Source organism: Neisseria sp. P0021.S007 (assembly GCF_051956855.1).
Genome location: NZ_JBQCXA010000002.1, coordinates 286,496 through 343,881, shown reverse-complemented (window position 1 = coordinate 343,881; position 57,386 = coordinate 286,496). Strand labels below are relative to the sequence as shown.

Below are 57,386 nucleotides of genomic sequence, written 5' to 3'. Positions count from 1 at the left end.
CGCCCATGACGATGATGCGGGCGGCTCGGTTGAGCTGTTCAGGCGGCGCAAAATCGGGCGTGGCTTCTTCCAATTTGTGTCCCGCGTCTTGCATCAGTTTCAAACTATGGGCGAACGCGGCTTCCGTGCCTTCGTCGTTGCCACCGCCAAACCATGCCTGTTTCCAAAAAGCTATTTTCAGACGACCTGTTTCTTGTTTCAGGCTGCCTGCAAAACCGTTTTCGGGCAGCGGCGGGCAAGCATACAGGGCGCGGGCTTGGGTTTGGGCGGCGATGTCCAGCAAAACCGCGCTGTCGCGTACACTGCGGGTCAACACATGGTCGCATACCAAACCTTGCCATGCCTCCGATGCGTTCGGCGCGTAACTGCTGCGGCCGCGCGTGGGTTTCAGCCCGAACACGCCGCAGTTGTGCGCGGGTAAGCGAATGGAGCCGCCACCGTCGCTGCCGTGCGCTGCGGGTACGACGCCCGAAGCCACTGCCGCCGCCGCGCCTCCGCTGCTGCCGCCCGCGGTGTAATCCAAATGCCACGGATTGCGCGTGATGCCGTAAATTTCGGTTTCGGTAACGGGATACGCGCCCCATTCGGGCGTAGTGGTTTTGCCGAACACGCGCAGCCCCGCATCGAGATAGGCTTGGGTCAAATCGCTGTTTTGTTTGGCAATGTAATGCTGCATCATACGCGAACCCGACCATGTCGGCGCGCCTTCCCAATCCGCCAGCAAGTCTTTGAGCAAAAACGGTACGCCCGCCAGCGGCGTATCGGCATTTTCAGACGACCCCTGCCACGCCGCCGCGCGTTCGCGCAAATCGTGCGCCAACAGATTGAGCTTGGGATTGACTTCATCCAAGCGGTTTAAAGCAGCCTGCAACACTTCATCGGCGGAGACTTCTTTTTTACGGATCAGCTCTGCCAAACCGACGGCATCGTAACGGATGTAGTCTTGAAAATTCATGGGTTTTCCTTTCGGATTGATAAACACACGTTTTGTCGGTCAGGCATAGCTGCCCGCCGCCTCGCCGTTTGCCCGCATAGGCAAATTTTAAGAAACAGTAACACCGGATAAAGGCAAGGAACAAGTTTACCGTTGCTGCAAAAAGGTCGTCTGAAACTGCCTTAACGTTTTCAGACGACCTTTGAGACAATGACACACAAGGTTTACGGTAAAACCAACCCTCTTTTCATCTTTCAGACGGCCTTACAAAGCCTTAAACGCTTCAATAAACACTTCCGAACGGTGCGCATAGCCTTTAAACATATCAAAGCTCGCACAAGCCGGGCTGAGCAACACGATATCGCCCGCTTCGGCTTGGGCGTATGCCGTTTGAACGGCTTCTTCCAAAGTGGCGCAGTCGGTCATATTCAAGCCGCAGCCGTCCAAATCGCGGCGGATTTGCGGCGCATCGACACCAATCAAGAACACACCTTTTGCCTTGCCGGCAAGCGCATCGCGCAGGGGCGTGAAGTCCTGCCCTTTGCCCATGCCGCCCAAAATCACGAAGAGCGGATTTTGCAAACCGGCAATCGCGGCGGCGGTCGCGCCGACATTCGTGCCTTTGCTGTCGTCGATAAACACCACGCCGTTTTTCTCGCCGATTTTTTCCACGCGGTGCGGCAGGCCTTGGAAGGTTTTAACGTGTTCGAGCAATTCATTTCGCGGCAAACCGATAGCCTCACACAAAGCTACGGCAGCCATCACATTGGCGGCGTTGTGCAAACCTTGCAACGGAATGTCTTGCGTGGCAATCAAATCTTCATTGCCTTGTTTCAGTCGGCCTGTCTCGCGTTCCAACCAAAAATCGGCTTGGTGCTCCAATGAAAACCATTTCACCTCGCGCCCGGCACGCTTCATGGCGCGGCAGAACACGTCGTCTGAATTTAAAACCTGCACGCCATCGCCACGGAAAATCTTGGCTTTGGTATGCGCGTAGTCGAGCAAGTCGTCGTAGCGGTCGAGATGGTCTTCGGAAATGTTCAGCACCGTCGCCGCAGTCGGGCGCAGGCTTTCAGTGTTTTCCAGTTGGAAGCTGGAAAGCTCCAACACCCACACGTCCGCCTTTTTGCCTTCGCGCTGCAATTCCGCTTCCAAAACCGGCGTGCCGATATTGCCCGCGATGACAGTATCCAGCCCGCACTTGATGCAGAGATAGCCGACCAAGCTCGTTACCGTCGTTTTGCCGTTGCTGCCGGTAATCGCAATCACCTTGTCGCCGCGGCGGTTCACAATGCCCGCCAGCAATTCGATATCGCCCAACACGCGCCCACCGTTTTGCTTGAACGCCTCGATATCTGGCTGACGCTCGCTGATGCCGGGACTGAGCGCCAAAATATCGAAACCATTATCCAACGCATCTTTCAGACGGCCCGTATAAAACACCAGCCCGTCAAACATCTTACCGATTTGCGACACGCGCTCCGGTTTCAGCTCCGCATCATACGCGGCAACCTCCGCGCCGTTTTTGCGCAGGTAGGCAATCATAGAAATGCCCGTGCCGCCTAGTCCGGCGACGAGGATTTTTTTATTTTGAAAAGTCATTTTGGTTTTGTCCTAAGTTTTTCAGACGGCCTTTGAATAAGGATTCAATATCCTTTCTGATTCAATTCTCGGTAAGCATCGCAACCTCGTTGCAATCCATTATCACAAGCCTTACCAAACCAATCTTTGGCAATCTTATAATTCTGACGAACACCTTCTCCGTTGGCATACATCACACCAAAATTATATTGGGCTTCTGCATATCCTTGCTCTGCCGCCTTACGATACCAATGCACTGCCTGTGCATCATCTTGACGAACTCCTTGCCCTTGATCATACATTATACCCAAATTGAATTGCGCTTGAGCAACACCTTGTTCTGCAGCCTTGTGATACCACCTCACCGCCTGTACATCATCTTGACGAATTCCTTGCCCATTGGCATACATTACACCCAAATTATATTGGGCTTTAGCATGCCCTTGTTCTGCCGCCCTGCCAAACCACTGCACTGCCTGTGCATTGTCTTGACGGACTCCTTGCCCTTGAAGGTACATCATGCCCAAATTAAATTGAGCTTGAGCATCTCCCTGCTCTGCTGCCTTTCTGTACCACTTAATCGCCTCTACATAATCTTGACGTACACCTTCCCCACTCGCATACATATCGCCTAAATTATATTGTGCATCTACATTCCCTTGTTCCGCAGCTTTACGATACCATCCTATAGCCTGTATGTAATCCTGATGCACTCCTTCCCCGTTAGCATATGCCACACCTAAATTATACTGACCTATGGCATCTCCATGACCAGCCGCTCTACGAAACCATTTCAACGCCTTCTCATAGTCTTTGCCAACACCTTGCCCATTAGCATACAGCATACCCAAATTTAACTGAGCATCTGTATTTTCCTGATTCGCAGCCCTATAAAACCATTCCGCAGCCTGAGCATAGTCTTGACTAACACCTTGCCCATTTTGATACAACATACCCAAATTATTTTGAGCTCCAGTATCACCCTGTTCGGCAGCCTTACGATACCATTCTGCCGCCTGTACATAATCTTGACCAACACCTTGCCCCAGCTGATACATTACACCCAAGTTAAATTGAGCTTTAGCATTCTCTTGCTCTGCTGCCTTACGAAACCACTGCACTGCTAGCCTGTTGTCTTGACTAATACCCTGTCCATTCGCATACATTGCTCCAATACTTAATTGAGCTTCTGGATCTCCTTGCTCCGCAGCTCTCAGCATATTCTTAAAATCCGGAATACTTTCAGCTAAAGCTGCCTGCCCTAACCCAAAGCAAGCCATCACACCCATTATTATTTTTTTCACCGAAACCTTCATTTTAAAATCCATTACATTCAAATTATTATTTCTGTTTTATCCTAGTTTTTCAGACGGCCCTTAGCAAAATTTAATATCCTGCCTAATCCAATTTTTGATAAGCATCACAACTTTGCTTGTCTCCATTAGCACAAGCCTTCTTAAACCATTCTTTAGCAACTATTTTACTTTGACGTACACCTTGCCCTTTTAGATACATTACACCTAAATTGTATTGGGCCTCAGAACTTCCTTGCTCCGCTGCTTTACGATACCAATATAAGGCCTGCTTATCATCTTGACGAACACCGAATCCATTATGATAAGCCACGCCAAGATCTGATTGAGCTTTGATATTTTCTTGATCTGCTGCACGATGTAGCCATAGCACCGCCTGTTTAAAATCTTTTTGCACGCCTAAACCATGCATATACCTTGTAGCCACAGTATATTGTGCTTGATTATCTCCCTGCTCCGCCGCCTTTCGATACCATTGGAACGCCTTCTCAGGAGCTTTACCGACACCTAATCCGTTATCATACATAATGGCTAAATTGTATTGGGCATCAAGATACCCTTGTTCTGCCGCCTTTTCATACCATTGAGCTGCTTGATCATAATCTTGTTCAATGCCTTTACCAAAAAAATAGATTGTTCCTAAATCATACTGAGCTTTAGCAAAGCCTTGTGCAGCAGCTTTTTGAAACCAATATTTGGCTTACTCATAATCTTGAGCAACACCTTGTCCCTTATAATATAATCCCCCTAGATTGCTCTGCGCTTCAACATCCCCCTGTTCTGCCGCTCTACGGAACCAATGTTCTGCCTGTTTATAATCTTTGGTAGCCCCTTTCCCCAAGTAATACATCAAACCTAAATTAAATTGGGATGCAGCATTCCCTTGTTTGGCTTCTTGCTCTGTTTCTGCAAAATTTGGGATATCACTTGTATTAGCCATCTGTCCGAATCCAAACAAAGCAACTGCTATTTTTCTTAACCAATTTTTCATTTTACATTCTCTCTTATATTCTTTAATGTCATAGCAGCATTTTCAAACAGACTTAATCTGAAAATTCCTCAAAAAATCTGTTTACACCGTAGCTACTCAAAATCTGCTGCAATTCCGGTGTGCGCACCCATGGGTCAACCGCCATTGGCGGCATAGGCGGTTCGATACCGTCTTCGTTTTGGTTACGACACCAATCTGCCATGGCAAAAACTTGGATTAAAACCGGCTCGGCAAGTGCTTTATCGATGTCCAGTTCGCTCATGGCTTGGGCAAAGCAGGCGATCCATTCGTTGCGGACTTGTACGTTGACGGCAAAAGGCATATGGCGGGCACGCAGTTGGGGATGGCCGTATTTTTCGACAAAGAGTTGTGGACCGCCGAGCCAGCCGCTGAAAAATTCGTAGAGCTTTTCGCGTATCAGGGTCATGTCTTCGCCGTGCATTTGGCGTAAGGCTTGGTATTTCGGCTCAAGTTCCATTAAGTCGTAGAAACGGTCGGTCAGGGTGCGGATGCCGGTTGCGCCGCCGAAAGATTGGTACATGTTTGGAGACTTTCTGTGTGGATTATTGCGGGATTTATTTTGGGACGTAGGATTCAGGCAAGCATGCTTACCTTACATAATGGCCGTCTGAAACTTTCAGACGGCCTTTGGAGATTTAGCGGATTTTGAGGGTACTTAAACCAATCAGCACCAAGACGATGGTGATAATCCAGAAGCGGACAACGACTTGGGTTTCTTTCCAGCCTTTTTGTTCGTAATGGTGATGAATCGGCGCCATCAGAAAGATGCGTTTTTTGGTTCGTTTGTACCAACCGACTTGCAACATAACGGAAATGGCTTCAACAACAAACAGGCCGCCCATGATGACGAGGACAAATTCTTGGCGGATGATGACGGCAACGGTACCGAGCGCCGCACCAAGCGCGAGCGCGCCGACGTCGCCCATAAAGACTTGTGCCGGATAGGCGTTAAACCACAAAAAGCCGAGACACGCACCACACATGGCGGTACAGAAAATCACCACTTCGTTTGCGCCGGCAACGTAAGGCAATTGCAGGTATTGGGCAAATTGGGAGTGGCCGCTGGCATAGGCAAAGATAGCAAGACCGGCGGCGACAAGTACAACGGGGAATGCGGCTAAGCCGTCCAATCCGTCGGTCAGGTTAACGGCATTGGATGTGCCGACGATGGTCAGGTAGGACAATACCAAGAAGCCAACTACGCCAAGCGGCAAGGCAACTTGTTTGAAGAAGGGAACAATCAGGATATTGTTGGCAGAATTTGTCGCAAGGTAGAACAACGCCAAACCGGCGATGATGGCAACGCTGGACTGCCACACCATTTTGAATTTGGCAGACACGCCGTTAGGGTCTTTATAAACCACTTTACGCCAGTCGTCGTAAAAACCGAGTGCGCCGGTAGCAAGCAAGACGCCTAAGAGAATCCAGATATAAGGATTTGCCCAGTTGCCCCACAAAATTGTGGACACGGTAATAGCGGTCAAAATCAGCGAGCCGCCCATGGTTGGCGTACCGTTTTTGATCAGGTGGGTTTGAGGGCCGTCAGTACGGACGGCTTGGCCGACTTTAAGCGCAGTCAGCTTGCGGATGGTCCACGGACCAAGCAATAGAGAAAACGCCAAAGCAGTCAGCGCAGCCATCACGGCACGGAATGTGGTGTATTGAAAAATATTCAGGCCGGTTAACCAGTTACTGAAATGTGCGAGCCATAAAAACATGGGGCTTCCTTTTTTGTTTTTGTTGTTACAGTGGGCTTATTGCCCAATTAAAAATAAATCGGTATGCCGTCTGAAATTTCAGACGGCCTTATTGAGTAAGATTATTTCTCTACCACGCAAATCGGATAGTTTCCGGGATTCTTTCCGCCGCCTAAATCCAAGCAGGTATCTTCATAGATAAATGCCTGTACTTTCATTCCGGCATAAAACGCGGCAATCAGCAAACCAGTCAATAGTAAAATCTTTTTCATATTTCAGACGGCCTTCTTAAGTTTTATTTTCTTGGGTCTGAAAATAATCCTTGGGATGTAAGCAAAACAAGCTGTAACAAATTGCAGCGCGAATAATGACATCCAACAATGGAAACCCGATTCTAGGGGAAACCAAATAACCGACCATATTGTAGACGATATACAGTATACAGCCATAACCTACGCGCCCAATCCTTACCTCTCCATAATCCAACAGCACTAACCAGCATCAATATCACTTGCACAAGCAAATGAAAATTTCCTAACCAAAATTCAAACCAACCCCAACGTCCTCTTGTGCTTTCGTATGCTTCGCTTATTGTCTCAAATCCTACATCTTTGATGTACTGCCACACTGCAACCGGCCATAAAACTGCTGCCACTACCATCATCCCAACGATAACCTGCAACAGTATAGGCCGTTTCCTTTTCTGTTCCATTTTCAGACAACCTCTTTATCCGTCAGTGCCTCGACCACTTCTTCCATCTTCATAAAGCGTGATCCCTTGACCAATACAGTAGCGCGTTCAGGCAAATCGTGGCTCAACACTTGAATCAGCGGATCTTTGTCAGCAAACCACAAACCTTCCGCGCCAAACGTTTCCGCTGCTTCAACGCTGTTGTCGCCGACAAAATATGCGGCCTCGATGCCTTTATCCCGTGCATACGCGCCAACTTCGGCGTGCATGGCGGCGGCTTCGTCCTCACCCAATTCGCCCATGTCGCCCATCACAAAAATACGCGGCGCAGGCATAGCAGCGAGCACATCAATGGCGGCTTTCATACTGTCGGGGTTGGCATTATAAGTATCGTCAATCAAAGTCGCGCCTTTAATGCCTTGCTTGATATTCAGACGACCTTTGATATTACTGAAATTTTTCAGGCCGTCTGAAACTTCGGCAAGGCTCAAACCTGCCGCCAAAGCCAGAGCAGCCGCCGCTACGGCATTATGCACATTGTGACGGCCGGGGACTGGCAACACCACGGCAACACGTTCATTGCCACGCACCAAATCAAATTCGCAGGACAACGGTTTCAACTCAATATTTTCTGCATGGACATCGCCACTGGCAACGCCGAAAGTCTGAGCATTCAATTGCGCAGTAGCAGCTTCAAATGTAGCGATATTGGCATCTTCGCACGGAATCAGCGCAATGCCGTCTGAAAGCAAACCTTCGTAGATTTCACTTTTTGCTTTAGCAATATCGCCGACGCCATCAAAACCGCAACCGACATGCGCGCGCAAAGCGTTATTAACCAGAGCAACATTCGGACCGGCAATTTGGGTCAGCAAAGACAATTCGCCAAAATGGTTCATACCCATTTCAATGACGGAGTAGCGGTGTTTTTCGTTCAGTTTCAACAAAGTCAGCGGCAGGCCGATATGATTGTTAAAATTGCCGGCAGTCGCCAACACAGCTTCATTACCGAATCGATGACGCAATACGCAGGCCAACATCTCTTTAACCGTCGTTTTACCGGAAGAGCCGGTAATGCCAAAGACAAACGGATTCACATTTTCACGCCACGCCTTCGCCAGTTTTTGCAAAGCCGCAAGCGTATCGTCAACCTTCAATGCGCCTTTCAAAGCCGCACAATCTTCGCGCGAAACCACAACTGCCGTTGCCCCTGCTGCCAAAACATCTTCAACAAAGTCATGCGCGTCAAAGCGCTCTCCGGCAAGCGCGAAAAATACGTCGCCTTCCTGAATATCGCGGCTGTCTGTAACAATACGCGAAACGGGTTGATTTTCAGACGGCACCGGAAGGCCGAGCGTTTGACAGATGAAATTTAGGTCTAGTGGTTTCATGATTGTGTTTCTTGTCCTTGTTCTACTTGTTCTAACGGTTCCACATTTTTATCCGTATTTTGGGAAACCATTTTTAAATGACGATAATTACGTCCTGCCAGCACAATAAAAAGAATAGCGGCAAAATTTACACCGACAGAAAGCTTATTTACCGTAAGGCTGAACCATAGTTTCAATACACTATCTATATAAAATACAAAAGAAAATACATCGCTTGCAAAAGCAATTTGCAATAAGCATGGCATGTACACATATGTCATTCTCTTAAAACCGACTTCACGGAATTTAAACGCATTCCATGCTGCAGACAACGCCAACATACCCAAAATGAAAAGTAAAATCCCAAAAAACACAGCCCATGCTATGCTGTTAATCAGTCCTTGCACACTCTGAATTGATGCCAGAATCAACCAAACCACGCCCTGCACAAAAGTCAGCCATGCCATAAATTTGCCGCTTTTGGGCAATTTTTTATATTCAGGAAATGTATTGGAAAACCAACTTTTCATACTACAAATCACTTTCTCTTATCAACTGCCGATTTTCCCGTACTGCTGGTAATCGGAAAAACACAATACAATGGTTTCACCGTTTTGGCGGTAGGGGTGGCAAAGGCTGTAATTGCCATCTTTTGCCTCATAACGTATTTCATTTGTTTGTCCAGCAAATACCCTCTGCAAGTATTCACGCTCGCTCAGATTTGGGGCATAAAGATATTGCGTTTTGCTGATTGTTTCTTTATTGCCATTCCGAGTAACGACAAAACCATTATCATCGCCTACTCCCCGAGCATTGGGTGCCTGCTCATCAATCCCACTTAACTGGGAATCAGCTGAGAAAGCCAAATAAACCTGTTTATTACCGATCGTATCCGGCACAATCACTGTAGCTGCTTTAAAGGCAGAATCTTCCTTCGACATCAGCTCAAGGATTAACGCTGCTTTTTTAATATACGCAAAATCAAAACGATAATCTGCCAATGCATTGATTTGCGATGGATTATCCTTGACGATACGCTCTAGAGATTGAGTCAAAATCTGACGTTTTTTCTGAACAGTCAGATAATTTCCGCCAAATAACAGGGCTGCTAAAACGGGAAATACTGCCAACAACAAATATAAGGTTTTTCGGCCACCTTTGCTTTCTTCCTCTTGTCCTCGCTCGGCAATACGGGTCAAATTCAGCATGATGTTCAGTATCAAGGCACCCGCCATCACGGCAAAAATCCCCAAAATACTCATCAGGAAAATTTCCGTAATGTATTCGCGGAACACCTTAAGCCCGAAAACATTGGATAGAATCAGAACAAATACCCAGTACACCAGCAGCACAACTGCCACCATACCGACGATATTCGTTGCCTTAACCAATTTCTTTGCGTTCATACTCTCAAATCTTGTTCAGACGGCCTATCTGTTCTGATTAATCAGCGGATACGGATTCACCGCGCCGTTCGGCAGATATACACCGTAATGCAGGTGGGCCGGTGTGGTTCTGGCATTGCCGGTTTTACCGACATAGCCGATGACCTGTCCTTCTTTTACTCGTTCATACAGGCGGATACGGGCAAATTTATTGAGGTGGGCATAGTAATGCCACGCACCCGGCCCTTGAATACCGATAACTTTACCGCCCAATCGGTTGCGCCCGATTTTGGTGACGATACCGGGCGTGGTACTGCGTATCGGCGTGTTTTTCTTAGCAAAAATATCCACACCTTCATGCCTTCGCCCCTGACTGCGCGCTGCGCCCCAAGTGTCGTCAAAACGCTTGCCTTTAACGGGATTCGGCAGGCTTTGCTCGACCGGAGGCTGTTGCGCCCTCAACTGCTCGATTTCGGCAGTAGGACGCGGAAGTTGTTTGGTTGTACAGCCTGCAAATAAAACTACGGCTGCACTGATTAATAAGGTTTTTGTCGGCATTTTCAGCATCAAATCGGTCTCCTTGTTGTTCAGACGGCCTTATTAAAAAGTCTTCCGAAACAAACAACTGTGATGGGTTTAATGGCTGACGTGCCGTAATGCGTGTGTCGTATTGCTTTTATTGTATATGTTTAAATCTTTTTCAGACGGCCTTAAGGTTTCGGGCCGTCTGAACATTTGCGATATGGCTTAACCGCGCTCTGCCAATGCTTTTTCTGCGATTTCAAAATCGGAGAAATGATGCTTCACGCCTTGTACATCCTGATAGTTTTCATGCCCTTTACCAGCAATCAGAATGATGTCGTTAGCGGCAGCCTGCTCAACCGCATAACGGATGGCAACGGCACGATCAACTTCGACACGTTCAGGATTAGATACAGCAGGCAAAATATCGTTGATGATGTCTTGAGGATTTTCCAAGCGCGGGTTATCGCTGGTAACCACTACTTTATCGGCACCCTGAACTGCTGCCGCACCCATCAATGGGCGTTTGCCGCAGTCTCGGTTGCCGCCGCAGCCGAATACGCACCACAAAGCCGCGCCCTGCGGTTTGATTTCCTGCAAAGTGGAGAGTGCTTTTTCCAGTGCATCCGGCGTGTGGGCATAATCGACAACGACCAAAGGTTTGCCGCTGTTCATAATGCAATCCATGCGGCCTGAAGCGGGACGGATTTTTGCCAGTACTTCCAATACTTTATCAATCGGATAACCGTTGGCACAAAGCAAGGCGATGCAGGCAGCGAGGTTTTGCGCGTTGAATCGTCCGAGCAGACGGGTACGGCATTTTCCTTCGCCCCATGGTGTTTGGAATACGGCTTCCATGCCGTCTGAAGAAGCGGTGAAATCGGTAATGCGGATATCGGCTTGCTCGCTGAAACCATAGCCATAAACGGCTAAATCGGGACAGTCTTTTTTCAGACGGCCTGCGAGTTCTGCACCGTATTCATCATCGACATTGATGATGGCGTGTTGCAGACCATGCCAGTAGAACAGGCGCGATTTGATGGCACCATAGGCTTCCATGGTGCCGTGATAGTCGAGATGGTCGCGGGTGAGATTGGTAAAGATTGCGCTGCGAAACGGCACGCCGTTGACGCGCGATTGGTCAAGGCCGTGGCTGGAAACTTCCATCGCGGCGGCTGTTGCGCCTTGCTGGCGGAAGCGGTAGAGCAGGGTTTGGACATCGACAGGAGCAGGTGTGGTATGTGTGGTTTCTTCCAATGTGCCCCAAAAGCCGTTGCCGACTGTGCCGATAATGGCGGTTTTTTCGCCCAACAGATCGGCAGCTTGCGCCAGCCATTGTGTGATAGAGGTTTTGCCGTTGGTACCGGTTACGCCCCAAACTTTAAGGCTGTCTGAAACATTACCGTAAACCTGCGCCGCCAACATACCGGCGCGATGTTTCAGATCTTTAATGCCTTGATTAGGAACGTTCCATTCGGGATTCCATGTAAATTTGCCGTCATCATCCCAAAAAACAAAGGTTGCACCGTTGGCAATGGCGGCAGGAATATAGCTGCGGCCGTCTGTATATTCGCCCTGACAGGCAACGAAAATGTCACCCTGTTTAATTTGTCGGCTGTCTGAATGCAACAAACGCCCTGCTGCGTTTTCACACAGCAGAGGCGGAAAGTTGGTTTCAGCCAAGGGGGTTAACTTGCTGAACATAAACAATATCTCTTTGATTGTTTGGATTATGACGGTACTTTGACGGTAGCGGTATTACTTAAAGGCTTGGTCGGGGAAACACCCAAGATGTTCAAGCTTCCGCTCATGACTTCTTTGAATACGGGACCGGCAACCACGCCGCCGTAATAGCCGTTGGCAGTCGGTTCGTCAATGGTAACGGCCACAATAACGCGTGGATTTTTAGCCGGAGCAAAACCGATGAACGTACCGACGTGTTTGTTGTCCACATAGCGGCCATTAACCAGTTTACGCGCCGTACCGGTTTTCGCACCTACATCGAAACCATCAACAGCACCGGCAGTACCGGTACCGCCGGCTTCAGTAACGGAAACCATCAACTCGCGCACTTTTTTCGCAGTAGAGGCTTTGATGACGCGCTTGCCTTTAGGTGCAACCGCTTGTTTTTCAAAGCTGACCGGCAACAATTCGCCGTCATGGGTCAAGACAGTATAGGCACGAGCCAATTGCAACAGGCTTAATTGCAGGCCATAACCGAAAGACATGGTTGCCTGTTCGATTTTTTGCCATCTGCGCCAGCTTCTCAACAAACCTGCAGTCTCGCCAGGAAAGCCTGAATGCATGCGCACGCCCACACCTAAATCATGATAGAAATCGTACATTTCTTTAGGCGTAAACATGGCAGAAAGTTTACTGGTACCGACGTTGGAAGATTTTTGCATAATGCCGCGCACATCCAAAGTAGGATAAACGTGGGTATCTTGTACGGTAGCCGGACCGATTTTGTAAGGCAGGGTATTGAACGTATCGGTTGCATCCACTTTACCGGAATCCAATGCTTTGGCAATGGTAAACGGTTTCATTGCAGAACCGGGTTCAATCATATCGGTTACGGCGCGGTTACGGCGCTGTTCGCTATTGGCTTGACCCGGTTGATTCGGATCGTAAGCAGGGCTGTTGACCAAAGCCAAAATTTCGCCGGTTTGCGCATCCAATACCACAACCGTACCCGCTTTGGCTTTGTGATAAGCCACAGCCTTGTTCAACTCGTCATAAGCCAGCGTTTGAATACGCTGATCCAAAGACAAAATCATGTCTTGGCCATTTTTAGGCACGCTGTTGCGTGGAGAGTCGAGGCTGTCAACGATATTACCTTTGTTGTCACGCAATACGACTTTCGCACCATCTTCACCGCGCAGACTGTCTTCACGGGAAAGCTCCAAGCCCTCTTGACCTTTGCCGTCGATATTGGTAAAACCGATAACATGCGCAAACAGATTGCCCATCGGGTAATGGCGTTTCAATTCTTTTTGGAATGCGATACCTTTAATGCCCAATGCTTTGATTTCTTCTGCTTTCTCGTAGCTGAGTTGACGTTTCAGATAGATAAAGCCTTTGTCTTTTTTAGACAATTTATTTTTCAAAACTTCAACAGGCACATCGGCAATGGCCGACAGTTTTTCTAACTGCTCGTCAGTCGGCATTTCCTCCATGCCGGAAGGCATGGCATACAATGATTCGGTAGGCGCACTCAACGCCAATGTAGCACCATTGCGGTCGGTAATCATACCGCGTGATGCAGGCAGCGGAAGTGTGCGCACAAAACGTTGGTCGCCCTGATTTTTCAAAAACTCATGCTGACTGGTTTGCAGATAAACCCCGCGCACCAACAGACCGGTAAATGCCAGCGCAACGGCACCCAGCACCAAACCAATACGTCCGTTACTTGTCAGCGGTTTTTTTGTTTTTGTGGTTCCAGACAGCATTTGAGGTTTATATTCGTTCTTAATTAACATGTTGGACTTCTCATGACTTAGCTGCTCAGTGAGCTATTAATTCCCGTAAACACCTTGAAAACAAGGCTATATTCTTATTTTTTGCGTTCCAGCATAGCCGTATTATGCGCACCCGGCGGAAGCAGATGTTGCTTTTCGGCCGCCACTTTAATCAGTTTGTGGTTTGCCAATCTTGCTTGCTCCAGTTTCAAGCGCGCGTAATCCTGTTCCAACTGAATTTCCCGCTTTTGCGCCTTATCCAACTCGATAAAGTGCAAGCGCGACTGGTTTTGCTTAAACACTACGGCAAAGGCAGAAACCGTCACCAAAACCAGTAATAAAATATTCAACTTACCCATTTCAAACTTTCAGACGGCCTGTCAACAGAAACATCCCTTGCGACAATGCCGAAACGCTTTCCCTAGTCAACAACCGAAAATTCGCCGCTGCTGCGCTCCGCCACACGCAAAACTGCACTGCGCGCACGCGGATTGGTTTCAGTCTCTGTCGAACCCGGTTTGATTGCTTTGCCCACAGCCTTCAAAGGCGGTTGAGGCAAATCCGCTTCCTTGACCACCGCCCAACGGGGCAAAGGCGCATGTTGCGAATATTTTTTAATAAACTGCTTCACAATTCTGTCTTCCAGCGAATGGAACGCAATGACGGCCAAGCGTCCACCCTCTTTCAGACGGCCTGCAACCTGCGGCAAAACTGCCTCTACCTCTTCGAGCTCGCGGTTAATAAAGATGCGAACTGCTTGGAAGGTGCGCGTAGCAGGGTCTTGTCCGCGCTCACGAGTACGGACGTTTTGCGCCACAAGCTGCGCCAGCTTGCGGGTTGTATCGATGGGACTCTCCTCGCGTTGCGCAACAATGGCGCGCGCAATCTGGCGACTAAACCGCTCTTCACCATAATTCTTAATTACCTCGTGTAAATCCTGTTCGGATGCGGTTGCAATCCATTCTGCCGCAGACATCCCGCGAGTCGGATCCATCCGCATATCCAACGGCGCATCAAAGCGGAAACTGAATCCGCGGCTGCCATCGTCAATTTGCGGCGACGAAATCCCCAAATCAAAAAGCGCACCGTCAATCTTATCGATGCCCAATTCATCCAAGGCCGTCTGAAATGTTTCAAAACCATTGTGTACGACACTGACACGTTTATCTTGCACCGCCAGCTCATTGGCTACCGCAATCGCCTCAGGGTCTTTGTCAAAAACAACCAAACGACCCTGCTTGCCCAAACGCGACAAAATCAGCCGGGAATGCCCTCCCCTGCCGAACGTACCGTCCACATAAATCCCATCTTCACGGATTGCCAACGCATCCACCGCCTCATGCAACAAGACAGTAACATGCTGATAATTTTCAACTTTACTCACAATTGCAAATCCGTTTGACTCAATTGGAAAGCCAATTCATCAGGATCGATATCCAAAGCCTGATTCATTTCCTCTTCCCAATGTTCGCGGCCCCACAACTCCATACGGTTTGCACGGCCAACCAAAGTAACTTCTTTTTCAAAATCTACGCGTTTGCGCAGATTGGCCGGAATCAAAACGCGTCCGGCGCTATCCCACTCCAAAATCTCCGCATTGTGCAGCAGCAAATTCTGATACCGTTGCAAAGCTTCATTGCCGGCCACTTTCAACTTCAAAATCTGCTCGGCTTTTTCTTCCCAAACGGGCTCGGGGTACATCAATAATTTTTTTCGGGAATCCAGTGTGACCACAATTGCAGGCGTATAACGGCGCAGCAAAATATCGCGGAATTTGGCAGGAATCGCCAACCGCCCTTTACTGTCCATACTCAATTCATGAGCACCGCCAAACACATTACACCCCAAATTCGATTAAAATAAAACTAGAGTGGGATTAAAAATCCCACCTTCCTAAAATATTTCGTCTTCACTTCTACGGAACACTTTTTAGGAAAAAGTAACCACTTTCACCCACTATGCCCCACCAACCGACACTATAAGAAATTTTGGCAATCAGGTCAAATCAACCCTTTATCTGAAATGAAACACTAAACACTTAAAATTCAATAGCTTATATATACAAAAATGCATGACAAATTAATATGCTAGCCATTTTATATGGCATAAAACACCATATCTAGTATTGTTTATGTTTTTAAAATACTACATATAGTATTTTTACACCCGATTACCACCCCTCTCACAAGGGGCTATAATATACAAACAAATTCAAATTTTTTACATTATCTAACAGTCATGAAGCCACAACTCCCCCTTCCTTCCCCTGATGCACAAGCCTCTTCAGCACACCTGACCAAGCTTATAAAAAACGAAATTGAACAACATCAAAACTGGATACCCTTCTCCCGTTTTATGGAGCTTGCCCTTTACACACCTCAATACGGCTATTACAGCGGAGGCAGCCATAAAATCGGTACGGACGGCGACTTCATTACCGCCCCCACCCTCTCCCCCCTATTCGGACAAACCCTTGCCAAACAACTTGCCGAATTACTGCCGCAAACAGCAGGCAATATCTATGAATTTGGTGCAGGTACAGGTCATCTCGCTGCCACACTCTTGCAAAACCTTTCAGACGGCCTAAATCATTACTATATTATCGAACTATCAGCAGAGCTTGCAGAGAGACAACGCCAACATATTCTTGAACATACTTCCCCCGAAGCAGCCACAAAAGTCATCCACCTCACCACATTACCCGAACACTTTGACGGCATCATCATCGGCAACGAAGTATTGGATGCCATGCCGGTGGAACGCTTGATTTATCAAGATGAAGGGTTTCAACAAATCGGCGTGAGCCTAGAGAATGACGAGCTAATCGAAGCCATCAGACCATTGACCCAAGCCGAACTGATACAAACAGCCTCCTTGTACCTCCCTCCCCTCCATTCATACACAAGCGAGCTACATCCTGCACAATATGCCTTTATCCAAACCCTGGCCGCCAAATTGCAGCGCGGCGGTATGATATTTATCGATTACGGCTTCGACGCCGCCCAGTATTACCATCCGCAACGCAAAGAAGGCACATTTATCGGCCACTATCGCCACCACACCATCCATGACCCATTTTTCAACATCGGCCTGACCGATCTGACTGCACATGTCAATTTCACCGATATTGCACGCGCCGGCATAGAATCAGGTTTGGACTTAATCGGCTACCTGCCCCAATCTTATTTCCTGCTCAATCTCGGCATCACCGATTTGCTGGCACAAATCGGCAGCCCAGATTCAGTTGAATACATCCAAGCAGCCGCCGCAGTACAGAAACTGATACATCAGCATGAAATGGGCGAACTTTTTAAAGTGATCGCTTTTGGCAAAAACATCGATATCGACTGGGCAGGCTTTAGCCACGGCGATATTTGCCATAAGCTATAGCCTGACAACCTACTTTTTATTTTTTAAAAACAATAAGAAATAAAAAAAACCAAAATTAGCGCTTGCCAAATATTCAAAAAAAACTATAATAGCGACTTCACGAAACGGCGAATTAGCTCAGTCGGTTAGAGCAGAGGAATCATAATCCTTGTGTCCGGGGTTCGAGTCCCTGATTCGCCACCAAATTTCGGGGGTATAGCTCAGTTGGTAGAGCGCTTGCATGGCATGCAAGAGGTCAGCGGTTCGATCCCGCTTACCTCCACCACTAAACAAAAAAGCTCTTGTTAAACGCAAGAGCTTTTTTGTTTGGCTTAATTAATAACTGATTGCTCATTAATTTTGCCATTTCAATACCCAATCAATAAAGGCCGTCTGAAACATTTCAGACGGCCTTTTATCTTTAATTACTTCACAAGCTTCAATACTTTTTTCGGTTTTTCTTCCGCAGATTCAGCTTTTTTATCTTCGGCCACTGCAGCTTCGATAGAAGCAGGCTGATATGGTTCTACCTCAAACCCCATACCCTCTCCACTTTCGCGGCCAAATATACTGACAATATGACCGACCGGAATCCAAATCTCGTGCGCTACGCCGGAAAAGCGTGCAGAAAAATTGACCCACTCGTTGTCGATATTCAAGTTATGGCTGGCAGTAGGGCCAATATTTAAAACAATCTCATTGTCGCGTACATACTGCATCGGCACACGGGTATGTTCATTTACCCAAGCCACGATATGCGGTGTTTGGTTATTATCCAAACACCATTCATACAAAGCACGCAACAAATACGGTTTGGTTGAAGTTGCCATAGATCCGTCCTTTAACGGCGCATGGCTTTTTCAGCCGGTGTCAATGCTTCAATAAAGGCTTCGCGTTGGAAAATACGCTCGGCGTACTTCAGCAAAGGCGCAGCAGATTTACCCAGTTTGATGTCGTAATAGTCCAAACGCCACAACAGTGGAGATAAGGCAACATCAATCATGGAGAAGTCATCGCCCAAGATGTATTTGTTTTTAGTAAAAGACGGTGCCAACAGTGTCAAACCATTGCCAATGGCTTCACGCGCTTTGGCTTGTTCTTTATTGGTAGATTCAGGGTTTTCCAACACTTGCACCAAGCTGAACAATTCTTTTTCCATACGGTACAGTACCAAACGGCCGCGACCGCGCATAACAGGATCACCCGGCATCAACTGAGGATGAGGGAAACGCTCGTCAATGTATTCGTTGATGATGTTTGATTCGTGCAAAATCAAATCACGCTCAACCAGAACCGGTACTTGGTTATACGGATTCATCAAAGCCAAGTCTTCGGGTTTATTGAACACGTCCACATCTTTGATTTCAAAATCCATGCCTTTTTCATACAATACAAAACGGCAACGTTGGCTGAATGGACAAGTAATACCCGAATACAAAGTCATCATAATCTTCTACTCCTGATCAATCTTTTCAGACGGCCTTAAGCCTTATAAAAATTCAGAAAGAATTATACATAATTTCAAATACTTAATCCAGAAATTTAAAATAACACACTGTTTACATTAAGCAATTTTTAGATTTGCATTAATCCGACATAAATTGATTAAGCAAACAAAAAAGGCAAACCTGAAACAGGTTTGCCTTTTTGATTCAAAAGAATTAATGAACGTCTTTCCAGAATTCTTTTTTCAGGAAGTACGCCAACGGCAACATTACGGCAAACAGGAATGTCAAAACCATGTAACCGATACGGTGGCGTTGCAATTGAGCAGGTTCGCCCATGTATACCAAGTAGTTCACCAAATCGCGCACATAAGCATCGTACTCTTTTTGGATTACTTTACCATTAGGCAGACGACGGCTATGCAGACCGGTAGATTCCCAATACAGTTTAGGAGTCAGGTTGCCATGCTCGTCTTTAATCATAACGGGCTGACCTTTGGCATCCAATTCAACGGCTTGAACACCTTGTTGCTCCCACAATGGGTGAGGCATACTCGCGCCGGCCAAAACGGTATTGTTCCAACCGGTCGGACGAGTTGGGTCTTTATAGAAGCCGCGCATATAAGCGTACAGGTAGTCCGCACCTTTAGAACGGGCAATCAGGGTCAAATCCGGCGGAGGCGCACCCAACCATTTGGAAGCATCTTTCGGATCCATGGCCGCTACCATCACGTCACCAACGTTGTCTGTTGTGAACATCAGGTTTTTCTTGATTTCATCTTCAGTCAAACCGATGTCTTTCAGACGGTTGAAGCGCATACCACTGGCAGAGTGGCAAGACAAACAGTAGTTTGTAAAGATTTGCGCACCGTGCTGCAGGCTGACTTGGTCACGCAGGTCGATATCGACTTTTTCATAGTTTGCATGGCCGCCGCTGGCGACGGCTGCACTCATAGGCACTGCCAGCAATAAGGCAGCAAACCAGTTTTTCAGAGTTTGTTTCATTTTCGCTGCCCTCATCAGATATTGGTTGCAAACAAGTAAGCACCAACAACGGTAATACCGACATAAACAAAGAACATAATTTTTTGTTTAGTAGTGCTCATGGTTACGCGTTCAGGAACTGGTTTGTTGGTATCCAGTTTGGTATAGAACGGCATACCTAGGAAGAATGCAAAGTAGACGAAAGACAGGATACGTGCAACCAAAGTACGGGTATCAGTTGCTACCATTGCACCCAAAATACCCAAACCGATGAAGGCAATGATGAACAGAACCAACGCAGTTTTGAAGATTGGGCCGCGATAACGGACAGATTTAACTTCGCCTTTATCCAACCAAGGCAACAAGGCAATCAGGACAACTGCTGCACCCATACCGATTACGCCCCATACCTGAGTACCGGCAAAGGAAGGAATCGCACGCAGAATTGCGTAGAACGGAGTGAAGTACCATACCGGCGCAATGTGCGGAGGTGTTTTCAGCGCATTCGCTGCATCGAAGTTTGGCGCTTCGAGGAAGTAGCCGCCGCCTTCAGGTGCAAAGAACAACACAGAACAGAAGACAATCAGGAATACAACGACGCCCAAGATGTCTTTAACGGTGTAGTAAGGATGGAATGGGATACCATCGCGTGGAATACCGTTTTCGTCTTTGTTTTTCTTGATTTCAACGCCATCAGGGTTGTTAGAACCCACTTCATGCAGGGCGATGATGTGAGCCACAACCAAGCCGAGCAATACCAAAGGTACAGCGATAACGTGCAGGGCGAAGAAGCGGTTTAAAGTAACGTCGGAAACGTTGAAGTCACCGCGGATCCAAGTGGACAAATCAGGACCGATAACAGGGATGGCGGAGAACAGGTTAATAATTACCTGCGCACCCCAGAAGGACATTTGACCCCAAGGCAACAGGTAACCCATAAAAGCTTCTGCCATCAATGCCAAGAAAATCAGGGAACCGAAAATCCACACCAATTCACGAGGTTTTTTGTACGAACCGTAAATCAGACCGCGGAACATGTGCAGATAAACGACGATGAAGAAGAAAGATGCGCCAGTGGAGTGCATGTAGCGGATAATCCAGCCGCCGGACACGTCGCGCATGATGTACTCTACTGCAGTAAAGGCAGCAGGCAGATGGTAGGCGTTAAGGTTGCCGTCCGGTTTGTAGTTCATGGTCAGGAAAATACCGCTGACGATTTGAATTACAAGGACGAGCAGAGCCAAAGAGCCGAAGTAATACCAGAAGTTGAAGTTCTTTGGCGCATAGTATTGAGCCAAATGCTCATTCCACATTTTAGACAGAGGGAAGCGAGCGTCCATCCAGCCTAACAATGCTTTTGCTTTGCTATTGGTTTGGTTTGCCATAATTATCGTTCCTTATTTTTAGTCTTCGCCCACCAAAACAGTCGTATCGCTCAGATATTTGTAAGGCGGTACAACCAAATTGGTCGGTGCAGGAACACCTTTGTATACGCGGCCTGCCATGTCGAATTTCGAACCGTGGCAAGGGCAGAAGAAACCGCCTTTCCAGTCTGCACCCAAATCCGCAGGGGCAACGTCGGGACGGTAAGTCGGAGAGCAACCCAGGTGGGTACAGATACCGATAGCGACGAGGAGGTTCGGCTTGATCGAACGGTGCTCGTTTTTAGCGTATTCCGGTTGCTGATCCACTTCGGAATTAGGGTCTGTAACTGCACCATCCAAACTTTTCAAGTCTTTGAGCTGTTGATCTGTGCGGTTGACCAGCCAAATCGGTTTACCCTGCCATTCGGCAGTCAGCATTTGGCCTGCTTCGATTTTGCTGACATCCACTTCGACAGCAGCACCGGCAGCCTTAGCTTTCTCCGATGGGAAGAAGCTGGCCACGAAAGGCGTAGCTACGCCTAGAGCCGCCACACCGCCTGCACCGCAAGTAGCCAGTGTCAGAAAACGGCGGCGACCGTTGTTGATTTCTTGATTATCCATTATTCAGTCGTCCTAAAATTTTGGGAATACCGAGCCATTAAACAGCGTAATTCTACCTAGTTTGTTGTAATACTCAAAGCATTATTTAAAATAAGGTAAAGTTTTTATGATATTGCTCAATACTCAGGCAGGGTTGTTTTCATCAAAGTGAACCACTTCAATACCGAATTTTTCTGCCACAGCATCGCCTAAGGCGCGGACGCCGTAACGTTCTGTCGCGTGGTGGCCGGCACTGATAAATGCCACACCCGTTTCATTGGCAAGATGATATTGCGCTTCGGAAATCTCACCGGTCAGATACACATCGACACCTTCGTCTACGGCCGTCTGAAAAAATCCCTGCGCACCGCCACTGCACCAGGCAATGCGTTTGATTTCGCGTTCAAGATCGCCGATAACGGTCGGCTTGCGGTCAAATACCGCCTCAATGCATTCAGACAACTGCGCCAACGTTTGCGTGGTTTTCAGACGGCCTGTATTCAACAGGTTTTGCTCGCCGAATTGTTTTTCGAGCACCCAATCGAGTTTCTCAGCCAACTGTGCGTTATTGCCTAATTGCGGGTGTGCGTCCAGCGGCAGGTGGTAGCCCGCCATATTGATTTGGTATTGCAGCAAGGTTTCAATGCGTGCTTTTTTCCAACCGGTAATCGTGACAGGCTCGCTTTTCCAAAACATGCCGTGGTGAACCAAAAGCATATCCGCCCCCTGCCCTACGGCAAAATCGATTGCTGCTTTGCTGGCGGTAACCGAAGTGGCGATTTTGGCAATTTCTTCTTTGCCTTCGACCTGCAAACCGTTGGGCGCATAGTCCTTAAACAGCCAGACCTGCAATGTCTCATCGCACCAGGCCAGAATTTCGCGGCGTAAAGCCATATTCCGCTCCTTATATCTATCTTCAAAAACAGCTTCGCATTCTAACCGCAAAATCTGTTTATGCCTCAAATTCTTACATTCCGATTTCAGCAATCATTCCCAACATTAATCATTTGCACATCATCATGAATTATTTTAATATACACCACCTTACCCACAGGCCGTCTGAAAACACATGGACTCTATTATCGAATTGCGTCATCTCAAAACCTTGCTGGCTTTAGAAGAAACCGGCAGCGTTTCCCTTGCCGCCAAACGGGTTTTCCTGACCCAATCCGCCCTGTCGCACCAAATCCGCGCCTTGGAAAATTATTACGAAACGCCGTTGTTTGAACGCAAATCCACACCACTGCGCTTCACTCCGGCCGGTATGCGCCTATTGCAACTGGCGCGCGAGCTGTTGCCGCAGGTTGCTGCCGCCGAACGTGATTTGGTGCGGATTATCGAAGGCGAAGCGGGCGAACTCAGGCTTGCCGTCGAATGCCACACCTGCTTCGACTGGCTGATGCCTGCCATGGGCGAGTTCCGCCCCTTATGGCCGCAAGTTGAATTGGACATCGTTTCCGGTTTCCAAGCCGATCCGGTCGGGCTGCTGCTACAACACCGTGCCGACCTTGCCATCGTTTCCGAAGCCGAGCCACTCAACGGCATCAGCTACCGCCCTCTGTTTGCCTATGAAATGGTCGGCATCTGTGCAGAAGACCACCCACTTGCCGACAAAGATGTTTGGGAAGCGGAAGATTTTATCGACGAAACCCTGATTACTTATCCCGTCCCCGACGAAATGCTGGATTTGCCTAAAAAAGTGCTGCTGCCTAAAGGCATTAATCCGCCGCGCCGCCACAGCGAGCTGACCATTGCCATTATTCAACTGGTTGCCAGCAAACGCGGCATCGCCGCCCTGCCCTATTGGACGGTCATGCCGTATCTGGAAAAAGGCTACGTCGTCCATCGCAAAATCACTTCAGACGGCCTGCAAAGCAAACTTTATGCAGCCATTCGTACGGAAGATGCCAACAAAGGCTATTTGGACAACTTCTGCCAAATCACGCACGACCGCTGTTTTGCCGACTTGCCGGGTTTGAGCGAATTGGAAATGTAAACTTAAAACAAGCAAAAGGCCGTCTGAACAATTTCAGACGGCCTTTTTTAATATACACAAAAATCTCACTGCTTCTATTCGGATTCATCCGAACCCAAACACGCCGACAAATCGATTTCAGACGGCCATGTTTTATCGGGCGCAACCCGAATATCGAAATGCTCGCCGCGATAGTCGAAAACCAAACGCCAAGCGTGCAAAAACAGATGTCCCGCCTCATCGCCGCCATACAGCGTATCGCCCAAAATCGGACTGCCTATGCTTTTCATGGCCACGCGCAGCTGATGGGTTTTGCCGGTAAACGGTTGCAACACAAACAGGCGCAAACCGGGCTTCAGGCTTTGGCTGCTGAAACGGGTAACGGCAAAATTATCCTCGTCTCGCGTCAGCTTCCATGTACCGCGCCGCGAACGCGCCATACCGCCTTTCACCCAGCCCTGCTTTTTCGCCGGCTTGTGCGTACTGAGTGCCAAATACGTTTTACGCATAGTTTTCTCGGCAAACTGTGCCGACAAAGCCGCCGCGCTGTCGCGGTTGAGCGCAAACAGCAACAGGCCGCTGGTGGCCTTGTCCAAACGGTGAACCAGCCACACGCGTTCAACACCGAGCTGCTGCGCCAGCGAAGCGGTCAGGCAAACATCCCCTTCCGATTCGCTGTGCACCGATACGCCGCAAGGCTTATTAATGACCACAAAATCTTTGTGTTCAAAAACAATGTCCCACATTTCAGACGGCCTTCAACACGATACCGTCGCCAAGCAGGGTCAAAATACCCAGCAGGCAGAACAAGATACATGCGGCAATGCGCACTGCTTTGGCCGGAATCTTGCGCATCAGCATTTCGCCCAAATACACGGCAGGCACAGAAGCAATCATCAAACCGGCAATACTGCCGACCACGACCAGCAGGATAGATTGGTATTTTGCTGCCAAAAGAACTGTTGCAATCTGCGTTTTATCGCCGATTTCAGCCAAGAAAAACAGGACAACCGTCGCCGTAAATGCGCCGTATTTCAGCCACTTACCGTCAGGATCTTCGTCTTTGTCCGGCAATAGCAGCCACAATCCAACCGCAATAAAACTGCCGCCAACCACCCATTTCATGACTTCGGGCGAAATAGCGGATGCCAGCCAGACACCGAGTGCGGCTGAAACAAGATGGTTCAACAGGGTTGCAATAAAAATACCGGCAACAATCGCGTTTTTGTGGGCAAAACGTGCAGCTAAAAAGAGTGCGAGCAATTGCGTCTTATCGCCGATTTCGGCAATGGCAACGCCCAGCGTCGAGGAGAAAAAAGCTTCCATGATTTAAGATACTCAACCGAAAAGCGGGCAAACAAAAAGCGCTGTGCATACCGCCCGCAAGGGTATGGACAACGCTTACGTCTTGCCTGTCTTCCGATAAAGCAGAGAAGATACCGCTGCCACGGCCGCACAAGCCGATTATGTTGACAACGGTTTCGGCATTGCGCCGAATGGCTACTCCCGTAAGAGTGAAGCGCGAATTGTAAGGCAAACCATGGCTTGAAGCAACAGAAAGAAAAACAAAAGTCCGCCTGAAACCTGATTCAAGTAGGTTTCAGACGGCCTGCGATTACTTGCCGCATACTTCAAATTTACGGCCGAATCCTTTGCCATTGTATCTGCCAAAACCATGCGGCATATCGTTTTCAATCACTTTAAACAAACCCGGGCTGGCTGCAACCCCTTCAGGCATATTATCCGGCAGGGCCTGACGCATCTTGGCAGTAGCGGCTTTAAAATCTTCCATATTGCGCCAACGGGCTACGTTGACCAAATGATATTTACCGTTTGGATCTATATTTTGGTGCAGGCGCGTAGCTATATAGCCTGGCTGGGTTTTCAAAAAATCACGCGCTTTTTGCCAAGAAGCCAAAGCTTCGGCTTCTTTACCCTGCGGCACTTCAAAAGTATTAATGAGGACAACACTGTTTTGAAAGGCTTCACATTTTTCCTGCCACTGTTTGGCATTTGCAGTACAACCGACAGCGACAAAGGCAGTGGCGGCAGCGGCAATCAGAGCTGTTTTTTTACGGATATTCATATGGATAGTTCCTTATAGGTTTGAATTGATGTGAGATATTTAAACTCTTCCGAACATTCGGGGCATTACGGATTCGCCTTTGATGTAGTGGTAAACGACCATGCCGATATGTCCCAGAGACAAGAACAGCAACGAAAATGCCAGTGCTCCGTGAATCTGTCCTTCCTGAGTAATTTGTCTCATAACACCTGTGACTGGAACGGCAAGCATCAGGAGATACATTGCCCAATGTCCAAATTTGGCAGCCATACTGCCAACCGGTCGATTTCTGGACTGGCGGATTGCCCGCATCACACGCCAAGCAGACAATATCAGCAGAAGAAAGCCAACCGCTTTATGAGGATTAGTCAAAAACTTCAGACTTTCATCCATATTCCAAGCAATGGCGGTTGCAAACATAAACAGATAGCAGGCCGCCATAGTCCAATGCAGAAAGCGGGTTGTAGTGCCGTAACGTTGCGGAATATCAGGTTTCATGATGTTTTCTCTTAAATTAACAATTAAATGGATTTCAATTTGGGTTTACGGATAGAAAATCCGTCTTTCATGCTCAGTCCCAACAGCGTCAGATTAGCCACACCAGCAATCAGTTCTACGATTTGAACGATATAAAACACGCTGTCAAACTGTCCTGCGGCGGCGCGGCTGTTTAAGAAAAACGCGCAAGGCAGCAAAATCAACATTTCGTTGGCGGCGATGAAGGGCATACGGCGGCGTTTGGCGGCAATCGCAGTATGTTTGCTTTTCCCACCCATTTTCATGCCTGTTGCGCCTACGGTTGCCATGCAGGCAATCAACCCGAACAGCGCATAAACAATGGTTTGCTTCACGGCGGCGACGGTTTCGTGCGAGCCGAAGAGTTCGCTGAACACGGTGCTGCTCCAAAACGAAGCGATGAATAAAAATGCGCCCACCCCTGCGGCGGCGTGGATTTTGCGTAAAGTATTGCGGTTCATTATGGTTTCCTTGAACATTTAAGAGAGGTCGTCTGAAAGCATTTAAATAGCAAGCTATCGAGTTAAAATAAGTATAGCGTGCTATGAATTAAGATAGCAAGCTATATTTGTGATATGATCCGCAATAATCTGATTTTAAAGGAAACAAAGTGAACGAAGTTTTCAAAACTGAATCGGCAGGCTATTTGATGAACCATATTGCCCGCCAATTTGCCATTTTATTGAGCGAAGGCTTAAAACCACTGGGGATTGCGCCTGCACAATTTCCAATTTTGATCGAGCTATGGAATAAAGACGGCTTGAGCCAACAGGAATTAGTTGAGCGTGCCGATTTGAAGCAGGCAACGATTGCCAACACTCTGGCACGGATGGAGCGAGACGGATTGATTACACGGGAGCCTAATCCTGAAGATGCACGCAGCCGTTTGATTATGCTGACAGAACACGCGCGTGCTTTACAATCAAGCTCCACCGAAATTGCCAAAGCCATCAACCAAGAATCCTTGGCTGATCTGTCTGCAGACGAGCAGAAACTGTTTTTGGAAATGGCACAGAAAATTATATTGAAACAACAAAAGATGATAAAAGTCTGAAAAATATAAAAAAGGCCGTCTGAAACTCAATGTAAACAGGTTTCAGACGGCCTTTTTCACAGCGATTAATTATCGGAGAACAAATCGCCTACTTTTTCGCCTACTTTTTCCCAAAACGATTTTTTGCGCGGGGTTTGGCTGAGATTGAGGCCGGAGGAGATTTTTTCAAATTCTTCCAGCAACTCTTTCTGACGGTCGGTCAGGTTAACCGGTGTTTCAACCAAAATGTGGCAGTACAAATCGCCGGTCGAGCTAGAACGCAGAGACTTGATGCCTTTGCCTTTCACGCGCATACGGCGGCCGGTTTGCGTTTCTTTCGGAATGTGCAGTTTGACTTTGCCGTCCAAAGTCGGCACTTCGACTTCACCGCCCAATGCGGCAATGGCAAAGCTGATCGGCAGTTCACAATGCAGGTCTAAGCCGTTGCGCTCGAAGATTTTGTGCTGTCTTACGCGGACATTGACGTACAAATCGCCTGCCGGCGCGCCGTGTTGACCCGGCTCGCCCTCGCCGCTCAAACGGATGCGTTGACCGTCGTCGATGCCTGCCGGAATGTTGACTTCAACCGTTTTGCTGGTTTTGGTGCGGCCTTCGCCACGGCATTTGACGCAAGGATCTTTGATTTCTTTGCCTGTACCGTGACAAGTCGGACAAGTCTGCTGCATTTGGAAAATGGCTTGGCGGACGTGTACCGTACCTGAGCCGTGACAGGTCGAACAAGTCGATGCGGATGTGCCCGGTTTGGCACCTGAGCCGTGGCAGACATCACATTCTTCATAAGTCGGAATGTTGATGCGTTTTTTCACGCCTTTGGCGGCTTCTTCAAGCGAAATCTCTATGCCGACCTGCAAGTCTGCGCCGCTGTAATCCGGCTGACGGCCGCCTGAGCTGCCGCCACCGCCGAACATTTGGCTGAAAATATCGGAAAAATCGAAGCCTTGCGCACCACCGAATCCGCCTTGGCCGCCAAAACCGCCAAAGCCACCGAATCCGCCCGCACCTGCGCCCTGTTCGAACGCGGCATGGCCGTATTGGTCGTACATGGTACGTTTTTCCTTGTCAGACAAGGTGTCGTAAGCTTTTTGGACTTCTTTAAATTTTTCTTCCGCTTCTTTGTTGTCAGGGTTGCGGTCGGGATGGTATTTCATTGCCAGCTTGCGGTAGGCTTTTTTGATTTCATCGTCGCTAGCGCTGCGGGCAACACCAAGGGTTTCGTAATAATCTTGGGTACTCATAGTTTGATAGTGTTTTGAATAAATTTGAACTGGGTCGGATATGTGGGCGGAAGGTAAAAAACTCAAGTCGATATTTTTAAGGCCGGCTGAAAATTTTGTTTCAGACAGCCTCCCTCGCCTTGTCAAAACATGATAATGGCCTTAAAGTGAAAGAATATTTGACCCTATACCGCTGTTTTATATTAGAAAGATTTTCTTCCTTGATAAAAAAGTTGCTTCCTTTTTATGCCTGATGCTGATGGCGGCCGTTGCCAGACTTACCGTTAACCGTTTCATATCTAGGCCGTCTGAAACCCTGTTTTCAGACGGCCTTTTGATTGTTTGCGTTCTTCCATGTCAAAACAAACGGGAAACAACAATGCCAAAGCGGTTTGACATGATGTTACGACACAAGCAATCCGCTTCTGAATCCGCTATAATCTGCGTTTGATTTTATTTCCCAACGCCTTTTGTACAAAGCGAAACATCATGCAAGAACATTACCAACCCGCCGCCATCGAGCCTGCGGCGCAGAAAAAATGGGATGACGAGCGTATTTTCAACGTCTCCGAAGACGCTTCCAAACCCAAATACTACTGCCTCTCCATGTTCCCCTACCCCAGCGGCAAGCTGCACATGGGGCATGTGCGCAACTACACCATCGGCGACGTATTGAGCCGCTTCAAACGCTTAAACGGCTTCAACGTCATGCAGCCTATGGGTTGGGACGCGTTCGGCATGCCGGCGGAAAACGCGGCGATGAAAAACAACGTCGCCCCCGCCGCTTGGACGTACGACAACATCGAATACATGAAAACCCAGCTCAAAAGCCTGGGTTTTGCGATTGACTGGGAGCGCGAAGTCGCTACCTGCAAACCCGAATACTACCGCTGGGAACAATGGCTGTTTACCAAGCTGTTTGAAAAAGGCATCGTCTATCGCAAAAACGGCACGGTGAACTGGGACCCGGTCGACCAAACCGTATTGGCCAACGAGCAAGTTATCGATGGACGCGGCTGGCGTTCGGGCGCGTTGATTGAAAAACGCGAAATCCCGATGTATTACTTCAAAATCACGGATTACGCCGAAGAGCTGCTCAACGATTTGGACAAGCTGGAACACTGGCCGGAACAAGTCAAAACCATGCAGCGCAACTGGATCGGCAAATCTCGCGGTATGACCGTGCGCTTCGCCGTTTCAGACGACAGCAAACAAGGCTTGGAAGGCGATTACGCGAAATTCCTGCAAGTTTATACCACCCGTCCCGACACGCTGATGGGCGCGACTTATGTTGCCGTTGCCGCCGAGCATCCGCTGGCAACCGCCGCAGCCGCCGACAAACCCGAATTGCAGGCATTTATCGCCGAATGCAAAGCCGGTTCGGTTGCCGAAGCCGATATGGCGACGATGGAGAAAAAAGGCGTGCCGACCGGCCGCTATGTCGTCAATCCGCTTAACGGCGACAAGCTGGAAGTGTGGATTGCCAACTATGTATTGTGGGGTTACGGCGACGGCGCGGTGATGGCTGTTCCGGCGCACGACGAACGCGATTTCGAGTTTGCCACCAAATACAATCTGCCGAAAAAACAAGTCATTGCCGTCGGCGACAACGCATTCGACGCAAACCAATGGCAAGAATGGTACGGCGACAAAGAAAACGGCGTATTGGTCAACAGCGGCGACTTGGACGGCATGAATTTTCAGATGGCCTTTGACGCCATCACCGCCAAGCTGCAAAGCCAAGACGCTGGCGAACCGAAAACCCAATACCGCCTGCGCGACTGGGGTATTTCACGCCAACGCTACTGGGGCTGCCCGATTCCCATCGTCCATTGCGAAAAATGCGGTGACGTACCCGTCCCAGCCGACCAACTGCCCGTCGTTTTACCCGAAAACGTCGTACCCGACGGCATGGGTTCGCCGCTGGCAAAAATGCCCGAGTTTTACGAAACCACCTGCCCATGCTGCGGCGGCGCGGCAAAACGCGAAACCGACACCATGGACACCTTCATGGAATCGAGCTGGTATTTCTTCCGCTACATGTCTCCTCAATTCGCAGAAGGCATGGTATCGGCAGAAGCCGCGAAATACTGGGGCTCGGTTGACCAATACATCGGCGGTATCGAACACGCGATTCTGCACCTCCTGTACGCGCGCTTCTTCACCAAACTGATGCGCGACGAAGGCTTGGTCAATGTTGACGAACCGTTCGAACGCCTGCTCACGCAAGGTATGGTCGTCTGCGAAACCTACTACCGCGAAAACGCCAACGGCAGCAAAGACTGGATCAACCCTGCCGATGTCGAGCTGACTTTCGACGACAAAGGCCGCCCTGTTTCCGCTGTTCTGAAAGCCGACGGCCTGCCTGTCGTCATCAGCGGCACGGAAAAAATGTCCAAATCCAAAAACAACGGCGTCGATCCGCAAGAGCTGATTAACGCCTACGGCGCGGATACCGCCCGCCTGTTCATGATGTTCGCCGCACCACCCGAACAGTCCCTCGAATGGAGCGACAGCGGCGTCGAAGGCGCACACCGCTTCCTGCGCCGTCTGTGGCGTACTGTTTACGAATACCTGAAACAAGGCGGCGCGGTCAAAGCGTTTGCAGGCAGCCAAGATGGTTTGTCTAAAGAACTCAAAGACCTACGCCACAAACTGCACGCCACCACCGCCAAAGTCAGCGATGACTACGGCCGCCGCCAGCAGTTCAACACCGCCATCGCCGCCGTGATGGAACTGCTCAACCAATACGACAAAACCGACACCGGCAGCGAACAAGGCCGAGCCGTCGCCCAAGAAGTATTGGAAGCCGTCGTACGCCTGCTGTGGCCGATTGTGCCGCACATCTGCGAAACCCTGTGGAGCGAATTAAACGGCGCGAAACTGTGGGAAGCAGGCTGGCCGACCGTCGATGAAGCCGCCTTGGTTAAATCCGAAATCGAAGTGATGGTTCAAGTCAACGGCAAACTGCGCGGCAAAATCACCGTCGCCGCCGACGCCTCCAAAGCCGACCTCGAAGCCGCCGCACTCGCTAACGAAGGCGCAGTGAAATTCATGGAAGGCAAGCCTGCGAAGAAAATCATCGTCGTTCCCGGACGCTTGGTGAATATTGTCGTCTAAACCGCTTTTAAGGTTTAGCCACACGGATAAAGGCCGTCTGAAACTTGGAAACAGGTTTTCAGACGGCCTTTTATTTTTAAAACCGTTATTTCCTTGAATTGTAAGGTTTACCATTAAATTAAAGTTATGAAGATATTTTTTGAACCATCGTATTCAAATGAAGACCTTAGCTTTGATAAAAACTAAGGTTTAGACGAATAAAGAAAGGCTGAGACCTTTGCAAAAAAGCCCTTCCCACGACAGCCTAAATCCAAACAAAGGTCTCATCAGGTTCATTTAGCGGAATTCAAACAGCTCTTGATGCAATGAGCGTGTCTTAAGTTTTCCTGCAATACTGTTTGTAAAGCTACGACTACCACAAAGCCATAGACTGCGGGTTTCACTATTCTGAACGCTTTGTACAATATGATCAGCTGATAATCTTTGGGTTTCAGAAGGAATATAGTGGAATGTAACATTCGCTTGTTGAGCCAAATCTTTCCATTGGTTGATTATTTCTGCAGATAAATTTCTATCGGCATGGAACCAGTCAATTTGTTGATTGGATGGTTGTTTGGCTAATTCTTTGAGCCTTGCAAGGAAAGGCGTAAAACCAATACCGTTACTCACCCAAATTTGTTCATTTTTATCTGAAAAATTGAAGCGGCCATATGCACCATCAATTTTAACGGTATCACCGATGTTCAAACGTTGAGACAGACGATGGGTGTAGTCGCCCAAGTCTTTGATGATAAGATTGATTTGTTGATTTTCAGGATTCCAGTTTGAAGCGATGGTAAATGGGTGGCTTTCTCCATGTGCACGTAAAAAGAGGAATTGACCGGCTTGGTGTCCCTGCCATTTTGGCGCATTCAGGGTAAGTGAAAGCAGGGAGCCGTTTTGGTTCATGGCAGTTACTGTTGCGGTTTGCGGTTTACCAATGCGTTTAAAGAGGGCGAGGAGGGAACAAATACTACTGAAGAATAGGGCGGTAGCCAGCAACCAGCCAAGTGGCTGAGCCCAGTAAGCAAAGTTTGCCAATACGATGGTGTGCCATACGAGTGCAATATAGACAGGGACAATTAAGATGTGAAGTTTGGCAAACCAACGGTAGGGAATAAGTTTGATCAGTGCGATAACCAATAAGACGACTGCAACGTAAAAAGCAATCTCACCCACTTCTTCAGCAAAATGGCGCTGGGTAACTAACCAATCTTTTAAAGTCAAGACTTCCTGCATCGGTGGGCGCGGTGGCTTTTTGCCGTCAAACAGACCGAGCTTTACCAGCCATTTGGGGAATTGCTTACTGATCCAATGCAGGATACTGCCTGAAAGGGCAATGATGCCCAACCATTTATGCAGGCGGTACATTTTATCCAATCCGCCAAATAGTCCTTCCAACATTTTGGGACGTACTGCAAGAATCATACAAGCACTCATGGCCAGTATGCTGATGCTGCCGGTGAACTGTAATAATAGGTTACGTACGGGAAATACGCCCCACTTGTCTGGAAATGGCGTGGCAAACAGCCATAAAGCGGATATGCCGACTAAAAAGGCAAATAAGGTAAATTTAATATTTTTCATGGTAGTGTTTGTGAAATTAAAATATAAAACAGTTGGTGCTTGTTTTAACAGGACTAAGTATATCTTGGAAAAATTAGGCCAAAATTATCGATAAAGTGCTTCCTGTATTCATTGTTAGGGCTTAAAACGCCAATGTTGGTATGCTCAGCCTTTCTTGTCGTTGATAGTTTAAAGTGGAACATTATTTAATAAATTCCACCACTTCGCGTTTTTGGGTGAGGCTCTTACTTGCGATAGCCAAATGCTGCCATCACACTTAACTTAAATTCTTGGGGATCAAACAAGCCTTTTTCTGCCAATAATGTATCCATTTTGGCATGAGGGAAACCTTCAACAGTGGGAAGCGGTCGATGTGTTTGGCAATCATGGCTTGGGCAGTTTACTGGAAGAAAGTACTCATGAGAAATCCCCTAAATGTCTTGGTGGAAATTTAGGGGATTTTGGGGAATTTTGCAAAGGTCTCAGGCCGTCTGAAACCCTATATTCAGGTTTCAGACGGCCTTTTTAACTACCCTATTTTATTCGCCGTAGTAGGCTTTGGTCAGGATTTCTTCCATATCGGCCACCATCGCGAGGCGTGGGTTGGCCGGGGTGCATTGGTCTTCAAAAGACATCATGGCCAGCTCTTTTCTGCCATCGAGGAAGGTTTTCTCATCGATGCCCTGCTCTTTAAACGACATTTTGATGCCGACGTTGACCGCCAGTTCGTGGCAGGCGCGGGCGAAGGATTCTACGCCTTCTGCCGGTGTGCTGCATGGCAGGCCTAAGGTACGGGCGATTTCCTGATATTTCAGGTCGGCTTTGTAGTAGTTGTACTTCGGCCAAGTGGCGGTTTTCTGCGGACGCGTGCCGTTGTAGCGGATGACGTGCGGCAGCAGGATGGCGTTGGCACGACCGTGCGGAACATGATATTTGCCACCGATTTTGTGTGCCATCGAGTGGTTGATGCCTAAGAACGCATTGGCAAACGCCATGCCTGCGATGGTGGAGGCATTGTGCATATGCTCGCGCGCTTCAGGATCGGCCGCACCGTGTTTGTAGGAGCGTTCGAGATATTGGAACACGAGCTTAATGGCTTGCAGGGCGAGGCCGTCTGTAAAGTCGTTCGCCAGTACGGAAACGTATGCTTCTACGGCGTGGGTCAGTACGTCCAAACCGGTATCGGCGGTTACACCTGCCGGAACTGTCATGGTAAAAGCAGGATCGACAATCGAAATGGTCGGTGTCAGTGAGTAGTCGGCAATCGGATATTTTTTGTCGCCGTCGCTGATGACGGTAAACGGCGTCACTTCGGAGCCTGTACCCGACGTGGTAGGAATGCCGATAAATTTGGCTTTGCGGCCCAATTCAGGGAAACGGAATGCGCGTTTGCGGATGTCCATGAATTTTTGCACCAAGTCTTCAAAATCGACTTGCGGCTGCTCGTAGAAGAGCCACATGGCTTTGGCCGCGTCCATCGGCGAGCCGCCGCCCAGCGCAATAATGGTGTCCGGCTGGAAGCTGCGCATCAAATCCGTGCCTTTATAGACGGTTTGGACGCTCGGATCGGCTTCAACGTCAGTAAACAGCTGGATGGTCACTTTGTTTTTGCGTTGATGCAGTTGATGGGTGATTTTATCGACAAAGCCCAGGTCAACCATCGAACGGTCGGTCACAATCATGACTTTTTCGCAGTCTTTCATGTCTTGCAGATATTGGATGGAATCGCGTTCAAAATAGATTTTGGCGGGCACTTTGAACCATTGCATGTTGTTTCTCCGACGGCCTACTTTTTTGATGTTTAACAGATTGACTGCGCTGACGTTGCCGCCGACGGCGTTTTTACCGTAAGAGCCGCAACCGAGGGTCAGAGAAGGCAGGAAGGCATTGTACACGTCGCCGATGCCGCCGAAGGTGGAAGGCGAATTCCAAATCACGCGCAGCGCTTTGACGCGGGAGCCGAACGTTTTGACCAATTCTTCGTCGGCGGTATGGATGGCGGCGGAGTGTCCCAAGCCGTCAAAGGCGACCATTTCTTCGGCGAACTTCAAACCTTGTTCGGTCGAATCCGCCTTAATCATGGCCAAAACAGGCGAAAGTTTCTCGCGGGTCAGCGGCTCGTTCGGGCCGACTTCGCGGCATTCGGCGATGATGATGTTGGTTTTTTCAGGTACCTTAAACCCAGCCTGCTCGGCAATCCATGCCGCCGGTTTGCCCACTACCGCAGAATTGAGTTTCGCCCCGCCGCAGCTGGCGCAATTCGCCGTTACGCCGAAGATAAACTCTTCGAGCATGGCTTTTTCTTTTTTGTTGGCGAAGTACACGCCGTAGGATTTGAACTCTTCGGCCAACTCTTTGTAAATCTCTTTATCGGCAATCACCGCTTGCTCGCTGGCGCACACCATGCCGTTATCGAAAGATTTCGACATCACAATATCGTGCGCCACCTGTTTGATGTCCGCCGTTTTTTCAACATAAGCAGGTACGTTGCCCGCCCCGACGCCGAGCGCAGGTTTGCCGCAAGAATACGCCGCTTCCACCATCGCATTGCCGCCGGTCGCCAAAATCGTTGCCACGCCCGGATGCTTCATCAGCGCGGAAGTGCCTTCCATAGACGGTTTTTCAATCCACTGGATACAGTTTTCCGGCGCGCCGGCCGCAATTGCCGCATCGCGCACAATACGCGCGGCATGGGCGGAACACTGTTGGGCGGACGGGTGGAACGAGAAAATAATCGGATTGCGGGTTTTCAGCGCAATCAGGGATTTGAAAATGGTGGTGGAAGTCGGATTGGTCGTCGGCACAATACCGCAAACCACGCCGACCGGATCGGCGATTTCGGTAATACTGGTTACATCGTTTTCGCTGATGACGCCCACGGTTTTCAAATCGCGCAGGCGGCGCACGACGTTTTCGCAGGCAAACAGGTTTTTCGTCGCCTTATCCTCAAACACGCCGCGTCCCGTTTCTTCGACCGCGTGCATGGCGAGTACACCATGTTTGTCCAGCGCGGCGATAGAGGCTTTGGCAACAATAAAGTCAATCTGCTCCTGATCTAGCTTAAGAAACTCGTCCAATGCCCGTAAACCCTTGTCAACCAGGCTGTTTACCTCGGCTACGGCTGGGCTGACGACGTTGTCGGCTGATGCGTTCATGGTGTATCTCCTTAATAAAAGGTGGCAATAAGGTCAATAAATTTTCACTACGATAACTATAGGTAATTTAGTTACATTTTGCTTTGACCTAAATCACAAACCATGATTGAACTTTTCAGACGGCCATTTTATCGTTTATTCATTTTAATTCTTTGAAGTATAATATTTTTATCTATACGAAAACAAAGACGGTTATTCTTCGTCGCTTTCCTCAGTAATTAAGATAAAAACAGAAAATTGATGTATTAAAATTACAGACGCAAATAAAAAGGCCGTCTGAAAATATTTTTTCAGACGGCCTTTTTTGCTTTGCCTTTTATTGGCTGATGTCTTCCAGCGTACGGCCTTTGGTTTCTTCACCCAATACCAAGATTACCGCCACAATCAGCAGCATAACCAGGGCAAACATCATAAAGATATTGCCGAAGCCGCCGCTATTGCCTACCATCGCCGCTACTACCATGGGGGCGAGTATGCCGCCGATACGGCCGATGGCGCCTGCCCAGCCGGATGCGAAGGCACGGAAGCGCAAGGGGTAGAGTTCGGGGGTGTAGGTGTACAAAACGCCCCATGCGCCCAAGTTGAAGAAGGACATCAGGCTACCCCAAACCATGACTTCGGCCGCAGTGGTGCTTTGCCCGAAAAACCATGCGCACACGGCGCAAGCGGCCAGGAAGCCTGCCAGCGTTGCTTTGCGGCCGATTCTCTCCACCAAAGCCGCGGCAGCTATATAGCCGGGCAGTTGCGCAACAATCATCACCAACACATATTCAAAGGTTTTGACCACGGTATTGCCCTGCTCGACCAGCAGTTTGGGCAACCAAGTAAAAATGCCGTAATACGAAAACACGATGCCGAACCAAACCAGCCACAGCATCAGCGTGCGCCGTGCAAACGGATGTTGCCAAAGTTGGAAGAAGCGGATGCGTTCACGCGGGGCGGCCGGTGCGGCAACGGCTTCTATCGGAGGCGTTATGCCCGATTGAATTTCCAGCGCGGATACTAAATGGTGCGCTTCGTTGGTTTTGCCGCGGGAAAGCAGGTAAGGCACGGATTCGGGAACGAATTTCAACACCAACGGCACATAAAACAGGGGCAAGGCGCCAAATAAAAACGCGCTGTGCCAGCCGGTCTGCGGAATAAAGAAATAAGACACCAGCGCGGCTGAGAGCCAGCCCAAGCCCCAAAAGCTTTCCAGCAAAACAATAAAACGGCCGCGTACTTTCGGCGGCGCATATTCGCTGACCAGCGACACGGCGACGGGCAGTTGACCTCCCAAGCCGACGCCGACAAAAAAGCGGCACACCAGCAAAACCGTCAAATCAGGCGCAAGCGCGCACAAACCTGTGGCAATGCTGTACACCACCATCGTGCCGGCAAAAACGGTTTTCCGTCCGAACCTGTCCGCCAGCCAGCCGCTAAATACCGCGCCCAAAGCCATGCCGACAAAGGCAATGCTGACAATCCAGCCTAACTGCGCCGGAGCCAACGCCCAATCTTTGCCCAAAGCAGGCAATACAAACGACACCAAGCCTGTATCCATGGCATCAACAGCCAACCTATGCCGACCAAGACCAGAAGTTTGTAATGAAATCGGGAAGGCGGCAGATTGTGCAGCCGTGTCAGAATATCCATAGTTTCTTTCCTTTGTTTGCGTATTATTGAATTGGGTTTTATCAATAAATGCTTTAATTTCAGTAACAAACCTAAAACCAAGACATTGTATCGATTTTAACATTGGTACCATATGCAAAGAATAGGAAGCGCGTGTTTTTTAGATATTTTTATCGCCAGAACCGCACGCCCTATTAAAACTCTGAATAAGGGTTAACGGCAGGCCGTCTGAAACCGATGCTCCGGGTTTCAGACGGCCTGCCGTTTTTTGCAAAGGCTTCATGCTTGGGTTATGATGTTTATTTGTAATATGTAAACAGATGATTGCCTGTTTTTACATAACAGGCCGTCTGAAACAACGGAGAACGATATGAATGCGGTTGTAATTGCGGTCATCATCATGCTTGTGCTGTCTTTATCGCGCGTGCATGTGGTGCTCAGCTTGGCTGTCGGCGCGTTTGTCGGCGGCTTGGTGGCCGGTATGCCTTTGGAAAATGTAACCAACGCGGCCGGCGATGTGGTGCAGCAAGGGATTATTCCTGTTTTTAACGAAGGTCTGAAAGGCGGGGCGCAAATCGCGCTGTCTTATGCCATGCTCGGCGCGTTTGCCATGGCCATCACGCATTCCGGCCTGCCGCAACAGCTCGCCGGCGTGATTATCCGCAAACTCAACGGCGGTGAAGGCAATGCGAAAGGCGAAGGCGCGGTCAAATGGCTGCTGCTGGCGATTATTTTGTGCATGGGCGTGATGAGCCAAAACGTTGTGCCGATTCATATCGCGTTTATCCCGATGATTATTCCGCCGCTGCTGTTGGTATTCAACCGTTTGAAACTCGACCGCCGCTTGGTGGCCTGCGTGATTACGTTTGGTTTGGTAACGACTTATATGTTTCTGCCTTACGGTTTTGGCGCCATCTTCTTGAACGACATCATGTTGGGCAATATCCGCTCGGCAGGCATGGACACCAGCGGCATCAATGTGATGCATGCAATGGCGATTCCGGCTTTGGGCATGGTGTCCGGCTTGCTGCTGGCCTTTTTGCACTACCGCAAGCCGCGCATTTATCAAAACAATACCACTGACACGGAAGACAACCGCGCAGCAGTGCAACAACAAGAGCCTTCAACCTATCGCAGCTTGGTGGCGGCCGTGGCGATTGCCGTGTGTTTTGCCATTCAGCTTTCGTACGATGGTTCGCTGGTATTGGGCGCGATGTTGGGCTTTGCCGTGTTTATGATGTTGGGCGTGATGAACCGCTCCGCCGCCAGCGATGTGTTCGGCGAAGGCATCAAAATGATGGCGATGGTCGGCTTTATTATGATTGCGGCGCAAGGTTTTGCCGCCGTCATGAACGCGACCGGCGAGATTCAGCCTTTGGTCGAACACAGCATGGCTTTGTTCGGAAGCAATAAAGGCATGGCCGCCTTTACCATGCTGTTTGTCGGCCTGCTGGTAACCATGGGCATCGGCTCGTCTTTCTCCACCTTGCCGATTATTACCGCGATTTATGTGCCTTTGTGCATCAGCTTGGGCTTCTCCCCAATGGCTACCGTGGCCATCGTCGGCACGGCAGGCGCGCTGGGCGATGCGGGTTCCCCCGCTTCCGACTCGACACTCGGTCCGACCATGGGTTTGAATGCCGACGGTCAGCACGACCACATCCGCGATTCGGTTATCCCGACCTTTATCCACTACAATATCCCGCTGATGGTTGCAGGCTGGATTGCCGCGATGGTGCTGTAATATGAGCGATATTCAGGAATTGGAACACCGCGTCACCGAGCTGGAAATTCAGACGGCCTTGCAGGAAGATTTAATCGGCAGCCTGAACGACACCATCGCCAAGATGCAACAGGCTTTGGATTTGCAACAAGGTCAGTTGCGGCTTCTGTATCAACGGATGCAGGACAAAGGCGCAAACGGCGAACGCGAACCGTACAGCCTGCGCGACGAGATTCCGCCGCATTATTGATAAACTAAAAAAGGGCATGTTTGATACATGCCCTTTTCTTTCATAGCAAAGGCCGTCTGAAAGTCAATCAAGCTTTCAGACGGCCTTTTAAACAATCAAACCTTACAAACAAGCCAATTCGTTGGCCATTTGCTGCTCGACGGTTTCACGTTGGCGGATAAGTTTGTATCCGCTGCCGTCAACCAATACTTCCGCCGCACGGTTGCGCGTGTTGTAGTTACTCGCCATGCTTGAGCCATACGCACCGGCGCTGCGGATAAGCAGCAAATCCCCTTCTTCGCAGGCGATGGTGCGGTCTTTGCCGAGAAAGTCGCCGGTTTCGCAAATCGGGCCAACGATATTGGCCGTCAAAGGCTCAATGTCTTTGGTTTCGACCGCTTCGATGTGATGATAGGCATCATAAAGCGCCGGACGCATCAAATCGTTCATCGCCGCATCGACCATCACAAAGTTTTTCTCTTCGCCATGTTTTACGAATTCGACTCGCGTCAATAACGCGCCTGCATTGCCAACCAAACTACGACCTGGCTCGAGGACCAGTTTCAGACGGCGTGTGCCGATCAGTTTTTGAACGGCTTGGGCATACGCGCCCAAATCAGGCACATTTTCGTCTTGGTAAACAATGCCGACACCGCCGCCCAAGTCCAAGTGTTCCAACACAATGCCTTCGTCTGCCAGTTGGTCGACCAAGGCCAAAATACGTTCGCAGGCTTCGATGAGCGGGCTGAGGTCGGTCAGTTGCGAGCCGATATGGCAGTCGATACCGACAATTTTCAAATGGCTTTGTAGGGAAACATGACGATAGGCCTCAAGCGCATCGGCATAGGCAATACCAAATTTATTGGCTTTCAAACCGGTGGAGATATAAGGATGAGTTTTGGCATCGACATCAGGATTGACGCGCAGGGAGACCGGAGCGACTTTCCCCAAACGCGCGGCAACCTTTTGAATACGGTCGATTTCGGGAATGCTCTCCATATTAAAGCATTTCACGCCGGCATTCAGCGCAAATTCAATTTCTGCCTCACTCTTGCCCACACCGGAAAAAATCGTTTTCGCCGCATCGCCGCCGGCCGCCAAAACGCGCGCCAACTCGCCGCCGGACACAATGTCAAAACCGCTCCCCAAAGAAGCAAAGTGTTTGATGATGTTCAGGTTGCCATTCGCTTTAACCGCGTAGCAGACAAGCGGATTTAAAGCGGAAAACGCGGTTTGGTAGTTTTCAAATGCCTCGGTCAGCGCAGATTTGCTGTACACATAAAGCGGCGTACCAAACTCTTCGGCAAGGTGTGTATAAGGGAGTTGTTCGCAGAATAAGGTCATGTTTGTGAATCTTTTTTAGTCGTTGGTTTGAGTGGTCGGTTCTTTGGCCGTATCGAATTTCAAGCCAGTCTGAATCACGCCGAAGCGCGCCTTGTCGCCTTCTTTGGGCAGGTAGAGGTCGCCTTTGTAGCCGCAGGCAGAAAGCAGCAGAGCCGTTGCCGCTGCAAAAAATACGCCGTATTTCATCAGTAAAACTTTCTTCATCATTACGAATGTGGCAAGATTCGGTATCTTAAACAAAAACCACACAAAAAGCCATGATGACCGAAAGCGAATTCATCCGCATGAGCGAAGAATTGTTCGAACACATCGAAGACCAAATCGACGAAAACGGCTGGGATTTCGACTGCCAGTTTGCCGGAAACGTACTGACCATCGAAGCCGAAGACGGCACGCAAATCATCGTCAACCGCCACACGCCCAACCAAGAATTGTGGATTGCCGCCAAAAGCGGCGGCTACCATTTCGCCGAGCAAAACGGCAAATGGCTGGCAACGCGTGACGGACGGGATTTCTACGACGTTTTAAACGAAGCCCTGAGCGCGGCTTCGGGCGAAGCAATTGAGATTGCGGAATTGTGATTCAGTCTTCAAATATCCCTAACTAAAAATCTATTTACCTCAAAGGATACCCAAATGCCCCTACTAGATAGTTTCAAAGTCGACCACACCCGTATGCACGCCCCTGCCGTACGCGTGGCAAAAACCATGACCACGCCCAAAGGCGACACTATTACCGTGTTTGACCTGCGTTTCTGCATTCCCAACAAAGAAATCCTGCCTGAAAAAGGCATTCACACGCTGGAGCACCTGTTCGCAGGCTTTATGCGCGACCACTTAAACGGCAACGGCGTCGAAATCATCGACATTTCCCCGATGGGCTGCCGTACCGGTTTCTACATGAGCCTCATCGGTACGCCCGACGAGCAAAAAGTAGCCGACGCATGGCTCGCTTCAATGCAGGATGTTTTGACCGTTCAAGACCAAAGCAAAATCCCCGAGCTGAACGAATACCAATGCGGTACTTACCTGATGCACTCGCTTGCCGAAGCACACGAAATCGCCCAAAACGTTTTGGCACGCAAAGTCGCCGTCAATAAAAACGAAGAGCTGACATTGGACGAAAGCCTGTTGAACGCTTAATCCGCCATGACAGCAAAGGCCGTCTGAAACTTTATATGACAAGTTTCAGACGGCCTAAGACCTTTTATTCCAATTTTCAACCTTTCAGCCACAGTTTTACACCGCCTAAAAATAAGTTGGCGGATGCTGACAGTGTACATAGTATAATTACACTTTGAACAAACAACCTGATTCTATTGCCTTTATGAAACCGTTTTTCTGCAAAACCGCCATTGCCCTCAGCCTGACCCTCCCCGCCGCCGCCAACGCTGCCGAGTATGTCTGCAATGTTGAAGGCATCACCGTTTATGCTTCATACCAGATCAATGACGCCTGTCGCATAGTTGAAACAAACAATGTAACAGAAAACAGCGTCGTTGCGATTCCGGGCGACACTCCGGTTTTAAAAACGGTACAAACAACAGAATTTAAAGCATCTGCCGCAGACTACATTAATGCTTCTCAAGCAACGCCCGCGGTACAAACCCCAGTCGTTGTTGCTCGAAATGAATACGGTATTCCGGCACCTATTTCCATTCCGATGGCACAAACTCGACAAGCTATGCTAGCGAATAAAACCATTGCAGACAGCGCAATCGTTTCCAACAATACGCCTGCTTTGGAAACATCAGCCGTTGCAAAACCTGAAAACTATGTTGTCGATGCTGCTGTCCACAACACAACTCCTGTCGTACAAACTCAGACGACTGCCGTTCAAGAGGACAACACTATTGTTCCTCCTGTACTCATCGCGCAAACCCATACCGTTACAGCCGACAAAGCCATTGCAGACAGCGTAATCGTTCCCAACAATACGCCTACTCTGGAAGCGCCGCCCACAATAAAAGCTGAAGACTATGTTGCCGACACTACTGTCCGCAATACAACTCCTGTCGTACAAACTCAGTCTAGTGCAACCCAAACAGAAAACAGTGTTGTTCCTGTAATGCTTGCCGCACAAGCCCAACCTACTGCTTCTACCGAGAAAACAGTTTCAGACGGCCTTGCTATTATTAATGAAACACCAGCTGTTCAACCTGTTGTACCTGCAATCCAAACTCCACAAGAGATTATTCAGAACTCGGCAGTTCAGCCGCAAACTTCAACTACCCAAAATAACCAAGCGGTAACAGCTCAGGATGAAGTGCTCGATAAAACACCTACCAAAGTCGAGACTAAGCATAAAGGCAAAACTTATGCCAAAACCTCCTCTCGACGCAAAGCCAAGGTTAACCGTACTAAAGCCGATAAAACAGCCGTTGTCCGCGCATCTGAGGAACAAGCAGCCAAACCTATTGCCACCGCTTCAACCGAACCAAGCACGCCGGCAACTGCCACTCCGGTAGAGCATGGCAAAACCACTGTCCCAACACCTTTCCCACAAGCATACAAACCGGCAGCCGATATTTTGCTGGATAAAGGAAATAGCGACAGCGATATCAAAATCCTGCCGAATGTACCGATTACCAGCGTGACCAACACAGCCGAAGCTGCCAATCCGCGCATCAATATTACCCTGCGCAACCGTCAGAACAAATCACGCAGTTCTTCATACAGCAAATACAAAGCCCCTGTTATCCGTACTGCACCTGTGGTTACGCCGGCTCCTAAGCCAAGCCCTAAAGAAACCCGCAAACAGATATTGCAGACCGAAGTACGCAACGAACAGGCTGCTATTACCCGCCTTCAAACCCAGTTGAACGCGGCCAAACAAAAAGGCGATCAGATTAAAATCCAACAACTGACCCGTACCATAAACGCCCGTAAAGCGAATATCCGCGCTATTCAAGGCGAGATGTCTCGTTGATTGGTTTTTTATACAAAAAGGCCGTCTGAAAACATTTTCAGACGGCCTTTTTAATGGTACAGACCTTATTTATTCAACAGACAAATACTTTCTCTAAAATCATTTGCTGATCACGCCAAAGTACATTTCTTCACATCCCTACCCTCGTGCGCCATTACTGCTTCTATCCAATCGGCGATATTTTGCCAATAATATTGCGGCTTTTCAGACGACCTATCAGTCTGCATCACTTCATCATTCAACACAACGGGAACACCCTGCTCTGCACCGGCTTCAAGCACAATCCAAATACTGCCTTCATGGGTATCGGCTCGGGCTACTTGATGTTCATATGCCCAGCCAACCGCAGCTTGTCCGCCATTTTGCAAAGACTGCATCGCCAGAGATAATGGATGAAAGCAGGTATCTACATTGTTGTCGGCAGTAACGACCAAAGTTGCACCATGCGTGCCTAACGCTTGCGCGGCATGAAAGACTGGGGAGTTGTGCAGGTTGGCAATAAAGTCAAACGGCATCGCGGCGTGATGGTTCAGCACATTGTCTGCCATTTTTTCAAACACGGATGGCGAAGAAAACGGCGTACCAAGAAAAACGGCGCAATCAGGGCGGATTTCGCTTTGTTCCTTTAGCTGCCCTGCACCAAGCGCGGCAATCAAACTCAAGCGGCTGAGGCGGCGAGTATCTATACCGCTTTGCTGCTTTAAGATTTGTTTGAGGATTTTACCGCCGGTGCCGGCGTCAGTATCAAAACGCACGGCGGCGGTAATACGGATATTAGGATTTACGGTTGCCATTGCCATACCAAAGATGTGTTGCTGCCGCCAAAACCAAACTGATTGGCCAAACAGAAAAAGCCGCCTTTTTGTGAAGCCGCGCACTCGGAAAAACGAATTTTCCACCCCTGATAATCGTTGCTTCCGCCTTGTTTTAGAGCGGATAAAAGCAAGGCTGTTTCAAGGGCTGCCGTTGCGCCAAGCGTGTGTCCGATTTGCGGTTTGAACGCCATCAAGGGCGGCAGTGTACCGAATATATTTTCCAGTGCGGCCAATTCGGCGGCATCGCTGTCAGCCGTGCCGATGCCGTGTGTTTTAACGGCCGCAATGCTTTCAGGAACGATGCCTGCAATATCTAACGCACGTCGCATCACTTGCTCTTGCGCTTGGCCATCGCTTTGAATCAGGTCATTGCCTGTATTGGCAGCGTGTCCTATAAGTTTCAGACGGCCTGAAGATTCAGGAGCAGCGGAAGATAAGGCAAGCGCGGCAACACCTTCGCCTAAAATCAAACCGTTTCCGCCAAAAGGCTGATACTGTTCGGTCAGCAAACCCAAGCTGTGAAAATGCAGCAAAGTCAGTCGGTTGAGGTTTTCAATCCCAAGCACAAAGGCACGCTCCGCCTCGCCGCGCAAGCAGTTATCCGCCTGAATGAGCGCATGGGCGGATGAAGTGCAGGCAGTAGCGAAACTGAAAATCTGCCGATTGCCGCTGCGCCGGCGCAAATCTTCGGCGAGATAAAGCAGATTGTGTTCTTCTTCCGCCCTATTGCCCACAAAATGGCGGTTTTCATATTCGGAGATGGAATAGGAACTAGACCCGATAAACACCGGCGCATCATGCCAACTTTCAGATGGCCAGCCTGCATTTTCGGCAGCTAGGCGCAAATGTTGTTCGGCGATATCCGCCAATTCCTTCCGCCCCAAACTGTCGCTAGCAAATGCACGAAAATAAGCAGCCTGCTGCGGCTGGTTTAAAAACGTATAAGACACCGCATCAGGCCGTCTGAAGTCCGTTTGCGGATTCAAGGCAGAAGTGGCCGCCGTACCGAAAACCCAACTCACGCACCATGCTCCGCACGGATAAACGCCGCCAAATCGCGTACGCACATCATATGTTTGCGCACCATACGGTCGCCCTGCAGGCGCACTTGGAAATACTGTTGCAAAGCAACGCTGATTTGCAGCGCATCAAGCGAATCCAAACCGACCGGACTGTCATCGCCAAACAAAAGCGCATCGTCGGTGAAATCATCCATATCCACATCGTCGGCCTTATCGGCCTCTTGCACGATTAACTTTTTCAATTCCGCTTCCAGCTCGTGCTCGGCCAGTGTAAAGGTGTAAGACATTTTTTAAACTCCCATTTTTATCTCATGAAGCAACAGCTCGTTTTAGCGAAACTCGCTACGCTCGTTTTCAGACGGCCTGAACTTTATGCAAAATCGCCCCAAAGCGTCTGCATGGCGGCAATGGCCGCAAGTGAGGCGGTTTCGGTACGCAACACCCGTTTGCCGAGCGTAACGGATTGAAAACCGGCATCAAATGCCTGCTGCTCTTCCTTCTCCGTCCAGCCGCCTTCAGGGCCGACCATAAACACGACTTTGCCGGATTGCGGCTGAACATCGCTCAGTTTTTGTGCGCGGTTCAAACTCATTAACAGTTTGGTCGTTTCCTGCGGCAACTGTTGCAGAGCCTGTGCATAAGTCGTCAGCGGCAAAACCTTCGGCACAATATTGCGGCCGCTTTGTTCACACGCCGAAACAACAATTTCCTGCCAACGCGCTACCCGCTTTTCAGCACGTTCGCCGCTCAAGCGGACGACACAGCGTTCGCTGATGACCGGGCGAATTTCTGCCACGCCCAATTCCACGCTTTTCTGCAAAGTGAAATCCATGCGCTCGGCGGCGGATACCGCCTGTACCAATGTAATGTTCAGCGGCGATTCGTTGTCCGTTGCCTCTTCACGCAAAATCCGCACGCTGGCTCGGCGTTTTTCCAAAACTTCTGGCAAAGCCGGATATGCCTTGCCATTGCCGTTGAACAACACGATTTCTTCCGTGTTTTTCACGCGCAATACATTCAGATGGCGCACCACATTATCGGGCAATTCGACCACGCTGTCGGGGCTTAAGGCAAAATCAACATAAAATCGGGGCATGGTTTCCTGCTTTATTCATGTATATAATTTAATGTATATAATTTAAATTTAAAATTTCGTGAATGAAGTTGAAACACGGCGACATACTCCTGCCTGCTTTCGATTTCATCCACTATAATTTGAAAACTTCCCGAATTTTAATCCACTGTCGCGCAAAACTGCAAAAAACAAGGATACGCCGTGCTATACCGTTTACAGAAAGTCGTCCGCCACATCGCCCAAACCGAAGTCATGCCGCGTTTTCTGAACACGCCGTCACGACGCAAGGAAGACGGATCGGTTTTGAGTGAAGCAGATTTGGCCGCACAAACCGCTTTTGCCGCCGCCCTTCCCTTATTGGAGGATTGTCCGATGTTGGGCGAGGAAATGAGCTTTCAGGAACAAACCCGTTTGTGGAACGAACATTCAGACGGCCTATGGATTGTCGACCCTATCGACGGCACAAACAACTTCGTCAACGGTTTGCCGCATTTTGCCGTATCCGTCGCGCTGGTTAAAAACGGCCATGCCGAATTGGGCGTGATTTACAATCCGGTCAGCGGCGAATGTTTCTATGCCGAACGCGGCAAAGGCGCATTTCTCAACGGCACGCCGCTGCCGCTGCGTTCGGAAAACAAAAAACTCAACGAATCCATTGCCGGCGTAGAAATCAAATACCTGCGTTCGGGCAAACTCGCCAGCCGCATGAATACCCTTGCCCCATTCGGCACAATCCGCAGTATGGGCAGCAGCACGCTCGATTGGTGCTACCTTGCCAGCGGCCGCTACGATATTTACATCCACGGCGGACAAAAGCTGTGGGACTACGCTGCCGGTGCATTAATTTTTGAAGAAGCCGGCGGCTGCCTGACCACTTTGGAAGGCGACGATTTTTGGAGCGGCGAACATGTATTTAAGCGTTCCGTCATCGCCGCATTGCAACCCGAGCTGTTTCAGCAATGGGTGAAATGGATTCGAGAAAATCAGTAAAAATACCGTTTATCTTCAAAATATCACGATTATCTTGCAACTTATTGAAATTATTTCACTTCTTAACAGCATTTAATACTAAAAACGGTAGAATATCAATCGCTGACACAACACCGCTCTTTCATCCCTTTTGGGCGGTGCAGCAAGTAAGACGTTTTCCCGCAATGTATTGGCCATTCATACTTCTCCCTTAGTATGAATGGTTTTTTTTATCTGCAAAAACAGCTTAGGCCGTCTGAACGTTCAGACGGCCTGTTTACACTACTATTTGAAAAACTGTCCGCAACACGCCTTAAACTTTTTGCCCGAACCGCACAAACAAGGCTGTTTCATCGTCGGTAACGCAACGGTCGGCTCAATAAAGTACCAACGCCCGTCTATTTTCACAAATGCCGACAATTCATGATGGCACTCAGTTTGCCCGTTCTCTTCAAAATACGCCTCAAACTCGACCAAAGCATGCAGCTTGCCAAACGGCACATGACGGATAACCTTCAATCCCGACCACTGCATCTGCCTACTCCATGCCGCCAAATCCTGCTTGTCCAACAAATTCTGCTGCGCAGGGACAGTCGTGTCCACGATATAGTCGATTTCCTGCAAAACATACGCGCTGTAACGCGAACGCATCAACTCTTCCGCCGTCGAGGCCGCCGCCTCACGCGCATGAAACGGTGCGCAACATTCCGTATAAACACGCCCCGACTGACAGGGGCAAAGTGTAGCCGTCATTCCTAATTACCCGAATAAATCCATTTCAAAATTATAACGCAAACCCGACTCAGGCCGTCTGAAAACGAGCGTAGCGCGTTTCGCTAAAACGAGTGTAGAGAGTTTCACTAAAATAAGCAAAGCGGGTTTCGCCAAAACAAACGCAACAATCTGATATAATGCGCCTTTTCGATTTTGACTATCCATGATGACCATTCCCATCCAAAGCATCAGCCGCCTGTTGCCGCAAACCCAATGCCGTGAGTGCGGCTATGAAGGCTGCCTACCCTATGCGCGCGCCCTGTCGGCAGGAGAAACGCCGGTAAACCTGTGCGCGCCGGGTGGGGAAACCGTCATGAAAGACCTGGCCGACCTGTTGGGCAAGCCCTACCTCGCGCCGGCAAAAACACAAATCAAAGCCGTGGCCCTGATTGACGAATCCGCCTGCATCGGCTGTACCGCCTGCATCCGCGCCTGTCCTGTCGATGCCATTATGGGCGCGTCCAAACTGATGCACACCGTCATCAGCGACGAATGCACCGGCTGCGGCTTGTGCGTTACCCCCTGCCCCGTCGACTGCATCGACATGGTTCCCGTATCGCAGCCCTTCCTGCCGTCCGCACGCCGTTTCAGCACCTCTGCCGAACCGCGCTTTGCCGCCGCCGAACACGCACAAAGCCGTTTTGAACGCCATACCGCGCGCAAACAGCGCGACGATGCCGAACGCAAAGCACTGCTGGCGCAACGCGAAGCCGCCGTCAAAGCCAAACAGGCCGCACAGGCACAAGCCCAAACAGCCGCACCAAGCGCCGTATTCAACCCCATGGATTTGATTGCTAAAGCCATGGCCAAAGCGCAATCGCAGCAGGACAAACTCGTCTCCTCCGACAACCGCGAAGACTTCAAAGCGCGCCAAATCGAAGAAGCCAAAGAACGCGCCGAACTGCGCCGCGCCCAACGTGATGCCAAATACGGCAACGAAGCCGAAAAAGCCGCCGCCATCGAATTTCTGCGCCGCTACAAAGCCGAGCAGGAAGCGGCCAAAGAAACCCGCTGATTTCCAAAACAACAAACCCATTCCGACCGCATCAGGCCGTCTGAAAACATTGCACGAAAACCAATAACTTTATGACCATACAAGAATTTCCACACCAGCATACCGCCCATTGCGAAAGCGGTGTGATGTCCACCCTGCTCAAATACCATGGCCACAATTTAGACGAAGCCATGATTTTCGGCATTGCCCACGCGCTGACATTTGTCTGGATGCCGCTGATCAAATTAAACGGCATGCCGCTGGTTTCCTACCGTACCGCGCCGCGCAGCATCATCAAAAACACCTGCAAAGCATTGGGGCTGAAATTATCCGTCCGCAAATTTTCCGACGCACAAAGCGGACAAGCCGCGTTGGATGCCGCACTATCCTCAGGCAAACTGGCCGGTTTGCAAACCTCCGTCTTTTGGCTGCCCTACTTCCCGCCACAAATGCGTTTCCATTTCAACGCACACAATCTCTTGGTGTACGGCAAAGACGGTAACGACTACCTGATCAGCGACCCCGTATTTGAAACCGTGCAACGCTGCGCCGCCGAAGATTTGCAGCGTGCGCGGTTCGCCAAAGGTGTATTGGCGGCAAAAGGCATGATGTATACCTTGGAAGACAACAGGCCGTCTGAAAAAATCATGGCAGACTTGCCCGCCATTATCCACAAAGCCATACGCAAAAACGCCAAACATATGCTCGCGCCGGTCTTTTTCATCGGCGTAAAAGGCATCCGCACGCTGGCCAAAAAAATCGAATCCCTGCCTGCCAAACAAAACGACAAATACCAAAAACTGTTTCTCGGCCATTTGGTGCGGATGCAGGAAGAAATCGGTACCGGCGGCGCAGGTTTCCGCTACATCTACGCCTACTTCCTCGAACAGGCCGCCCATATCTGCAACGAACCTGCGTTTCAGACGGCCTCAGAACAAATGACCGCCATCGGCGACCAATGGCGCCAATTCGCAGCAATGTGCGTGAAACAGTGCAAAAAACCGTCCGAAAACGGCTGCCGCAACATTGCCGAATTTCTGCTCAAAATTGCGGATGATGAAGAAGCGTTATGGCGGGAATTATTGAAATAATCAGGATTTATTCGATCCCGATTAATCTACCGTGAATTATTTTGACATTCAGGCCGTCTGAAAACTAAAAGAAATTAAAAATGCGTTACCTAGCTACTGTCTTATTTTTGTATTCCGCCTTGACCCATGCCGCGCCGCAAAATGGCTTTGCCTTGGTTCATGATGCCGACGGACACACCAATTTGCGCGAAAGCCCCGATTTGAATGCCAAAGTCTTGGCAAAAATTCCCAACGGCACGCCGTTGGAATGTCTGGGTGATGGCGGCGAAGGCAGCCTGAGTTTCTGTACTGCCCAGCTGCAACAACCCGCCGCAGAAGACTACGGTTTCATCCATTACAGCCGTCTGATATTTCCCGCCGCCGATAAAAGCTTCGTCCGTCTTCGCGAACAATCCAGTCGCGACGATACGCTGACTTTGTCCGGTAGCGGACAAACGGTACACATCGTTGCCCGCCGCATCCATCCAAAACTCAGCGACTTCTCGGGCATCAACAAAGACAAATACACCGCGCGGCTCTATCGAGGCAAACCTTTCTATGGTACAGACTACGACATTCCCAAAAGCGTGTTCGCGCTTGAACGTATCACGCTAAACGGTCAAGCGGTTCCCGCTGCCGAACTGCAAGGACTGTTCTCGCCCGATTTTGCTGCCACCGCACGCGGCAGCAATGTATATCAAGGCTGGGAAGCCTATTACCGCGGCAGCGATAAGACGCTTTATCTGTTTGGCAGACAAGGTTCGGACGGCGCTCCCTTCGGCGTCTGCTTTATATTTAAGGACGGCAAATTCCAGCGCCGTTATTTATGGGGTGCTGCGATTTAAATATCGCTTGAAAGGCCGTCTGAAACCATGATTCAAATCCAATCCCTCTCCCACCGTTATCCCAAAGCCGAAACTGCCGCGCTGGACAATGTGTCGTTCGACATTGCCGACGGCGAATGTTTGGGGCTGCTCGGCCACAACGGTGCGGGGAAAACGACGCTGATGTCGCTTTTGGCCGGCTTGCAGGAAGTACGGCAGGGCGAGATTTTGTTTGACGGCAAGCCATTGCGTCTGTTAAGCCGTAGCGAGCGGCAGAAAATCGGTTTGGTGCCGCAGGATTTCGCGTTTTATCCGCAGCTTTCCGTGTGGGACAACCTGCTGTTTTTCGCCTCGCTTTACAAAGTGCGCGACAAGGGTCGTCTGAATGCGCTTCTAGAACAGACCGACCTGACCGCCCACAAAAACAAGGCGGCAAAGCATCTTTCGGGCGGGCTTAAACGTCGTCTGAATTTTGCTATCGGCCTGATTAACACGCCGCAACTGGTGTTCCTTGACGAAATCACGGTAGGCATCGACCCGCAGTCGCGCCGCTTTATCCTCGACAGCGTGGCGGATTTGACACGGCAGGGAGTAACGGTGGTTTATACCTCACACTATCTGTCGGAAATTGAGCAGCTTTGCGACAAAATCGCGCTGCTGCAACACGGCAAGCTGGTGTACCACGGTGGTTTGGACGAGCTTTTAAGTACGCAAACCGGTATTGTGCGTTTTACTGTCGAACCGCCGTTGCCGCCTCAGACGTTGATCGCCTTAGGTGCCAAACAAGTAGACAGCCGCGGCATGATGGAAACGGCGCACGATGCCGCCGCCGTTTACGCCACCCTGCAACAAAGCGGCGCGCAAATCCGCTACTTCCAGCAGGGACACGGTTCGCTGGAAACGTTTTACCTTGATTTCCTGCGCAAAGACGAGCCAGCAACAGATAAGCAAAACCCACAATGACGATTTCCTCCCTCCTCAAAGAACTCAAACTGCTCTGCCGCGACCTGCACGGTTTGGCCGTGTTGTTTGTGATGCCCATCGCCTTCATGCTGATTATGTCGTTGGCGCTGAGCCGCGACCAAGATCCGCACACCGACAGCCGTATCGCGCTGGTTGGCATAGCAAACGATAGTATCAATACCGCGCTGGCCGCTGCGCTGGAAAAAGAGCAAATCCATGTCACACTGATGCCGTCTGAAAAACTGACCGACGCGCAAAACGGCCTGCACGACAAACGTTTCCAACTGGTGCTGCACAACCCGAACCCCGCTTCCGGCAAAATCGCCGACGACAAAGCCCTGCAAATCTATGTACCGCCCGATACCGAGCCTTCATGGCTGGCGGCTGTCAAAGGCGTTTTGCAGCAGCACTACACTGAAACGCGGCTGGACGCTTATTTCGACAACAATGACGGCATCAAAATCGACAATAAAAAACTGCCTCGTTCCATCCGCAAAGACATCCAGAAAAAAGTGGATGAAAAAAACGACGAACAATTCGCCGCCGTGCGCAGCTTTTTAGATAAAAAAATGCTGGAAGAACACTATCTGAGCGTAGGCAGCGGCACGGTGGAAAAACCCAACGCCGTACAGCACAGTGTACCCGCATGGCTGATTTTCGGTATGTTTTTCATCATGATACCGCTATCGAACGTCATGGCGCTGGAACGCCAAACCAACACCATCACCCGCCTGCGCCTCGCCCGTGCTTCCGCATTCGGCCTGATTGCGGCGAAGCTCGTCCCCTATTTCCTGATTAACCAGCTTCAGTTTGTCGGAATGCTGCTGCTCGGCCGCTACCTGCTGCCTGAAATCGGCGTGCCCGCCCTCATACTCAATGGCAGCCTTGTTCCCTACGCGTTGCTGTCCGCTGCCGTCAGTGCCGCCGCACTCGGCTACGCGCTGTTAATCAGCGTCTGCGCCAAATCTACCGAACACGCCGTCGTACTCGGCGGCGGCGGCATTATCCTGATGGCGGCAATCGGCGGCATTATGGTGCCTGCACACGTCATGCCCGAAACCATGCAGCAACTCACTTGGATTTCCCCGATGGCTTGGGGCTTGAAGGCTTTTCAAGAATTGCTGCTCAACCGCAGCGGACTGGACGGAATCGGCCGTTATCTGCTTCTACTGTCAGCGTTCTCTTTTTCCACATTGACTGCTGCCGTATTGGTTTATCGTAAGCAGTTGCAGACGCAGGTAAGGTTTTAAACGTTTGTCTGCCCTAAGTAGAAAACTTATTTCTCAAAACCATTCCTATAAAACTCCAGGCCGTCTGAAAATACTTTCAGACGGCCTGATGCTTGATATGCTATGAATTGTTTCAATAACAAAATATGTTCAACAAAATCCTAAAATCCAAACGTAAAAAAACCTGCTTTTTTCAAAGCAGGTTTTCATATTTGGTGGGTCGTGAGCGATTCGAACGCTCGACCAACGGATTAAAAGTCCGCTGCTCTACCGACTGAGCTAACGACCCGATAAGCTGTGCATTATAGAGATGGAGCACACAGCTGTCAACACCTTTTTTAAACTTTTTTATTCGACGACGATTTTCGGGAAGCGGCTGCTGAAGTCTTTGCCTTTATCGGCAATGGCCAGTGCGATTTGGAAGGCGGCTTCGGTGTAGATGTCGGCGATGGTTTGGTTGTTTTCAAACAAGGCAGAAGATGTGCCGCTGTCCATGGCTTCGCGTACAGGCAGGCTCAATGGAAGTTGGCCGAGCAACGGTACATTCAAACGCTCTGCCAAGTTTTTGCCGCCTTCTGCGCCGAAGATTGCTTCGGCATGGCCGCAGTTGGTGCAAATATGGACAGACATGTTTTCCAAAACGCCCAAAATCGGAATATTGACTTTGTTGAACATATCCACGGCTTTGCGTGCATCAATCAGGGCGATGTCTTGCGGCGTGGTCACGACAACGGAGCCGGTTACGGGGATTTTTTGCGACAGGGTCAATTGGATATCGCCGGTACCGGGTGGCAGGTCGATGAAGAGATAATCGACATTGTCCCATTCGCTTTGGAACATAAGTTGTTGCAAGGCTTGGCTGACCATCGGGCCGCGCCAAACGACGGCTTGGTCGGTATCGACCAGAAAACCGATGGACATCACTTGAATGCCGCTTTCGGCTTCAACGGGAATGAGTTTTTTGTTTTGTTGGTCGGGTTTACGGTCTTGTACGCCGAGCATGGTGGGCTGACTTGGGCCGTACAGGTCGGCATCGAGTACGCCGACGCGCGCGCCCATTCTGGCCATTGCGGTGGCAAGGTTGGCAGTGGTCGTTGATTTGCCGACGCCGCCTTTGCCCGATGCTACGGCGATGATGTTTTTCACGCCTTTGATGGTTGCTACGCCGGGTTGGACTTTATGCGTACCGATTTCGGTATCGATACTCAAGTGAATGTGGGTATCACCGGTATGCGAAATGACGGCTTCTTGAACGGCGTTGGCAATGTCTGCGGCAATATGGGCAACCGGGAACGCGAATTTCAGGCCGATATGCAGGCCGTCTGAACGCTCTTCCAGAAGCGAAACGGCTTTTTCGCTGCCCAAAGTGCGTATTGTGGTGGGAATCAACACGGCATCGAGTGCGGTTCGGATGGCTGGAATATTCATAATCTGCCTCTTGAATGTGGGAAATTGTTTGATGTGCGCGATTTGCCTGCCTGACAAATCTGCTGAATTATACCCTTGAACGCCATGTAAGGGATACGCCCGAAAAACTTCAGGCTGCCTGAATCATCGGGCAGCCTGAAAAACGGGTCAACTGAAACGCGGCCTTATTCGCTCAAGAGCGCAATGTCGGCAACTGCGTTCATTTGTTCTGCCAAACGGTTCAGCAGGTTCAAACGGTTTTGTTTCACGGCGGCATCTTCGGCCATTACCATCACGCCGTCGAAGAAGGCATCGACTTGCGGTTTGACGGAAGCCAGTTCGGACAAAGCAGTTTGGAAATTGCCTTCGGCAACGGCGGCGGAGATTTTCGGCTGCAAACCTTGCGCGGCGGCATACAGGGCTTTTTCTTCGTCTTGTTGCAACAGGCTTTCGTTAACCGCGCCCAACTCGGCATCGGCTTTTTTCAGCAGGTTTTGCACGCGTTTGTTGGCGGCAGCGAGCGCGGCGGCTTCGGGCAGTTGTTTAAACGCGGCAACGGCTTGCAGTTTGGCGGTCAAATCGTCCAAACGGCGCGGCTGTTTGGCGAGTACGGCGGCGACGATGTCTTGCGGATAGTCGTTTTGCAGCAACACGGCAAGGCGCGCCTGCATGAAGTCGACGGTTTCAGACGGCGTTTTTTCGTTGAGCAAACCTTTGGGGAAGCTGTCGAAGGTCGTCTGAATCAGCTCGTTCACGTCCAAGCCATACTGCATCAGCATCCGCAAAATACCCAAGGCAGCGCGGCGCAGGGCGTAGGGGTCTTTGTCGCCGGTCGGAATCAGACCGATGCCCCAAATGCCGACCAAGGTTTCCAGTTTGTCGGCCAGCGCAACGGCAGTAGCGACTTTGCCGTTCGGCAGGTTGTCGCCGGCAAAACGCGGTTGGTAGTGCTGCTCGATGGCTTCGGCGATTTCTTCGGTTTCGCCGTCCAAGCGGGCGTAGTATTTGCCCATCGTACCTTGCAGTTCGGGGAACTCGCCGACCATTTCGGTCACCAAGTCGGCTTTTGCCAGACGCGTGGCGCGTTCGGCTGCGGCGGCATCTGCGCCCAGTGCTTTGGCGATGTGGGCGGCAATGCTTTGCAGGCGTTCGATGCGTTCGGCCTGCGAACCGATTTTGTTGTGATAAACCACGTTTGCCAGCTTGGGCAGGCGGCTTTCCAAAGTCGCTTTCTGGTCTTGCTTGTAGAAGAACTCGGCATCAGACAGGCGCGCACGCAAAACGCGTTCGTTGCCTTGGATGATGTGCGACGGGTCTTCGGTTTGCAGGTTGGAGACCAGCAGGAAGCGGTTCATCAGCTTGCCGTTTTGGTCGAGCAGCGGGAAGTATTTTTGGTTTTGCTGCATGGTCAGAATCAGGCATTCCTGCGGCACGGCGAGGAAATGTTCTTCAAAACCGGCTTCCAATACCACAGGCCATTCGACCAATGCAGTCACTTCGTCCAACAAGGCTTCATCGGCGGCAACGGTCGCTTTCAGACGACCTGCCTGTTCGTTCAAGGCTGTCTGAATCGCAGCTTTGCGCTCGGCAAACGAAGCTACGACTTTGCCTTGCTCGCGCATTTGTGCGGCGTAGCTGTCGGCGTTTTCAATGGTGATTTCGCCGTTGGACAGGAAGCGGTGTCCCAAGGTTTGATTGCCGCTTTGCAGGCCCAAAACGCTGACGTTCACGATCTCGCCGCCGTGCAGCACAATCAGCCCGTGGACAGGGCGCACGAAGGTGAATGTGCTGCTGCCCCAACGCATGACTTTCGGAATCGGCAATTTTTTCACTGCGGCATTGATGATGTCTTCCAAGAGTTCGCCCAATGGTTTGCCGGTTTGGACGTACTCGTAGGCGTACACGTCTTGCTTGCCGTCGTTGATGATGGTTAGGTCTTCGATTTTCGCACCCGCACCGCGCGCAAAACCTTCCAAAGCCTTAGTCGGCGCACCGTCCTTCATGGCATTGGCCACGGCCGGGCCTTTTTTCACGATT

At 49.8% G+C, this 57,386-nt stretch carries 55 protein-coding genes, 3 tRNA genes and 1 pseudogene (2 of these 59 running past the window's edge); 17 read left to right on the top strand and 42 right to left on the bottom strand.

Annotated features, from left to right (window positions below):
- From ACTHUR_RS04685 to mraZ, 17 genes and pseudogenes are all read right to left on the bottom strand, one after another.
- Positions 1 to 955, bottom strand: partial view of an amidase gene (locus ACTHUR_RS04685; protein ID WP_049335331.1) — the 5' portion only. The gene continues 542 nt to the left of window position 1, outside the view; 955 of the gene's 1,497 nt are visible here — the first part of the coding sequence; its start codon is at positions 953 to 955; its stop codon lies beyond the left edge, outside the window.
- A 243-nt stretch (positions 956 to 1,198) separates the two neighbouring features.
- Complete coding sequence (gene murD, locus ACTHUR_RS04680) at positions 1,199 to 2,536, bottom strand: UDP-N-acetylmuramoyl-L-alanine--D-glutamate ligase (protein ID WP_070695287.1); 1,338 nt, start codon at positions 2,534 to 2,536, stop codon at positions 1,199 to 1,201.
- Positions 2,537 to 2,580: 44 nt separating this feature from the next.
- A complete protein-coding gene (locus ACTHUR_RS04675) occupies positions 2,581 to 3,843 on the bottom strand; it encodes a tetratricopeptide repeat protein (protein WP_004518882.1) in 1,263 nt (420 codons plus the stop codon).
- A 70-nt stretch (positions 3,844 to 3,913) separates the two neighbouring features.
- Positions 3,914 to 4,477: pseudogene (locus tag ACTHUR_RS04670) on the bottom strand (tetratricopeptide repeat protein); the annotation flags it as partial.
- Positions 4,478 to 4,528: 51 nt separating this feature from the next.
- Entirely contained in the window at positions 4,529 to 4,819 is a 291-nt protein-coding gene (locus tag ACTHUR_RS04665; RefSeq protein ID WP_440361232.1) for a tetratricopeptide repeat protein, read from the bottom strand.
- A gap of 52 nt (positions 4,820 to 4,871) precedes the next feature.
- Positions 4,872 to 5,360: a group II truncated hemoglobin gene (locus ACTHUR_RS04660; protein ID WP_004518885.1), complete on the bottom strand. Its 489-nt coding sequence runs from the start codon at positions 5,358 to 5,360 to the stop codon at positions 4,872 to 4,874.
- 115 nt (positions 5,361 to 5,475) lie between these two features.
- A complete protein-coding gene (gene mraY / locus ACTHUR_RS04655; RefSeq protein WP_004518887.1) occupies positions 5,476 to 6,558 on the bottom strand; it encodes a phospho-N-acetylmuramoyl-pentapeptide-transferase in 1,083 nt (360 codons plus the stop codon).
- 101 nt (positions 6,559 to 6,659) lie between these two features.
- Entirely contained in the window at positions 6,660 to 6,809 is a 150-nt protein-coding gene (locus ACTHUR_RS04650) for a hypothetical protein (protein WP_049335337.1), read from the bottom strand.
- Positions 6,810 to 7,251: 442 nt separating this feature from the next.
- Positions 7,252 to 8,619 carry a UDP-N-acetylmuramoyl-tripeptide--D-alanyl-D-alanine ligase gene (locus ACTHUR_RS04645; protein WP_004518890.1) on the bottom strand — a complete coding sequence of 456 codons (1,368 nt, stop codon included), beginning with the start codon at positions 8,617 to 8,619 and terminating at the stop codon, positions 7,252 to 7,254.
- Positions 8,616 to 9,128: a hypothetical protein gene (locus ACTHUR_RS04640; protein WP_004518891.1), complete on the bottom strand. Its 513-nt coding sequence runs from the start codon at positions 9,126 to 9,128 to the stop codon at positions 8,616 to 8,618. The genes ACTHUR_RS04645 and ACTHUR_RS04640 overlap by 4 nt, the downstream gene beginning before the upstream one ends.
- A 21-nt stretch (positions 9,129 to 9,149) precedes the next feature.
- The gene (locus ACTHUR_RS04635) at positions 9,150 to 10,004 is read right to left on the bottom strand and encodes a hypothetical protein (RefSeq protein WP_004518892.1); all 855 of its coding nucleotides are present in this window, start codon (positions 10,002 to 10,004) and stop codon (positions 9,150 to 9,152) included.
- Between the two features lie 24 nt (positions 10,005 to 10,028).
- Entirely contained in the window at positions 10,029 to 10,550 is a 522-nt protein-coding gene (locus ACTHUR_RS04630; protein WP_049335339.1) for a M23 family metallopeptidase, read from the bottom strand.
- 180 nt (positions 10,551 to 10,730) lie between these two features.
- Positions 10,731 to 12,209 (bottom strand): UDP-N-acetylmuramoyl-L-alanyl-D-glutamate--2,6-diaminopimelate ligase, encoded by a 1,479-nt coding sequence (locus tag ACTHUR_RS04625; protein WP_070695282.1) that lies wholly within the window; start codon positions 12,207 to 12,209, stop codon positions 10,731 to 10,733.
- 26 nt (positions 12,210 to 12,235) lie between these two features.
- Entirely contained in the window at positions 12,236 to 13,984 is a 1,749-nt protein-coding gene (locus tag ACTHUR_RS04620) for a peptidoglycan D,D-transpeptidase FtsI family protein (RefSeq protein ID WP_004518895.1), read from the bottom strand.
- A gap of 74 nt (positions 13,985 to 14,058) precedes the next feature.
- Complete coding sequence (gene ftsL / locus ACTHUR_RS04615) at positions 14,059 to 14,322, bottom strand: cell division protein FtsL (RefSeq protein ID WP_003681879.1); 264 nt, start codon at positions 14,320 to 14,322, stop codon at positions 14,059 to 14,061.
- 62 nt (positions 14,323 to 14,384) lie between these two features.
- Positions 14,385 to 15,347 carry a 16S rRNA (cytosine(1402)-N(4))-methyltransferase RsmH gene (rsmH, locus tag ACTHUR_RS04610; RefSeq protein WP_004518896.1) on the bottom strand — a complete coding sequence of 321 codons (963 nt, stop codon included), beginning with the start codon at positions 15,345 to 15,347 and terminating at the stop codon, positions 14,385 to 14,387.
- On the bottom strand, positions 15,344 to 15,799 hold the full coding sequence (gene mraZ, locus ACTHUR_RS04605; RefSeq protein ID WP_039861849.1) for a division/cell wall cluster transcriptional repressor MraZ: 456 nt from the start codon (positions 15,797 to 15,799) through the stop codon (positions 15,344 to 15,346). The genes rsmH and mraZ overlap by 4 nt, the downstream gene beginning before the upstream one ends.
- Before the next feature lie 402 nt (positions 15,800 to 16,201).
- Here mraZ and ACTHUR_RS04600 point away from each other — a divergent pair, with 402 nt between their 5' ends.
- From ACTHUR_RS04600 to ACTHUR_RS04590, 3 genes are all read left to right on the top strand, one after another.
- The gene (locus ACTHUR_RS04600) at positions 16,202 to 17,353 is read left to right on the top strand and encodes a class I SAM-dependent methyltransferase (protein ID WP_049335342.1); all 1,152 of its coding nucleotides are present in this window, start codon (positions 16,202 to 16,204) and stop codon (positions 17,351 to 17,353) included.
- Between the two features lie 106 nt (positions 17,354 to 17,459).
- Positions 17,460 to 17,536 (top strand) — tRNA-Met (locus ACTHUR_RS04595).
- Between the two features lie 6 nt (positions 17,537 to 17,542).
- Positions 17,543 to 17,618 (top strand) — tRNA-Ala (locus tag ACTHUR_RS04590).
- Between the two features lie 139 nt (positions 17,619 to 17,757).
- On the opposite strand, the gene ACTHUR_RS04585 is transcribed toward ACTHUR_RS04590, so the two are convergent.
- The 6 genes from ACTHUR_RS04585 to ACTHUR_RS04560 form a co-directional block, all read right to left on the bottom strand.
- Positions 17,758 to 18,162, bottom strand: a complete 405-nt coding sequence (locus tag ACTHUR_RS04585) for a ClpXP protease specificity-enhancing factor (RefSeq protein WP_049335344.1) — start codon at positions 18,160 to 18,162, stop codon at positions 17,758 to 17,760.
- Between the two features lie 11 nt (positions 18,163 to 18,173).
- Positions 18,174 to 18,779, bottom strand: a complete 606-nt coding sequence (locus ACTHUR_RS04580; protein ID WP_039861850.1) for a glutathione S-transferase N-terminal domain-containing protein — start codon at positions 18,777 to 18,779, stop codon at positions 18,174 to 18,176.
- A gap of 214 nt (positions 18,780 to 18,993) precedes the next feature.
- Positions 18,994 to 19,782, bottom strand: coding sequence for a cytochrome c1 (locus ACTHUR_RS04575; protein ID WP_003748257.1), 789 nt, complete (start codon positions 19,780 to 19,782; stop codon positions 18,994 to 18,996).
- A 14-nt stretch (positions 19,783 to 19,796) separates the two neighbouring features.
- The gene (locus ACTHUR_RS04570; protein ID WP_003681866.1) at positions 19,797 to 21,146 is read right to left on the bottom strand and encodes a cytochrome b; all 1,350 of its coding nucleotides are present in this window, start codon (positions 21,144 to 21,146) and stop codon (positions 19,797 to 19,799) included.
- Positions 21,147 to 21,164: 18 nt separating this feature from the next.
- Entirely contained in the window at positions 21,165 to 21,746 is a 582-nt protein-coding gene (gene petA, locus ACTHUR_RS04565) for a ubiquinol-cytochrome c reductase iron-sulfur subunit (protein ID WP_049335346.1), read from the bottom strand.
- 123 nt (positions 21,747 to 21,869) lie between these two features.
- A complete protein-coding gene (locus tag ACTHUR_RS04560; protein ID WP_070695281.1) occupies positions 21,870 to 22,619 on the bottom strand; it encodes a Nif3-like dinuclear metal center hexameric protein in 750 nt (249 codons plus the stop codon).
- A gap of 175 nt (positions 22,620 to 22,794) precedes the next feature.
- Between ACTHUR_RS04560 and ACTHUR_RS04555 the strand changes: the two genes are divergently transcribed.
- The gene (locus tag ACTHUR_RS04555) at positions 22,795 to 23,721 is read left to right on the top strand and encodes a LysR family transcriptional regulator (protein ID WP_003748251.1); all 927 of its coding nucleotides are present in this window, start codon (positions 22,795 to 22,797) and stop codon (positions 23,719 to 23,721) included.
- A gap of 74 nt (positions 23,722 to 23,795) precedes the next feature.
- Here the strand turns inward: ACTHUR_RS04555 and ACTHUR_RS04550 are convergent, their stop codons facing one another.
- The 5 genes from ACTHUR_RS04550 to ACTHUR_RS04530 form a co-directional block, all read right to left on the bottom strand.
- Positions 23,796 to 24,446, bottom strand: coding sequence for a TIGR01621 family pseudouridine synthase (locus ACTHUR_RS04550; protein ID WP_049335349.1), 651 nt, complete (start codon positions 24,444 to 24,446; stop codon positions 23,796 to 23,798).
- 1 nt (position 24,447) lies between these two features.
- Positions 24,448 to 25,026, bottom strand: coding sequence for a TMEM165/GDT1 family protein (locus tag ACTHUR_RS04545; RefSeq protein ID WP_004518907.1), 579 nt, complete (start codon positions 25,024 to 25,026; stop codon positions 24,448 to 24,450).
- 289 nt (positions 25,027 to 25,315) lie between these two features.
- Positions 25,316 to 25,786, bottom strand: a complete 471-nt coding sequence (locus ACTHUR_RS04540) for an antibiotic biosynthesis monooxygenase family protein (RefSeq protein WP_004518910.1) — start codon at positions 25,784 to 25,786, stop codon at positions 25,316 to 25,318.
- A 39-nt stretch (positions 25,787 to 25,825) separates the two neighbouring features.
- A complete protein-coding gene (locus ACTHUR_RS04535) occupies positions 25,826 to 26,263 on the bottom strand; it encodes a cytochrome b (RefSeq protein ID WP_004518911.1) in 438 nt (145 codons plus the stop codon).
- 23 nt (positions 26,264 to 26,286) lie between these two features.
- Complete coding sequence (locus ACTHUR_RS04530) at positions 26,287 to 26,742, bottom strand: hypothetical protein (protein ID WP_039861854.1); 456 nt, start codon at positions 26,740 to 26,742, stop codon at positions 26,287 to 26,289.
- Positions 26,743 to 26,891: 149 nt separating this feature from the next.
- Between ACTHUR_RS04530 and ACTHUR_RS04525 the strand changes: the two genes are divergently transcribed.
- A complete protein-coding gene (locus ACTHUR_RS04525; RefSeq protein WP_004518913.1) occupies positions 26,892 to 27,335 on the top strand; it encodes a MarR family winged helix-turn-helix transcriptional regulator in 444 nt (147 codons plus the stop codon).
- A gap of 65 nt (positions 27,336 to 27,400) precedes the next feature.
- Here the strand turns inward: ACTHUR_RS04525 and dnaJ are convergent, their stop codons facing one another.
- Positions 27,401 to 28,570, bottom strand: coding sequence for a molecular chaperone DnaJ (gene dnaJ, locus ACTHUR_RS04520; RefSeq protein WP_004518914.1), 1,170 nt, complete (start codon positions 28,568 to 28,570; stop codon positions 27,401 to 27,403).
- 468 nt (positions 28,571 to 29,038) lie between these two features.
- On the opposite strand from dnaJ, the gene leuS reads away from it, so the two are divergent.
- A complete protein-coding gene (gene leuS, locus ACTHUR_RS04515; RefSeq protein ID WP_070695280.1) occupies positions 29,039 to 31,669 on the top strand; it encodes a leucine--tRNA ligase in 2,631 nt (876 codons plus the stop codon).
- A gap of 276 nt (positions 31,670 to 31,945) precedes the next feature.
- Here the strand turns inward: leuS and ACTHUR_RS04510 are convergent, their stop codons facing one another.
- From ACTHUR_RS04510 to ACTHUR_RS04500, 3 genes are all read right to left on the bottom strand, one after another.
- Entirely contained in the window at positions 31,946 to 33,235 is a 1,290-nt protein-coding gene (locus tag ACTHUR_RS04510; RefSeq protein ID WP_070646351.1) for a ferredoxin reductase family protein, read from the bottom strand.
- A gap of 518 nt (positions 33,236 to 33,753) precedes the next feature.
- On the bottom strand, positions 33,754 to 36,369 hold the full coding sequence (gene adhE, locus ACTHUR_RS04505; protein WP_049335351.1) for a bifunctional acetaldehyde-CoA/alcohol dehydrogenase: 2,616 nt from the start codon (positions 36,367 to 36,369) through the stop codon (positions 33,754 to 33,756).
- 316 nt (positions 36,370 to 36,685) lie between these two features.
- Entirely contained in the window at positions 36,686 to 38,107 is a 1,422-nt protein-coding gene (locus ACTHUR_RS04500; protein WP_440361231.1) for an MFS transporter, read from the bottom strand.
- Positions 38,108 to 38,353: 246 nt separating this feature from the next.
- Here ACTHUR_RS04500 and ACTHUR_RS04495 point away from each other — a divergent pair, with 246 nt between their 5' ends.
- Both ACTHUR_RS04495 and ACTHUR_RS04490 read left to right on the top strand, forming a co-directional pair.
- Positions 38,354 to 39,727, top strand: coding sequence for a Na+/H+ antiporter family protein (locus tag ACTHUR_RS04495; protein ID WP_049335972.1), 1,374 nt, complete (start codon positions 38,354 to 38,356; stop codon positions 39,725 to 39,727).
- Position 39,728: 1 nt separating this feature from the next.
- Positions 39,729 to 39,956: a SlyX family protein gene (locus tag ACTHUR_RS04490; protein WP_004518924.1), complete on the top strand. Its 228-nt coding sequence runs from the start codon at positions 39,729 to 39,731 to the stop codon at positions 39,954 to 39,956.
- Between the two features lie 102 nt (positions 39,957 to 40,058).
- Here ACTHUR_RS04490 and lysA read toward each other — a convergent pair whose 3' ends face one another.
- Together lysA and lptM are read right to left on the bottom strand one after the other, a co-directional pair.
- The gene (lysA, locus tag ACTHUR_RS04485) at positions 40,059 to 41,279 is read right to left on the bottom strand and encodes a diaminopimelate decarboxylase (RefSeq protein ID WP_004518925.1); all 1,221 of its coding nucleotides are present in this window, start codon (positions 41,277 to 41,279) and stop codon (positions 40,059 to 40,061) included.
- Positions 41,280 to 41,294: 15 nt separating this feature from the next.
- A complete protein-coding gene (gene lptM, locus ACTHUR_RS04480) occupies positions 41,295 to 41,486 on the bottom strand; it encodes an LPS translocon maturation chaperone LptM (protein WP_003684659.1) in 192 nt (63 codons plus the stop codon).
- Between the two features lie 50 nt (positions 41,487 to 41,536).
- On the opposite strand from lptM, the gene cyaY reads away from it, so the two are divergent.
- The 3 genes from cyaY (at position 41,537) to ACTHUR_RS04465 (ending at position 44,207) form a co-directional block, all read left to right on the top strand.
- Entirely contained in the window at positions 41,537 to 41,860 is a 324-nt protein-coding gene (gene cyaY, locus ACTHUR_RS04475) for an iron donor protein CyaY (protein ID WP_004518927.1), read from the top strand.
- Positions 41,861 to 41,914: 54 nt separating this feature from the next.
- Complete coding sequence (gene luxS / locus ACTHUR_RS04470) at positions 41,915 to 42,421, top strand: S-ribosylhomocysteine lyase (RefSeq protein ID WP_004518928.1); 507 nt, start codon at positions 41,915 to 41,917, stop codon at positions 42,419 to 42,421.
- A gap of 154 nt (positions 42,422 to 42,575) precedes the next feature.
- Complete coding sequence (locus ACTHUR_RS04465) at positions 42,576 to 44,207, top strand: hypothetical protein (protein WP_100066626.1); 1,632 nt, start codon at positions 42,576 to 42,578, stop codon at positions 44,205 to 44,207.
- A gap of 110 nt (positions 44,208 to 44,317) precedes the next feature.
- Here the strand turns inward: ACTHUR_RS04465 and ACTHUR_RS04460 are convergent, their stop codons facing one another.
- From ACTHUR_RS04460 to ACTHUR_RS04445, 4 genes are all read right to left on the bottom strand, one after another.
- Positions 44,318 to 45,007, bottom strand: a complete 690-nt coding sequence (locus ACTHUR_RS04460; RefSeq protein WP_004518931.1) for a hypothetical protein — start codon at positions 45,005 to 45,007, stop codon at positions 44,318 to 44,320.
- Positions 44,989 to 46,044 (bottom strand): beta-ketoacyl synthase N-terminal-like domain-containing protein, encoded by a 1,056-nt coding sequence (locus tag ACTHUR_RS04455; protein ID WP_004518932.1) that lies wholly within the window; start codon positions 46,042 to 46,044, stop codon positions 44,989 to 44,991. Before ACTHUR_RS04455 ends, ACTHUR_RS04460 begins: the two co-directional genes overlap by 19 nt.
- The gene (locus ACTHUR_RS04450; RefSeq protein ID WP_003748215.1) at positions 46,041 to 46,331 is read right to left on the bottom strand and encodes an acyl carrier protein; all 291 of its coding nucleotides are present in this window, start codon (positions 46,329 to 46,331) and stop codon (positions 46,041 to 46,043) included. The genes ACTHUR_RS04455 and ACTHUR_RS04450 overlap by 4 nt, the downstream gene beginning before the upstream one ends.
- Positions 46,332 to 46,414: 83 nt before the next feature.
- Positions 46,415 to 47,140, bottom strand: a complete 726-nt coding sequence (locus ACTHUR_RS04445) for a 16S rRNA (uracil(1498)-N(3))-methyltransferase (protein WP_004518933.1) — start codon at positions 47,138 to 47,140, stop codon at positions 46,415 to 46,417.
- A 180-nt stretch (positions 47,141 to 47,320) separates the two neighbouring features.
- On the opposite strand from ACTHUR_RS04445, the gene ACTHUR_RS04440 reads away from it, so the two are divergent.
- Positions 47,321 to 48,109 (top strand): inositol monophosphatase family protein, encoded by a 789-nt coding sequence (locus ACTHUR_RS04440; RefSeq protein ID WP_004518934.1) that lies wholly within the window; start codon positions 47,321 to 47,323, stop codon positions 48,107 to 48,109.
- A 264-nt stretch (positions 48,110 to 48,373) separates the two neighbouring features.
- Here ACTHUR_RS04440 and ACTHUR_RS04435 read toward each other — a convergent pair whose 3' ends face one another.
- A complete protein-coding gene (locus tag ACTHUR_RS04435; RefSeq protein WP_004518935.1) occupies positions 48,374 to 48,841 on the bottom strand; it encodes a YchJ family protein in 468 nt (155 codons plus the stop codon).
- Between the two features lie 187 nt (positions 48,842 to 49,028).
- Between ACTHUR_RS04435 and ACTHUR_RS04430 the strand changes: the two genes are divergently transcribed.
- From ACTHUR_RS04430 to ACTHUR_RS04410, 5 genes are all read left to right on the top strand, one after another.
- Complete coding sequence (locus ACTHUR_RS04430; RefSeq protein WP_440361237.1) at positions 49,029 to 49,877, top strand: RnfABCDGE type electron transport complex subunit B; 849 nt, start codon at positions 49,029 to 49,031, stop codon at positions 49,875 to 49,877.
- Between the two features lie 71 nt (positions 49,878 to 49,948).
- On the top strand, positions 49,949 to 50,947 hold the full coding sequence (locus tag ACTHUR_RS04425) for a BtrH N-terminal domain-containing protein (RefSeq protein ID WP_107848638.1): 999 nt from the start codon (positions 49,949 to 49,951) through the stop codon (positions 50,945 to 50,947).
- A gap of 80 nt (positions 50,948 to 51,027) precedes the next feature.
- A complete protein-coding gene (locus ACTHUR_RS04420) occupies positions 51,028 to 51,771 on the top strand; it encodes an SH3 domain-containing protein (protein WP_440361230.1) in 744 nt (247 codons plus the stop codon).
- A 27-nt stretch (positions 51,772 to 51,798) separates the two neighbouring features.
- On the top strand, positions 51,799 to 52,713 hold the full coding sequence (locus tag ACTHUR_RS04415) for an ABC transporter ATP-binding protein (protein WP_440361229.1): 915 nt from the start codon (positions 51,799 to 51,801) through the stop codon (positions 52,711 to 52,713).
- Positions 52,710 to 53,963 carry an ABC transporter permease gene (locus ACTHUR_RS04410; protein ID WP_440361228.1) on the top strand — a complete coding sequence of 418 codons (1,254 nt, stop codon included), beginning with the start codon at positions 52,710 to 52,712 and terminating at the stop codon, positions 53,961 to 53,963. Before ACTHUR_RS04415 ends, ACTHUR_RS04410 begins: the two co-directional genes overlap by 4 nt.
- 192 nt (positions 53,964 to 54,155) lie before the next feature.
- On the opposite strand, the gene ACTHUR_RS04405 is transcribed toward ACTHUR_RS04410, so the two are convergent.
- From ACTHUR_RS04405 to glyS, 3 genes are all read right to left on the bottom strand, one after another.
- Positions 54,156 to 54,231 (bottom strand) — tRNA-Lys (locus tag ACTHUR_RS04405).
- Between the two features lie 59 nt (positions 54,232 to 54,290).
- Positions 54,291 to 55,370 carry an iron-sulfur cluster carrier protein ApbC gene (gene apbC / locus ACTHUR_RS04400; RefSeq protein ID WP_036493993.1) on the bottom strand — a complete coding sequence of 360 codons (1,080 nt, stop codon included), beginning with the start codon at positions 55,368 to 55,370 and terminating at the stop codon, positions 54,291 to 54,293.
- Between the two features lie 164 nt (positions 55,371 to 55,534).
- Positions 55,535 to 57,386: the 3' portion of a glycine--tRNA ligase subunit beta gene (gene glyS, locus ACTHUR_RS04395; protein WP_049336666.1), read on the bottom strand. 212 nt of this gene lie beyond the right edge of the window; the window shows 1,852 of its 2,064 coding nt (coding positions 213-2,064); the start codon falls outside the window, past its right edge; the stop codon is at positions 55,535 to 55,537.

Excerpts from the sequence above, each read along its gene's own strand:
- ACTHUR_RS04575 (WP_003748257.1), bottom strand. The coding sequence starts at position 19,782 with ATGAAACAAACTCTGAAAAACTGGTTTGCTGCCTTATTGCTGGCAGTG.
- ACTHUR_RS04435 (WP_004518935.1), bottom strand. The coding sequence starts at position 48,841 with ATGACGGCTACACTTTGCCCCTGTCAGTCGGGGCGTGTTTATACGGAA.
- ACTHUR_RS04630 (WP_049335339.1), bottom strand. The coding sequence starts at position 10,550 with ATGCTGAAAATGCCGACAAAAACCTTATTAATCAGTGCAGCCGTAGTT.
- ACTHUR_RS04510 (WP_070646351.1), bottom strand. The coding sequence starts at position 33,235 with ATGAAAAATATTAAATTTACCTTATTTGCCTTTTTAGTCGGCATATCC.
- petA (WP_049335346.1), bottom strand. The coding sequence starts at position 21,746 with ATGGATAATCAAGAAATCAACAACGGTCGCCGCCGTTTTCTGACACTG.
- cyaY (WP_004518927.1), top strand. The coding sequence starts at position 41,537 with ATGATGACCGAAAGCGAATTCATCCGCATGAGCGAAGAATTGTTCGAA.
- ACTHUR_RS04665 (WP_440361232.1), bottom strand. The coding sequence starts at position 4,819 with ATGAAAAATTGGTTAAGAAAAATAGCAGTTGCTTTGTTTGGATTCGGA.
- ACTHUR_RS04635 (WP_004518892.1), bottom strand. The coding sequence starts at position 10,004 with ATGAACGCAAAGAAATTGGTTAAGGCAACGAATATCGTCGGTATGGTG.
- ACTHUR_RS04540 (WP_004518910.1), bottom strand. The coding sequence starts at position 25,786 with ATGAATATCCGTAAAAAAACAGCTCTGATTGCCGCTGCCGCCACTGCC.
- ACTHUR_RS04545 (WP_004518907.1), bottom strand. The coding sequence starts at position 25,026 with ATGGAAGCTTTTTTCTCCTCGACGCTGGGCGTTGCCATTGCCGAAATC.
- ACTHUR_RS04620 (WP_004518895.1), bottom strand. The coding sequence starts at position 13,984 with ATGTTAATTAAGAACGAATATAAACCTCAAATGCTGTCTGGAACCACA.
- ACTHUR_RS04645 (WP_004518890.1), bottom strand. The coding sequence starts at position 8,619 with ATGAAACCACTAGACCTAAATTTCATCTGTCAAACGCTCGGCCTTCCG.
- ACTHUR_RS04500 (WP_440361231.1), bottom strand. The coding sequence starts at position 38,107 with ATGTTAAAATCGATACAATGTCTTGGTTTTAGGTTTGTTACTGAAATT.
- ACTHUR_RS04415 (WP_440361229.1), top strand. The coding sequence starts at position 51,799 with ATGATTCAAATCCAATCCCTCTCCCACCGTTATCCCAAAGCCGAAACT.
- ACTHUR_RS04600 (WP_049335342.1), top strand. The coding sequence starts at position 16,202 with ATGAAGCCACAACTCCCCCTTCCTTCCCCTGATGCACAAGCCTCTTCA.
- ftsL (WP_003681879.1), bottom strand. The coding sequence starts at position 14,322 with ATGGGTAAGTTGAATATTTTATTACTGGTTTTGGTGACGGTTTCTGCC.
- mraY (WP_004518887.1), bottom strand. The coding sequence starts at position 6,558 with ATGTTTTTATGGCTCGCACATTTCAGTAACTGGTTAACCGGCCTGAAT.
- apbC (WP_036493993.1), bottom strand. The coding sequence starts at position 55,370 with ATGAATATTCCAGCCATCCGAACCGCACTCGATGCCGTGTTGATTCCC.
- ACTHUR_RS04640 (WP_004518891.1), bottom strand. The coding sequence starts at position 9,128 with ATGAAAAGTTGGTTTTCCAATACATTTCCTGAATATAAAAAATTGCCC.
- ACTHUR_RS04420 (WP_440361230.1), top strand. The coding sequence starts at position 51,028 with ATGCGTTACCTAGCTACTGTCTTATTTTTGTATTCCGCCTTGACCCAT.
- ACTHUR_RS04425 (WP_107848638.1), top strand. The coding sequence starts at position 49,949 with ATGACCATACAAGAATTTCCACACCAGCATACCGCCCATTGCGAAAGC.
- ACTHUR_RS04660 (WP_004518885.1), bottom strand. The coding sequence starts at position 5,360 with ATGTACCAATCTTTCGGCGGCGCAACCGGCATCCGCACCCTGACCGAC.
- ACTHUR_RS04625 (WP_070695282.1), bottom strand. The coding sequence starts at position 12,209 with ATGTTCAGCAAGTTAACCCCCTTGGCTGAAACCAACTTTCCGCCTCTG.
- murD (WP_070695287.1), bottom strand. The coding sequence starts at position 2,536 with ATGACTTTTCAAAATAAAAAAATCCTCGTCGCCGGACTAGGCGGCACG.
- ACTHUR_RS04570 (WP_003681866.1), bottom strand. The coding sequence starts at position 21,146 with ATGGCAAACCAAACCAATAGCAAAGCAAAAGCATTGTTAGGCTGGATG.
- ACTHUR_RS04445 (WP_004518933.1), bottom strand. The coding sequence starts at position 47,140 with ATGCCCCGATTTTATGTTGATTTTGCCTTAAGCCCCGACAGCGTGGTC.
- ACTHUR_RS04675 (WP_004518882.1), bottom strand. The coding sequence starts at position 3,843 with ATGGATTTTAAAATGAAGGTTTCGGTGAAAAAAATAATAATGGGTGTG.
- ACTHUR_RS04490 (WP_004518924.1), top strand. The coding sequence starts at position 39,729 with ATGAGCGATATTCAGGAATTGGAACACCGCGTCACCGAGCTGGAAATT.
- leuS (WP_070695280.1), top strand. The coding sequence starts at position 29,039 with ATGCAAGAACATTACCAACCCGCCGCCATCGAGCCTGCGGCGCAGAAA.
- ACTHUR_RS04495 (WP_049335972.1), top strand. The coding sequence starts at position 38,354 with ATGAATGCGGTTGTAATTGCGGTCATCATCATGCTTGTGCTGTCTTTA.
- ACTHUR_RS04650 (WP_049335337.1), bottom strand. The coding sequence starts at position 6,809 with ATGAAAAAGATTTTACTATTGACTGGTTTGCTGATTGCCGCGTTTTAT.
- ACTHUR_RS04555 (WP_003748251.1), top strand. The coding sequence starts at position 22,795 with ATGGACTCTATTATCGAATTGCGTCATCTCAAAACCTTGCTGGCTTTA.
- ACTHUR_RS04460 (WP_004518931.1), bottom strand. The coding sequence starts at position 45,007 with ATGGCAATGGCAACCGTAAATCCTAATATCCGTATTACCGCCGCCGTG.
- ACTHUR_RS04430 (WP_440361237.1), top strand. The coding sequence starts at position 49,029 with ATGACCATTCCCATCCAAAGCATCAGCCGCCTGTTGCCGCAAACCCAA.
- ACTHUR_RS04530 (WP_039861854.1), bottom strand. The coding sequence starts at position 26,742 with ATGAACCGCAATACTTTACGCAAAATCCACGCCGCCGCAGGGGTGGGC.
- lptM (WP_003684659.1), bottom strand. The coding sequence starts at position 41,486 with ATGATGAAGAAAGTTTTACTGATGAAATACGGCGTATTTTTTGCAGCG.
- ACTHUR_RS04560 (WP_070695281.1), bottom strand. The coding sequence starts at position 22,619 with ATGGCTTTACGCCGCGAAATTCTGGCCTGGTGCGATGAGACATTGCAG.
- ACTHUR_RS04585 (WP_049335344.1), bottom strand. The coding sequence starts at position 18,162 with ATGGCAACTTCAACCAAACCGTATTTGTTGCGTGCTTTGTATGAATGG.
- lysA (WP_004518925.1), bottom strand. The coding sequence starts at position 41,279 with ATGACCTTATTCTGCGAACAACTCCCTTATACACACCTTGCCGAAGAG.
- ACTHUR_RS04550 (WP_049335349.1), bottom strand. The coding sequence starts at position 24,446 with ATGTGGGACATTGTTTTTGAACACAAAGATTTTGTGGTCATTAATAAG.
- luxS (WP_004518928.1), top strand. The coding sequence starts at position 41,915 with ATGCCCCTACTAGATAGTTTCAAAGTCGACCACACCCGTATGCACGCC.
- ACTHUR_RS04580 (WP_039861850.1), bottom strand. The coding sequence starts at position 18,779 with ATGATGACTTTGTATTCGGGTATTACTTGTCCATTCAGCCAACGTTGC.
- adhE (WP_049335351.1), bottom strand. The coding sequence starts at position 36,369 with ATGAACGCATCAGCCGACAACGTCGTCAGCCCAGCCGTAGCCGAGGTA.
- ACTHUR_RS04450 (WP_003748215.1), bottom strand. The coding sequence starts at position 46,331 with ATGTCTTACACCTTTACACTGGCCGAGCACGAGCTGGAAGCGGAATTG.
- ACTHUR_RS04535 (WP_004518911.1), bottom strand. The coding sequence starts at position 26,263 with ATGAAACCTGATATTCCGCAACGTTACGGCACTACAACCCGCTTTCTG.
- dnaJ (WP_004518914.1), bottom strand. The coding sequence starts at position 28,570 with ATGAGTACCCAAGATTATTACGAAACCCTTGGTGTTGCCCGCAGCGCT.
- ACTHUR_RS04410 (WP_440361228.1), top strand. The coding sequence starts at position 52,710 with ATGACGATTTCCTCCCTCCTCAAAGAACTCAAACTGCTCTGCCGCGAC.